The organism is Streptomyces sp. NPDC050564 (genome assembly GCF_044457265.1).
In the GTDB taxonomy this organism is placed as follows: Bacteria; Actinomycetota; Actinomycetes; order Streptomycetales; family Streptomycetaceae; genus Streptomyces.
The window spans coordinates 1-56,524 of sequence record NZ_JBITGS010000002.1 but is presented as its reverse complement, the minus strand read 5'-3'; the positions used below and the strand labels follow the sequence as shown (position 1 = coordinate 56,524).

Sequence of the window (56,524 nt, the reverse complement as noted above, 5' to 3'; positions counted from 1 at the left end):
CAACATCCAGGCGCTCACCGAGCTGCTGCCGGGAACGCTGGTCGCGGACATGGTGGCGATCCTGGGGTCACTGTTCTTCGTGGTCGGGGACATCGACAAGTAGTCCCCCAAGGGGAGCGTTCGGGATTCCGACCGGCTGGAGCAGCCAGCCGAAGTCGCCGAGGCCGCCGGGCGCGGTGAGTTCCGCCGCCGCGCCCGCGCTCGCGAGGGCACGTACGTAGGCGCTGGGGTCCGTGGAGGCGAGCGCGAGCGGAGGGCGTGCGCCGCTCACTCCCAGCGCGCGCAGTGCGGTGCGCTGGGTCATCACGCGTCCTTCGGGCAGCGCGCACGCGTCGAGCGCCACGTGCGCGGTGATGTCGCACGACCCGTCCGGCACCGGCACCGTCTCCCGGCCCTCCCGGAAGCCCGTGAGCGTCCCGAAGGGCGGCCGGGCGGCGGCGCAGTGCGCGTAGTCGGCGGCGACGGCGAGTCCCCGGTCGAGCGTGGACACGGCGGAAGCCCAAGCGGTGTCCCTGGGGAGCCCGATTTCGGCGCGGGTCCCTTCGGACGGCACAGCCACGGATGCCGACGCCTCGGACGGCAGTGGCCACCATCTCCGCAGCCACTCAGCGTCCGCCCCCTCCACGGGCTCCCCGAGGCGTTCGGTTCCGTCACCTCGTACGAGAACCAGGCGTCGTTCGCCGTCGGGGTCCGTCTCGGCGACATCCACCGGCACGTTGTCCAGCCACTCGTTGGCGAACAGCAGACCGGTGATCCCCTTCGGGGGCTCGGCGAGCCACTCGATCCGGTGATCAAGGCCGGCGGGGCGGGCGGCGCGCTCGACCGCGTACCCGCGCGCGCGGGAGGCCACATCCGCGGGGAGCGCGGCGAGGACGCCGGTCACCAGCTCGCCGCGGCCCGCCGCCATGTCGACGAAGGCGAGCGAGTCGGGACGGTCGAGCGCCTCGTCGAGGCGGCACAGCAGCCGGGCCACGGCCTGCGCGAAGAGGGGCGACGCGTGCACCGAGGTGCGGAAGTGACCCGCGGGCCCCTCGGGCCTGCGGTAGAAGCCGGAGGGCCCGTAGAGCGCCTCCTCCGTCGCCTCACGCCAACCCCGCCACTCGCCCGTCGCCTCACGTCTCACCGGGCCAGGCTAAGCGTCACGGAGTGCAGAGCCTCCACCTTGGGGAGTACGAGTGCCGATTACGGATCGACCCTCCGGTTGACCCCTGCACACGGCGTGCTTCCCTACTCTGGGTTACGTGCAGCGCCTCTATGACTTTCTCCGCAGACACCCGACGTGGGTCGACACCGCCTGGGCCGTCGTCCTGCTCGGGCTCGCCGGCGTGAGTGCCTCGAGTGTCAACGGGGCCCCGGACCACCACGGATCGTTCGCCGAGGCGTTCGCGATCTCCGCCGTCCTGTCCGTCGTCGTCGCGCTGCGCCGCCGCATGCCGGAGAGGATGCTCCTGCTGACCTGCGCGGTCGGGGCGGTCCAGCTGGCCCTGGACGTCGAGACGATGGTCGCCGACTTCGCCATGCTGGTGATCGTCTACACGGTCGCCGCGACCGGCGCGCGCTGGGCCTCCAGGCTCGCGCTGGCCGTCGGCCTGTGCGCGGCGACCCTCGCCGAGGTGCGCTGGCCGCAGGTGGGCACGAGCGCCCTGGGCCATGTCGCGATAGCGGTCTTCCAGACGGTGCCGTTCGCTCTCGCCTGGGTGCTCGGCGACTCCCTGCGCACCCGTCGCGCCTACTTCGCCCAGCTGGAGGAGCGCGCCGCTCGCCTGGAGAAGGAGCGCGAGGCGCAGGCCAAGGTCGCGGTCGCCGCCGAGCGCGCCCGGATCGCGCGCGAGCTGCACGACGTCGTCGCGCACAACGTCTCGGTGATGGTGGTCCAGGCGGATGGCGCCGCATACGTCATGGACACCGCGCCGGACCAGGCCAAGAAGGCCCTGGAGACGATCTCCGGAACCGGCCGCCAGGCCCTCGCCGAGATGCGCCGCCTGCTCGGCGTACTGCGCACCGGCGAGCACCAGGAGAGCGGCGAGTATGTGCCGCAGCCCGATGTCGAGCAGCTCGACGACCTCATCGAGCAGTGCCGCACCTCGGGCCTTCCCGTCGACTTCAAGGTGGAGGGCACCCCGCGCCCCCTCCCCAGCGGCGTAGAACTCACGGCGTACCGCATCGTGCAGGAGGCGCTCACCAACACGCGCAAGCACGGGGGGCCGAACACGGGCGCGAGCGTGCGACTGGTCTACTTCGACGACGGCCTCGGGCTCCTCGTCGAGGACGACGGCAAGGGCGCACCCCACGAGCTGTACGAGGAGGGGGGCGCCGACGGCCAGGGTCACGGCCTGATCGGCATGCGCGAGCGCGTCGGAATGGTCGGCGGCACCCTGGACGCGGGGCCCCGGCCCGGTGGAGGCTTCCGCATCAGTGCCCTGCTCCCGCTCAAGCCCGCCCACTGACACCTGTAACGACACCCTTTGGCCGCTTTTACAAGTTTTTGACTTCTGGCAGAGCTTTTCACGGAGCTTGTGACAGAGAGGGAAGAGGACCCCGATGGCGATCCGAGTCATGCTCGTCGACGACCAGGTGCTGCTGCGCACCGGTTTCCGGATGGTGCTCGCCGCCCAGCCGGACATGGAGGTCGTGGCCGAGGCGGGCGACGGCGTCGAGGCCCTCCAGGTGCTGCGCGCCACCGCGGTCGACGTGGTGCTGATGGACGTCCGCATGCCGAAGCTGGACGGCGTCGAGACCACCCGGCGCATCTGCTCCGAGCCCAACCCGCCCAAGGTGCTGATACTCACCACCTTCGATCTCGACGAGTACGCCTTCTCGGGGCTGAAGGCGGGCGCCTCCGGCTTCATGCTCAAGGACGTGCCGCCCGGCGAGCTGCTCACCGCCATCCGCTCCGTGCACAGCGGTGACGCCGTGGTCGCGCCCTCCACCACCCGGCGTCTGCTGGACCGTTTCGCGCCGATGCTTCCCAGCGCCGGCAAGGATCCCGAGCACAAGGAGCTGGAGCGGCTCACCGACCGTGAGCGCGAGGTCATGGTGCTGGTCGCGCAGGGCCTGTCGAACGGGGAGATCGCCGCGCGCCTCGTCCTGTCCGAGGCGACCGTGAAGACGCATGTCGGGCGCATCCTGACCAAGCTGGGGCTGCGGGACCGGGTGCAGGTGGTCGTGCTCGCGTACGAGACGGGGCTGGTGCGGGCGGGCGGCCACGGCTGACTCCGTGGCCCGGCACGGCCGCGGGCGTCCAGCCGTCGGGGGCGTGACCGCGGCGTAACCGGCGCCCACTAGGGTCTGCCCATGCTCCTGTGGATCAACGGCCCCTTCGGGGGCGGCAAGACACAGACCGCACACGAGATCCAGCGGCGGCTGCCCGACAGCGTCGTCTGCGACCCGGAACACGCCGGTTTCGGCCTGCGCCGCATGCTGCCGTCCGAACTGCGCGGAGATTTCCAGGACTTGGAGTCCTGGCGGCGGGGCGTCGTCGAGGTGCTCGACCTCGCCCTCGGCAAGCACGACGGCGTCGTCATCGCGCCCATGACGGTCACGAATCCCCGCTACTTCGAGGAGACCGTCGGGCGGCTGCGCGAACTGGGCCACGACGTACGGCACTTCACGCTCCTCGCCGAGCGCGCGACCGTGCTGAAGCGACTGCGCGAGCGTGGCTTCGGGCACCTCCTGCAGTACGTCGCCGGCAAGGACGCCCCGCTACGGCGCGAGAGCTGGGCCGTGCAGCAGCTCGACCACTGCCTGGAGCGGCTGCGCGAGCCGGAGTTCGCCGAGCATTTGTGGACGGACCACACGACGGTCGCCAAGACGGCCGACCGCATTGCCGTGTTGGCGGGCCTGACGCTCACGCCGAACAAGGACGGCGTGCTGCGGGGGCGCCTGCGGCGGGCGTGGACGGGGGCGAAGCACATTCGCTTCGACTGAGCCGCGGGCCGCGGTTGTCGGCGCGAGCGTCCACGGTCCGCGAGGTGCCGGCTGTCGACGCTGCGGCCGGACTGCCGACCGCACGTGACGCCGCCAGGCCTCAGCGCAGGATGCCTTCCAAGAAGTCACTCCCCAGTCGAGCCACCACGGCGACGTCCAGTTGGTGCAGCACATACCGGCCCCGGCGTCTCGTGGTGATCAGCCCCGCCTTCTTCAGCACACTCAGATGCCGGGATATCTCGGGAGCCGTCATCCCGTGCACCTGGGCCAGCTCGCCCGTGGTGTAGGCGCTGCGCGCCAGATGGCGGCAGATCCGCATCCGGACCGGGTGCGACAGCGCCGTCATCCGCAGGGTCAGCTGCTCGACCGAGGGCGGCGCGGCGAGCTCGGGGGAGCCGATGGGGTAGTGCAGCACCGGCTGCCACCCGTACCGGTGCAGCACCATCAGGTGAGGCCGGCCGAGGCTGGTGGGTACGAGGAGGATGCCGCCGTCCGTCGTGACCGTGTGGCCCTCGGTCAGCTTGTCGACGGTGAGCCGCCCGGCCCTCTCGTCCAGCGAGATCGCCGACGACACCGAGGTCAGCGCCTCGGTCAGGCTCTTGTGCCGGAGCAGGGCCGTCTTGTGGCGGGCGTCCGCGGCGAGCTGGTGGCGCAGCCGGGACCAGGAATCGGCGAAGAAGGCCTCGTCGCAGTCCTCCAAAAACTGCCTCAGCCAGGCCCGCACGCGCGGCGGATCCTCCAGCAGCCGCTCGGTGAACCGCGTCTGCTGCGGCCCGCGCGAGGCGGCCAGATCCACGGCACGCCGGCGCACCTGCGGGTCGGAGAGCGCGTGGGGCCCGTACGAGCTGTACGCCAGTGCGCACGTGAACTCCAGGGCCGCGTCCACGAACTGCTCGTCCGTGAGCTTGTCGAGCAGGTCCAGGTCCTCGGCGAGTGTCGCGCCCGGCAGCGTGGCCCCGCCCGGGATGCCCGCGCAGGGCAGGAACAGATCCGAGAACGTCGTACGCCACAGGAAGTCCGCCTCGCACATCCGGTCCGCGAGGTGCGGGTCGAGCCGCGCGGCCACGCCGGTCGCCCAGCCCTGCAGCCCGGGGTGGTGCGCGGGCTCGGCCAGGGCATGCAACGCCATCCCGAGCTCGGCAAGCGGCGACGGCACGACGGCGATCCGCTCCCGTCGCAGCCCGGTGATGTCGATGTGCACGCTCATGTCCCCCATGGTGCACTCCGCCACTGACAACGCCGCCCCGATTGACGTCGGCCGTCAATCGGGGCGACAGACGCCGTGAGCAGGCGCAACCTGGGATGACCGGTCCGCGGCGGAGCAGTCGACGGATGGGCCGCGGGCCTACCGGATCCCAATCCCTCGTCCCGAGAGGCGAACCGCCATGAGCATCACCCAGCAGTACTTCCTCGACGCCTACCGGGCCGCGCAGCACGGCGAGCCCGCCCCGCCCGCGCCCGGAAGCCACGACTGGCAGGTCGCCCGCGAACTGCGTGGCTACCGGCAGTTCCGGGCGGTCGTGGCGGGGCACCCGGCCCACGGCCGGATACGGGAGGCCCTGGGCCGTTGGCTGCACGGGCGCCGTGTCAGCTGCTGACGTCGGGCAGCCGCTCCACGAAGTCCCGCACCGCCGCCTTGACGTCGTCGGCCGTCCACTCCAGGCCGGGCGCCGCCACCGTGACCTCGGTGAACGCCAACCCCGGGCCGCCACGGACCCAGCTCTGCGCAAAGAGGCCGGTCTTCGTCTCCTCCACCTGCCGCAGGCCCGCGTTCGAGAGGGCGTCGGGGTCGTAAGGCAGCCAGACCTGGAACTGATGGGTGTGCGGCTCCTCGGGGTGGACGCGCGCCCACGGGACTCCGGCCTCCGCGAGCCCCTCACGCAGCGCGGCGGCGACCACGCGCGCGTGGGTCACGTATTCCGGCAGCCGCGGCAGCTCCCGCTCCAGGCCGATGAGCGCGGCCAGGGCCGTCGGGAACTGCTGGAGGATCATGCCGCCGTACCGGTGCCGCCAGGCCTTCGCCTCGTCGATGAGGGTCTTCGGGCCCGCGATCGCCGCCCCGCCGAAGCCGCCGAGCGACTTGTAGAACGACACGTAGACGCTGTCGGCGAGATCCGCGATCTCGTCCAGGGAGCGGCCGAAGTGCGTGGCGCAGTCCCAGAGCCGGGCCCCGTCGAAGTGGACCACCGCGTCGCGTTCCCGGGCGGCCTGGGTGACCTCGGAGAGCTCCTCCCAGGAAGGCAGGACGAAACCGGCGTCCCTGAGCGGCAATTCCAGCATCAGTGCCCCGAAGGGCTCGTCGAAGTCCCGTATCTCCTCGGCGGTCGGGAGCCGGGGCAGGTCGGTCACACGGACCGGACGCAAGCCGCTGACCTGGCTGAACGCATGACGCTCATGGACCTCGGGATGGCCGAGCGCATGCACCGCGACGGTCGCGTTCCCGGTGCGTCCCGCCCAGCAGCGCAGGGCGACCTGCTGGGCCATGGTGCCGGTGGGGAAGAAGGCGGCGGCCTCCTTGCCGAGCAGACCCGCGACCCGCTCCTCCAGCGTCTCGACGATCCCGTCGCCGTACATGTCCGCCCGCCGGTCGAGGTCGTACACGCCCTCGGCGCTCTCGTTCAGCCAGGCCAGGCGCTCGCGGATCGTCTGCTGGTAGCCGGGCCTCCACAGCACCCGCTCCGCTGCCCTCCAGACGACAGCACGCCGTTCGAATCGCTGTTCCGGGGACAGCTCTGCCGTCTCCTGCGTGACCTGCTCGGCCGTCCCGCCCACGGGCTGGTCCGCGGGCTCTTTCTCGGTCTCTGCCGCCGTATCGCTCATCCCTGGATGATGTCGCGAGCCCACCCGACCGGTCACCCCGATTTCCGCTCTCCCACGACCTGCGGAAACCCACAGCCTGTGGACAGCCAAACGGCCGTCGAACCAATCGCGTTAACATGACGAGAAATCGTCCGGTACCCCGAGCGGACTGGAACGGAAGGCCGCCGTCGAGTGAGTACATCCCCACAGCCAGACCCCAAGGACCGTCCCGCGCGGCTCACCGTCGGCGTTGTCGGCGCCGGCCGTGTCGGTCCCGCGCTCGCCGCGGCCCTCCAGTTGGCCGGGCACCGCCCCGTGGCCGTCTCGGGGGTCTCCGACGCCTCCAAGCGGCGGGCCGCGCAACTGCTGCCCGACGTGCCGCTGATGTCCCCGGCGCAGGTCATGGAGCGCGCGGATCTGGTGCTGCTGACCGTCCCGGACGACGCCCTGCCCGGGCTCGTCGAGGGACTCGCCGAGACGGGAGCCGTACGGCCCGGCCAGTTGCTCGTGCACACCTCCGGGCGCTACGGCGCGCGCGTGCTCGACCCGGCGCTCAGGGCGGGCGCGCTGCCCCTCGCGCTGCACCCCGCGATGACCTTCACCGGCACCCCTGTGGACGTACAGCGGCTTGCCGGATGCTCCTTCGGGGTCACCGCGCCCGAGGAGCTGCGGCTGGCCGCCGAGGCCCTGGTGATCGAGATGGGCGGCGAGCCCGAGTGGATCGCCGAGGAGAGCCGGCCGCTCTACCACGCGGCCCTCGCGCTCGGCGCCAACCACCTGGTGACCCTGGTCGCCGAATCCATGGAGCTGCTGCGCGCCGCAGGCGTGGAGGCCCCCGACCGGATGCTGGGCCCGCTGCTCGGCGCCGCCTTGGACAATGCCCTCAGGTCGGGCGACGCGGCCCTCACCGGGCCCGTCGCGCGCGGGGACGCGGGCACGGTCGCCGCGCACGTCGCCGAGTTGCGCAGGCACGCCCCGCAGACCGTCGCCGGTTATCTCGCGATGGCCCGGGCGACCGCCGATCGCGCGCTCGCCCACGGACTGCTCAAGCCGGAACTCGCCGAGGACCTGCTCGGGGTACTCGCCAACGGCACCGAGGGAGATGCCGGATGACCACCGTCCTGCTGCGCACCGCCGACGATCTGCACGCCCGCACGCGTGCGGGCCGCCGAGCCGTCGTGATGACCATGGGCGCCCTCCACGAGGGTCACGCCGCACTGATCCGCACCGCCCGCGAGATCGCCGGGGACCAGGGCGAAGTGGTCGTCACCGTCTTTGTGAACCCGCTCCAGTTCGGAAAGGGCGAGGACCTCGACCGCTATCCGCGCACCCTCGACGCCGATCTCAAGATCGCCGAACAGGCGGGCGCGGACGTCGTGTTCGCCCCTTCCGTCGACGAGGTCTACCCGGGCGGCGAGCCCCAGGTCCGGATCAGCGCGGGCCCCATGGGCGAACGCCTGGAGGGGGCCGTGCGCCCCGGCCACTTCGACGGCATGCTCACCGTCGTCGCCAAGCTGCTGCACCTCACCCGGCCGGACGTGGCGCTGTACGGGCAGAAGGACGCCCAGCAGCTCGCCCTGATCCGGCGCATGGTGCGCGACCTGAACTTCGGCGTGGAGATCGTCGGCGTGCCCACCGTGCGCGAAGAGGACGGGCTCGCCCTCTCCAGCCGCAATCGCTACCTCTCGACCGAGGACCGGCGCACCGCCCTGGCCCTCTCGCAGGCCCTGTTCGCCGGCCGCGACCGGCACGCCGCGCAGGAGGCGCTGCGCGCGCGTGCCCGCGAAGTGCCCGCCACGCGCGCGCGTGCCGAGGCCCTCAGTGCCATAGGCGAGTCCCGCGCGGCGGCCGACGCGCACGCCGTCGCCAAGGCCGCCCCCGGCGGCCCCATGGGCGTACGCGCGGCCGCCCGGCTGATCCTCGACGAGGCGGCCCGTATGCAGCCGCCGCTGGTCCTGGACTATCTGACTCTGGTCGACCCGTCCGACTTCACGGAGGTCGAGGACGACTTCACCGGCGAGGCGGTTCTCGCCGTCGCCGCCCGGGTCGGGACGACCCGGCTGATCGACAACATCCCCCTCACCTTCGGAGCCGCCTCGTGACCGGCAATGGCACAGGTACAGGTACTGGCATACGACTGCACGCTCCCGCCCCCGGCTGGGCCCTCACCGCGGACGTCGTGGTCGTCGGCTCCGGGGTCGCGGGACTCACCGCGGCCCTGCGCTGCGAGGCCGCGGGCCTGAAGACCGTCGTGGTCACCAAGGCGCGCCTCGACGACGGCTCCACGCGTTGGGCGCAGGGCGGCATCGCCGCGGCCCTCGGCGACGGCGACACCCCCGAGCAGCACCTCGACGACACCCTGGTGGCGGGCGCGGGCCTGTGCGACGAGGAGGCCGTACGCATCCTCGTCACCGAGGGCCCCGACGCCGTACGCCGCCTGATCGCCACCGGCGCCCACTTCGACGAGTCCACCGAAGGCGAGCTGGCACTCACCCGCGAGGGCGGCCACCACCGCCGCCGCATCGCGCACGCGGGCGGCGACGCGACAGGCGCCGAGATCTCCCGCGCCCTGGTCGAGGCGGTACGCGCGCGCGGTCTGCGCACGGTGGAGAACGCGCTCGTCCTGGACCTCCTCACGGACGCCGACGGCCGCACCGCGGGCGTGACCCTGCACGTCATGGGAGAGGGCCAGCACGACGGCGTGGGAGCCGTACACGCCCCCGCCGTGGTCCTCGCGACCGGCGGCATGGGCCAGGTCTTCTCGGCGACCACCAACCCGTCGGTCTCCACGGGCGACGGCGTGGCGCTCGCCCTGCGCGCGGGCGCCGAGGTCTCCGACCTCGAATTCGTGCAGTTCCACCCGACGGTGCTGTTCCTGGGCCCGGACGCGGAGGGCCAGCAGCCGCTGGTCTCCGAGGCGGTACGCGGCGAGGGCGCCCACCTGGTCGACGCGGACGGCGTGCGCTTCATGGTCGGGCAGCACGAGCTGGCCGAACTGGCACCCCGGGACATCGTCGCCAAGGGCATCATGCGCCGTATGCAGGAGCAGGACGCCGAGCACATGTTCCTCGACGCCCGGCACTTCGGCGCCGACATGTGGGAGCACCGCTTCCCGACGATCCTGGCCGCCTGCCGCGCCCATGGCATCGACCCGGTCACCGAGCCCGTCCCGGTCGCCCCGGCCGCCCACTACGCCTCAGGAGGCGTTCGCACGGACGCGCGGGGCCGCACCACGGTGCCGGGCCTGTACGCGTGTGGCGAGGTCGCCTGCACCGGCGTCCACGGCGCCAACCGGCTCGCTTCGAACTCCCTCCTGGAAGGCCTCGTCTACGCCGAGCGCATCGCCGTCGACATCGCGGAGAGCCAGGCGGAGAACGGCCTCCACGCGCGCGTGCCCGTACCGGTCCCGCACCCCGAGACGCCCGCGCACCCGTTGCTCGCCCCCGAGTCCCGGTTCACGATCCAGCGGATCATGACGGACGGCGCGGGCGTGCTGCGGTCGGCCGAGTCCCTCGCTCAGGCGGCCGACCGGCTCCAGCAACTGCACACCGAGGCGCGCGACGCCCTCGACGAGAACGGCAAGACCTCCGAGCCCGGCGTCGACACCTGGGAGGCCACCAACCTCCTGTGCGTGGGCCGGGTCCTGGTCGCCGCGGCCCGCACGCGCGAGGAGACCCGCGGCTGCCACTGGCGCGAGGACCACGCCGACCGGGACGACACCGTCTGGCGCCGCCACATCGTCGTACGGCTGAATCCCGATCGGACGCTCGCCGTGCACACCACCGACACAGCAGACTTCCCCCCGACCGTCCCCCAAGCCCTCGGCTTCGCTCGAGCAGGGGGGACCCCCATGCCCCAGCCGGCGCTCGAGCCCCGTCCCCAGGAGCAGTGACAGCAGTGAGCACCCCCGACCTTCCCCTCGCCCAGAGCGGCGGCTGCGGCGACGGCTGCGGCTGCGGCGCCGACACGGACGAGTACATGGAGTGCGGCCTCGACCCCGCGCTCGCCCAGCTCCTCGCCGACGCCGGTCTCGACCCCCTCGAGGTCGAGGACATCGCGAACGTGGCCATCCAGGAGGACCTCGACCACGGGGTGGACGTGACGACCGTCGCGACCATTCCCGAGGACGCCGTCTCCACCGCCGACTTCACCGCCCGGGACGCGGGCGTCGTGGCCGGGCTGCGGGTGGCCGAGGCGGTCATCTCCGTGGTCTGCACCGACGAGTTCGCGGTCGAGCGGCACGTCGACGACGGCGACCGCGTCGAGGCGGGCCAGAAGCTCCTCAGCGTCACCACCCGCACCCGCGACCTGCTGACGGCCGAGCGCAGCGCGCTGAACCTGCTCTGCCGCCTGTCCGGCATCGCGACCGCCACGCGTGCGTGGGCGGACGCTCTGGAGGGCACCAAGGCCCGCGTGCGCGACACCCGCAAGACGACGCCGGGCCTGCGCTCCCTGGAGAAGTTCGCGGTGCGCTGCGGCGGCGGCGTCAACCACCGCATGTCCCTCTCGGACGCCGCACTGGTGAAGGACAACCACGTGGTCGCCGCGGGCGGCGTGGCGCAGGCCTTCAAGGCCGTACGGGAGTCCTTCCCGGAGGTTCCGATCGAGGTCGAGGTCGACACCCTGCACCAGCTGCGCGAGGTCGTGGACGCGGGCGCCGACCTGATCCTTCTGGACAACTTCACGCCCGTCGAGTGCGAGGAGGCCGTCGCCCTCGTCGACGGCCGCGCCCTCCTGGAGGCCTCGGGCCGGCTCACCCTGGACAACGCCGGGGCCTACGCGGAGACGGGCGTCGACTACCTGGCCGTGGGCGCCCTCACGCACTCCTCGCCGATCCTGGACATCGGCCTCGACCTGCGCGAGGCCACGCCGGACGAGGTCTCGGCACACGACGCATCGGCGGACGTGGCCTCGACGGACGAGGCGGAGTAGGGCAGATGCTCCTCACGATCGACGTCGGCAACACCCACACCGTCCTCGGCCTCTTCGACGGGGAGGAGATCGTCGAGCACTGGCGGATCTCCACGGACGCCCGCCGCACGGCCGACGAGCTCGCCGTGCTCCTCCAGGGCCTCATGGGCATGCACCCGCTGCTCGGCGAAGAGCTCGGAGACGGCATCGACGGCATCGCCATCTGCTCGACGGTCCCGTCCGTCCTGCACGAGCTGCGCGAGGTCACGCGTCGCTACTACGGCGACGTCCCTGCCGTACTGGTCGAACCCGGCATCAAGACCGGCGTACCGATCCTGATGGACAACCCCAAGGAGGTCGGCGCCGACCGCATCATCAACGCGGTGGCCGCCGTCGAGCTCTACGGGGGCCCCGCCATCGTCGTCGACTTCGGCACGGCGACGACGTTCGACGCGGTGTCCGCGCGCGGGGAGTACGCGGGTGGTGTCATTGCGCCCGGTATCGAGATCTCCGTGGAGGCGCTCGGTGTGCGGGGTGCTCAGCTTCGCAAGATCGAGCTGGCTCGGCCGCGGGCGGTGATCGGGAAGAACACCGTCGAGGCGATGCAGGCCGGCATCGTGTACGGGTTCGCCGGGCAGGTCGACGGGGTCGTCAACCGGATGGCCCGCGAGCTCGCCGACGATCCCGACGACGTCACCGTCATCGCCACGGGCGGCTTGGCCCCGATGGTCCTCGGCGAGGCCTCGGTCATCGACGAACACGAGCCGTGGCTGACACTGATCGGACTGCGGCTGGTGTACGAGCGGAACGTGTCGCGCACGTAGGTTTTTCGCCCGCTCCTCAAACGCCGGAGGGGCTGAACTTTCGCCGGCCGGGGCTGGAGATTTTCAGCCCGTCCGGCTTTTGAGAACGAGCGCGTCAGCGCGATACGGGGGTCTGGGGGCGGAGCCCCCAGGTACGGGACGGGTAGGGGCGGAGGGGGCGAAAACCCCTCCCGCCGCACCCAGAGGGAGACGCGCCGCGTACGCCCGCTATGCGGATTTTGTCTGATTAGCGCGTATCGTCGGCGCATGCCCACGCCATACGGATCCCGCGGCGGAATGGCGTTCGGTGCGGAGGAGCTGCGTGTGCTCCGTCGCGCTCTCGCCCTCGCCCTGCACCCCAGCCCCGCCTCGGCCGACGACGTCCAGGAATGCCTCCGTCTCGCCGAGTCCGTCGACGAGGCGGCCCGCGAGGGAGCCAGGCTCCGGGCCTTCCTGCTGGCCGACCTCGCCCGCTACCGCGCCGCCCTGCCGGGCGCCACCGGCGGTTACCTCGCCCTCCTGGAGGAGGCGCTCGGCGCCGGTTACCGGCCGCACCCCGACGACCTCGCCGCGCTTCGTGCCCTGAGCGGCAACCCCGCGGCGGCCGACCTCCTGGACCGCTGCAGGGCCCTTGCCGAACGGGACGTGCGCGCCCGCCTGGCGGGCCGCACGACCCAGATGGTGCCCCCGTCCCGCACCCGACTGCTGGCTCTCCCCGGAGGCCTGGCATCGGAGGAGCCCGCCAAGAAGCCGGCGGAGAAGCCCGCCGCCGAGCCCCAGCCGCACCGTCCGGTCAAATCCCCGCGTCCGGACCGGCCCATCCCCACACCGGGCGAGGTGTTCCCGCCGAAGCGCAAGACCGCGCCGCCACCGGCGAACCCGCCTCAGCAGCTCGCGGCGGGCTAGCTACTCTGGAGGGCATGGACTATGTCTCCGCGCTCGTGCCCCCCGTAGTGATGGCCGTGTTCTTCATCGGGCTGATCGTGACGATCGTGAAGACCCAGGGCGGGGCCAACAAGGCCAAGGAGGACGCGGTCGTCGACGCCGCCCTGGCGCGCGCGGAGAGCGCCCGCCAGGCCTCCCGCGACACCGAGGTCTGAGCCCGGCCGACGACGGACCCGCAGGCCGGCAGACCCGCCGGGCCGACGGACCCGTAGGCCGCAGAGCGGCATGCCGTAGACCCGCAGGCCGCAGAGCCGCATGCCGCAAACCCGCAGGCCGACGGGCAGGCGGGCTGCGGGCGGGCAGGTCGACCAGGACCCCGGGGGCGGCCGCACCGACCGCTGCCGCACCCTCTTCCACGTAAGACGGCGTACGACTCATACGTTTTTCGAGTCGTACGCCCTTTTTGTTGGTGATCTCCCACTATTGTTCTGAGCTGTGCCTCGCCCATTGGGAGAACTCGAAGACGCGGTCATGACGCGGGTGTGGAAGTGGAACCGCCCGGTGACCGTTCGAGAAGTCCTGGAAGACCTTCAGCAGGAACGGTCCATCGCGTACACCACGGTGATGACCGTTTTGGACAATCTCCATCAGAAGGGCTGGGTGCGCCGTGAGGCGGAAGGCCGGGCCTATCGATATGAGGCGGTCTCCACACGTGCCGCCTACGCGGCCGCACTGATGAACGATGCCTGGTCGCAGAGCGACAACCCCGCCGCCGCTCTCGTCGCCTTCTTCGGCATGATGTCCCCGGAACAGCGCGAAGCCCTCAGCGATGCCGTGCGTATGGTCCAGGGACCGGAAACCCGCGCCGAAACGCCCGCGCCGGAGAACCCGGTGGGCGAGAACCCCGCCGCCACCGAGGGTGACGCCGGACGATAGCGTCCGCTCATGCCAGCAGAGCATCCCGCAGAGGTTCCCGCAGAGCATCCCGAAGCCGCAGCAAAAGCCATCACCGTCCGCCGGGCCAGGACCAGCGATGTCCCGGCCGTACGCCGCCTCCTTGATGCGAACGTCCGGCGCCGCATCCTGCTCGACAAAGCGACGGTGACGCTTTACGAGGACATCCAGGAGTTCTGGGTCGCGGAACGCGACGACAACGCCGAGGTGGTCGGCTGCGGTGCGCTGCACGTGATGTGGGAAGACCTCGCGGAAGTCCGCACTCTCGCGGTGAACCCCGCGGTCAAGGGCCTCGGTGTCGGTCATCAGTTGCTGGAGAAGTTGCTGCAGACCGCCCGTTGGCTCGGTGTTCGACGAGTTTTCTGTCTGACCTTCGAAGTCGAGTTCTTCGCGAAGCACGGCTTCGTGGAGATCGGCGAGACACCCGTCGACACCGATGTCTACGCCGAGCTCCTGCGTTCCTATGACGAGGGCGTGGCGGAGTTCCTCGGTCTCGAACGAGTGAAACCGAACACCTTGGGCAACAGCCGGATGCTTCTGCATCTGTGATCGCCGACGGCTATTCCGGCGGACAGGCTTGCCCAGGTTCCCTATGTCCGAAACGCGCACGTTTCCGGTCTGCCAGTGCCCTGTGAGTCTCACCCAGGGGTTTGTGTTTTTCAGTCAAAAGCGGTTTGCTTTCCGACGTACTGCAGTACTGCATATAACAGGGGACGGTGAAACGGCGGACGCCGCAGACCCCCGGCCCTGAAGTTATCGATGAAAGGAAATCCGGTGGCACAGAAGGTTCAGGTCCTTCTTGTCGACGACCTCGACGGTGGCGAGGCGGACGAGACCGTGACGTTCGCGCTGGACGGCAAGACGTACGAAATCGATCTCACGACCGCCAATGCGGACAAGCTCCGTGGCCTCATCGAGCCCTACGTGAAGGGTGGTCGTCGTACCGGAGGCCGCGCTTCGGGTGGACGCGGAAAGGCGCGCGTCGCTTCCGGTGGCAGCCAGGACACCGCGCAGATCCGCGCGTGGGCGAAGGAGAACGGCTACGAGGTCAACGACCGTGGTCGAGTTCCCGCGTCCATTCGTGAGGCCTACGAGAAGGCCAACGGCTGAGCGCTCGCTTGCCGCAGCCTTACCCGATGGCACTGCGTTGCCATCGTGTCCACGAGTCGTACGAGATCGGGGGCGCCCCCACCGCCCCCCACGGCCGACAGTGTCGGCAGCGAGGGTTCGACCTCGCACCCGAATTCGGGGGGCCGCAGCCACACGGCGGCCCCCTGTGAGTTTTCCGGGACAGTGGACAGTGCGGGCATGCCCAAAGGGCGGGGAGCCCCGGCCGTTCCCGGTGGCAGTGGAGCCTCGACGCTCCCGCCCGCGCCGATCGCCGTGAGATCCAGCGCGACGGCGCCCCACTCCAGCCACTCGAGCAGCCCCGGCAGTTCGTCCGCGCTGCCCGCGGCCACCAGGAGTCGCATCCGGTTCCCCTGCAAGGCCACCGGAGACGCCGGGCCCAGATGCCGCAGCGCCGCACGTCCCGCCTCCGCCGGCACCTCCAGCACGTCGAAGCGCAGGCCCGTGACGAGCCGCGTCGGCGGCCCGGGCACTGCCGCCCAGCCCAGTTCGTTCTCGTACCACCGCTGTACTGGATCACTCGAGTCGAGCGGTCGACGAGGGAGAGGGACCATGGGAACCGTGGGAACCATGCCAGGAGCAACAGCCGGAAGAGCTCCAGAGTTACGCTGAGTATTCCGGCGAGTACACAGAGTGCCGGAACAGGGGGCGTGCGGAGGTGTTCGGCGGCGCAAGGATGTTCGCCCATAGCGGAGGGAACCGGTGTGCGCCGCATGGAGTGTCAGTGCGTACGGGTAAGACATCCCTAGTGGGAGGGGCGACACGCATGGATCGGGCATCTCGCGTTCGCCATCGGCGTACAGATGGTGAGGGTATCTGCCTGGCCTGCGGGAACATCGTCTCGCACCATCAGGTTGGAGCATATGTCGGCGTTCGGGGTCAGGAGGCCAAGGACGGTGTCGGCAGTTGGAATGAGCGGTCCCCGCTTGCGGGACTAAGCTGCGGAAGGACAGCGAGGGGAGCGTCCCCTCACTGCCTGACCGCTCTGAGGAGCGATTAACGATGTTCGAGAGGTTCACCGACCGCGCGCGGCGGGTTGTCGTCCTGGCTCAGGAAGAAGCCCGGATGCTCAACCACAACTACATCGGCACCGAGCACATCCTCCTGGGCCTGATCCACGAGGGTGAGGGTGTCGCCGCTAAGGCCCTGGAGAGCCTCGGGATTTCGCTCGAGGCGGTCCGCCAGCAGGTGGAGGAGATCATCGGCCAGGGCCAGCAGGCGCCCTCGGGCCACATTCCCTTCACCCCCCGTGCCAAGAAGGTCCTGGAGCTGTCGCTCCGCGAGGCCCTTCAGCTGGGCCACAACTACATCGGCACGGAGCACATCCTGCTCGGCCTGATCCGTGAGGGCGAGGGCGTCGCCGCCCAGGTCCTGGTCAAGCTGGGCGCAGACCTCAACCGGGTGCGGCAGCAGGTGATCCAGCTGCTCTCCGGCTACCAGGGCAAGGAGACGGCCGCCGCCGGCGGTCCTGCGGAGGGCACCCCCTCCACGTCCCTGGTTCTCGACCAGTTCGGCCGGAACCTCACCCAGGCCGCTCGTGAGTCCAAGCTCGACCCGGTCATCGGGCGCGAGAAGGAGATCGAGCGGGTCATGCAGGTGCTGTCCCGCCGTACCAAGAACAACCCGGTCCTGATCGGTGAGCCCGGCGTCGGCAAGACCGCCGTCGTCGAGGGCCTCGCTCAGGCCATCGTCAAGGGCGAGGTGCCCGAGACCCTCAAGGACAAGCACCTCTACACCCTGGACCTCGGCGCCCTGGTCGCCGGCTCCCGCTACCGCGGTGACTTCGAGGAGCGCCTGAAGAAGGTGCTCAAGGAGATCCGCACCCGCGGCGACATCATCCTGTTCATCGACGAGCTCCACACGCTGGTCGGTGCGGGTGCCGCCGAGGGCGCCATCGACGCGGCTTCGATCCTGAAGCCGATGCTGGCCCGTGGCGAGCTGCAGACCATCGGTGCGACGACGCTCGACGAGTACCGCAAGCACCTCGAGAAGGACGCGGCCCTCGAGCGCCGCTTCCAGCCGATCCAGGTGGCGGAGCCTTCCCTCCCCCACACGATCGAGATCCTCAAGGGCCTGCGCGACCGCTACGAGGCTCACCACCGCGTCTCCATCACGGACGAGGCTCTGGTCCAGGCCGCGACGCTCGCGGACCGCTACATCTCGGACCGGTTCCTGCCCGACAAGGCGATCGATCTGATCGACGAGGCGGGCTCCCGGATGCGCATCCGCCGGATGACCGCTCCGCCGGACCTCCGCGAGTTCGACGAGAAGATCGCGGGCGTGCGCCGCGACAAGGAGTCCGCGATCGACTCGCAGGACTTCGAGAAGGCCGCCTCCCTCCGCGACAAGGAGAAGCAGCTCCTGGCCGCGAAGGCCAAGCGGGAGAAGGAGTGGAAGGCCGGCGACATGGACGTCGTCGCCGAGGTCGACGGCGAGCTGATCGCCGAGGTCCTCGCGACCGCCACCGGCATCCCGGTCTTCAAGCTGACCGAGGAGGAGTCCTCGCGTCTGCTGCGCATGGAGGACGAGCTCCACAAGCGGGTCATCGGCCAGAAGGACGCCATCAAGGCGCTCTCGCAGGCGATCCGTCGTACGCGAGCGGGTCTGAAGGACCCGAAGCGCCCCGGTGGGTCGTTCATCTTCGCCGGCCCCTCGGGTGTCGGTAAGACGGAGCTGTCGAAGACCCTCGCCGAGTTCCTCTTCGGTGACGAGGACGCGCTCATCGCCCTCGACATGTCGGAGTTCAGCGAGAAGCACACGGTCTCGCGTCTCTTCGGTTCGCCCCCCGGATACGTGGGCTACGAAGAGGGCGGCCAGCTGACGGAGAAGGTGCGGCGCAAGCCGTTCTCGGTGGTCCTCTTCGACGAGGTCGAGAAGGCCCACCCGGACATCTTCAACTCGCTGCTGCAGATCCTGGAGGACGGTCGTCTGACCGACTCCCAGGGCCGGGTCGTGGACTTCAAGAACACGGTCATCATCATGACGACCAACCTCGGCACCCGGGACATCTCCAAGGGCTTCAACCTCGGCTTCGCCGCCGCGGGTGACACGAAGTCCAGCTACGAGCGGATGAAGAACAAGGTCAACGACGAGCTGAAGCAGCACTTCCGCCCGGAGTTCCTGAACCGTGTCGACGACACGGTGGTCTTCCACCAGCTCACCGAGGAAGACATCATCCAGATCGTCGACCTCATGATCGCCAAGGTGGACGAGCGCCTGAAGGACCGCGACATGGGTCTGGAGCTCAGCCCGAGCGCCAAGTCGCTGCTCGCGAAGAAGGGTTACGACCCCGTTCTGGGCGCCCGGCCGCTGCGCCGGACCATCCAGCGCGAGATCGAGGACGCGCTCTCGGAGAAGATCCTCTTCAGCGAGCTGCGTCCGGGCCACATCGTGGTCGTCGACACGGAGGGCGAGGGCGAGGCCAAGACCTTCACCTTCCGAGGTGAGGAGAAGTCGGCACTCCCCGACGTCCCGCCGATCGAGCAGGCCGCGGGTGGGGCCGGTCCCAACCTGAGCAAGGAGGCGTAGGCGCCACGGCGCTCGCCTGAACAAAAGGGGCTGCCCCAGGACTTCGGTCCTGGGGCAGCCCCTTTTGGGTTTGGAGGGGTCCCGGTTTCACGTAGCCCGCGTCACATTCCCGGGCACCGGGATCTATGCCGTCGGTGACATGGCGCACAGGCGTTTTGTCCGGTACTAGGTGGAATAGTGGACTGACAAGAACGGGCAAAAGGGACCTTTGGCCCGGAGTCCTCGGGGTGGCTTCTGCTGTGCGGGGACGGGGAGGTCGAGGGGGCGTTTCCCCAGGGGGGCAATGCCCCGAAGTGGGGTTAAACCCTTGTTTCCGCAATAAATCCGGAAGATCCCTTATAGGGATGCCGATGCTGTCAAGGTTCCTCAAGTTTTGGGGTGAAGTACGACTCGAAGTCGTAGATAGCCGTTTTGGGGCTTTGTGGGGTTAGGGGTTACCAAGGGATGGCCCACTCGGTGGCCGGCTGTGCGCCGGGTGGTGTTCGACCCCCGTCCCCGTCCTCGTGAGGTCCCCATGTCGAAGCGCGTCACGTTCCGTCTCTCCCGTACGTCCATCCGCTCACGGGCGGCCGTCCTGGCCGTCGGTCTCGGCGCCTCGGTCGTGCTGGGCGCCGGAGTCGCGACCGCCGACACCCTCGCCACCGGCGGAACCGTCACCGCGGCGCACACCGTGCAGACGCAGGCCGCCGCTCAGGCCAAGACCGCCGCCGCCAAGAAGGCCGCCTCCTGGGTCGACCCGGTGAAGAAGTACGCGCTGTCCGCCACCTTCAACCAGGCCGGCGGCATGTGGGCCCACAAGCACTCCGGCCAGGACTTCGCCGTGCCGCAGGGCACCGAGGTCGTCGCCGCGCACGGCGGCACCGTGGTGAAGGCCGGCGGCAATGGGGCCGGTGACGGTCCCGCCTACGGCAACGCCATCGTCATCAAGCACGGCAACGGGACCTACTCGCAGTACGCCCACCTGTCGCGCATAGACGCCAGGGTCGGCCAGGTCGTCGCCACCGGCCAGCACATCGCGCTGTCCGGCAACACCGGCAACTCCAGCGGGCCGCACCTGCACTTCGAGATCCGTACGACCCCCAACTACGGGTCCGCCATCGACCCCGTCGCCTTCCTGCGCGCCAAGGGTGTGACCGTCTAAGACGGCGCCGCGCCTCCGTGCGCCTGCGTCACCAGATCGATCGCGACCTCCAGGACCGCCTTGCGCTTGTCCTCGGGGTCGCCTTCGACGTCTTTGAGGACGAACATCCCGGCATGCATCGTGAAGAGCGCGCTGATGCAGCGGACCTGGTCCGTCAGCGGCGCCTCCGGCTCCTTGATGATGTCGAGCATGCTGAGCATGCGGTCCTTGAAGGTCTCGCCGATGCTGAGCTCTCGTACCGTCGCCTGGTTCTCCTGCATGAAGCGGAAGAGCGGGGCCGCGCCGGTGAGGGCTTCGCTGTAGCGGCGCAGCACCTCCTGTTTGGTCTCCAGGGTGTGCGGCTGCTGCCCGCCCCACTCGATCAGGTCGTCGAGCGGCCTCGTCAGATCCTCGAAGAGGCTGATGAGGATCTCTTCCTTGGTCTTGAAGTGGTAGTAGAGCGCCGCCTTGGTGACGTCGAGGTGCTCGGCGATCTCGCGCAGCGAGGTCTTCTCGTAGCCCTGCTCGGAGAAGAGTTCGAGGGCCACGTCCTGGATGCGCTGGCGGGTGTCCCCGCGGCGCTGTCGCTTGGTGCCGTCCATGGTGCCGCCCATCCTCGTACTCCTTGCGCTCCCTGAAAACTTACCTGTCGCCCGGCTAGTAAAACTACTTAAACTTACTTGACGCCCGGCTAGTTACGGGTCTAATTTCCCTGAGTGTAGTCAACTTGCCGGTCGGCAAGTAAGTAGTCGGCCCGCCGGCAGCGGTACCTAGGGGAGTGGAAACGATGGCGGACAACACCGAAACGGTCGCGCAGGCCGAGAAACAGCCGGCGGAGCAGGCCGACAAACAGCCACGCAGCGTACGGGTCGTGCTGCTCGCGCTCATGATCGCGATGCTGCTGGCGATGCTCGACAACATGATCGTGGGCACGGCGATGCCGACGATCGTCGGCGAACTGGGCGGCTTGGAGCACCTGTCCTGGGTGGTCACCGCGTACACGCTCGCCACCGCCGCCTCCACCCCGATCTGGGGCAAGCTCGGCGACATGTACGGGCGCAAGGGCGCCTTCATGACCTCGATCGTGCTCTTCCTGATCGGCTCCGCGCTGAGTGGCATGGCCCAGGACATGGGCCAGCTCATCGGGTTCCGCGCCATTCAGGGCCTGGGCGCCGGTGGTCTGATGGTCGGCGTCATGGCGATCATCGGCGACCTGATTCCGCCGCGGGAGCGCGGCAAGTACCAGGGCATGATGGCCGGCGTGATGGCGTTCGCCATGATCCTCGGCCCGCTGGTCGGCGGCACCATCACCGACCACTGGGGCTGGCGCTGGTCCTTCTACATCAACCTGCCCCTCGGCGTCGTCGCGCTCCTCGCGGTCAGCGCCGTACTGCACCTGCCGAAGAAGCGGGTCGAGGCGAAGATCGACTACCTCGGTGCGGGACTGCTGGCTCTCGGTATCTCGGCCATCGTGCTGGTGACCACCTGGGGCGGCTCCGAGTACGCCTGGGGCTCCGCCCGCATCATGGAGCTGATCGGGATCGGCGTCGCCGCGCTCGTGGGCTTCGTCTTCTGGCAGACCAAGGCCGCGGCGCCGGTCGTGCCGCTGCACATCTTCAAGAGCCGCAACTTCACCCTGATGTCGGTCATCGGCTTCATCACCGGCTTCGTGATGTTCGGCGCGGTGCTCTTCCTGCCGCTGTACCAGCAGTCCGTGCAGGGCGCGTCCGCCACCAACTCCGGGCTGCTGCTCCTGCCGATGCTCGGCGCGATGCTCGCCGTCTCGATGGTCGCGGGGCGGGTCACCACCAACAGCGGCCGCTACAAGGTCTTCCCGCTCGTCGGCAGTGTGCTGATGATCGTGGGGCTGTTCCTGCTCGCGCAGATGGACACCGAGACGACCCGGCTGACGTCCGGGCTGTACATGGCGGTGCTCGGCGCGGGCATGGGCTGCCTGATGCAGATCACCATGCTGGTCGCGCAGAACAGCGTCGAGATGAAGGACATGGGCGTCGCGTCCTCGTCGACCACCCTGTTCCGGACGCTGGGGTCGTCCTTCGGTGTCGCCATCATGGGCGCGCTGTTCAACCACCGGGTGCAGGACGTGATGGCGGAGCGGGCCGGGGCGCTCGGGTCCAAGATGACCGAGAAGTCCGCACAGCTCGACGCGGCCAGCCTGGCGAAGCTGCCGACGCAGGCCCGGGAGGCCTACCAGCACGCGGTGTCCTCGGGTACGCACTCCGCGTTCCTGCTCGGGTCCGTGGTGGCCGTGGTGGCGCTGGTCGCGGCGGTGTTCGTGAAGGAGGTTCCGCTGAAGGGGGCGGGGCCGGCCGCGCCGAAGCCTGCGGATGACGTGGAGTCCAAGGAAGCCGTGGCTGAGACGGTCTGACCTCTCTGGTCCGAAGGCCCCCGGCGTTGTCCGCCCCGGGGGCCTTCTTCATGAGCCGGCTCTTCATGGGTGCGGGCGTACGGGGCGGGGGCCAGACGGTTTCGCCCGCTCCGCCCCTGCCCGTCCCGTACCTCGGAGCTCCGCCCCCAGCCCCCGTTTCGCCTTGACCGTCTTGCCCTCGCGCCGGACGGGCCAAAAGCGACTGTCAGTCCCCCCTGTCACCATCTGAACCGTGGACAGAATGCGGCAGCTGCGGCTTGCCAAGGACGCGATGGATCGGGACTGGGCCGAGCCCGGGCTCGATCTCGACGCGGTGGCCGCACATGCCGGCTACTCGCGCTATCACTTCATACGGGCCTTCAAGGCGGCGTACGGCGAGACGCCGGGCCAGTATCTGACCCACCGTCGTATCGACCGGGCCGAGGACCTGCTGCGCACCGCGAACCTGTCGGTGACCGAGATCTGCAACCTGGTCGGCTTCAGCAGCCTCGGTACGTTCTCGGCGCGCTTCAAGGCATGGACCGGGCTGACTCCGAGCGAGTACCGGGCGAAGCATGTGGGACGGGGGACCGCCCTCATACCGGGGTGTTACGCGATGCTCTGGGCCGGCGGCTTCCGGCCGGGGCCCGGTGCGCGAGAGCACAATTCCGAAGAAGCACCGTGAGCCCGTCGCTGCCTACCGTGGCAGGGCAAGGACGACCACCCGCACCGCTGGGAGCACACCATGATCAAGGGACTCGCCATTTCGACCGTCTGGGTCCTCGACCAGGACCGGGCCAAGGAGTTCTATACCGAGAAGCTCGGGCTCGAAGTCCGTACGGACATGACGTTGGGCGACGGCGGCATGCGCTGGCTCACCGTCGGTGCCGAGAACCAGCCCGACCTCGAGCTGACACTCATGGTGCCCGGACCGCCCGCGATGGACCCCGACTCCGCCGAGATGATGAAGAAGCTCGTGGCCAAGGGCGTGCTCGGCGCGGGCGCGCTGACCACCGACGACATCCAGGGCGACTACAAGAAGCTCAAGGACCGCGGTGTGGAGTTCCTGCAGGAGCCGCAGGAGCGCCCGTACGGGACGGAAGCGGTGTTCCGCGACGACTCCGGGAACTGGTTCTCGTTCAACCAGCCGCGAGAGGGCGGGCTCGACCTGGAGAAGGGCTGGGGCTGCTGACCCCCCTCCGATCTGCTGTCCCCCCTTCTGATCCGAGAGGTGAGCGGTAACACGCATGTCGAACGGGCGTCAACCTCTGTAGTCCAGGATGGTCCACCCCCTGTGGCCGCCCAGAGTTCAGGCATCGACCACAAGAAGGTGCCTCAGGGCTTCCAGGGGGAACAGCACATGCGCGTGAACAAGAAGGTCGCGGCCACGGTCTCGGCGTTGATGATGACCACCGGCCTGCTGGCCATGGCCGGCTCCACCACCGCCAGTGCCGCGGACGGCTGCAACAACAACGGCAGGACCGTCCAGGAAGCGATCGGGGCCCGCGGCCAGGGCATCGAGCTGCGGGTGAACGGGTCCGGGGACGGCCCCTGCGCCTGGGGCCGGATCGTGGTCGGCGCCGTCGGGATGCACGTCTGGGTGGACCGCAGCAGCGACGGCGGGCGCACCTGGGAGCCGCAGCTGGGCCGGCGGGAGATCGAGAGCGGCGGCAGCGTCTGGACCGAGGTCTGGCGCTCCCGCAACGGCCAGCTGATGCGGGCCTGCGGCGACTCGGGCTACAACACGACGATCCACTGCACCAAGTGGTACTAGGACCAAGTGGTACTAGGACCAAGCGCCGCGTCGGGCTCCTGAGTCCTCCTGATGAGGCCTCCTGACGAGCCCGTATGCGCAAGGGGCGTGGCGGGAGTTCCCCGGCCACGCCCCTTGCCTGTCGGCGCGCTACTTCCGCGACCCCGGCAGCATCGGATAGCTCCCCGTGTTCGTCGGCGCGTGCTCCGGCAGCCACAGCACCGCGACCGCGCCCTCGGCGGGTACGTCGTCCGGTGCCCCCGCCGGGCGTACGTTGCGGAAGGTCAGCCGGGCGCCCAGCACCCGGGCCTGGCCCGCGGCGATGGTCAGGCCCAGGCCGTGACCATGGCCCGCACGGTCGGTGCTGCCGGTGCGGAAGCGGCTCGGGCCCTCGGCGAGAAGTGCCTCGGGGAAGCCGGGGCCGTGGTCGCGGACGCGGATGACGCGGCCCTCCACGGTGACCTCGATGGGAGGCTTGCCGTGCCGGGAGGCATTCGCGAGGAGGTTGAACAGAACGCGCTCCAGACGCCGCGGGTCCGTCGTGACCTCCGACTCGTGCACCACACGCACCTCGACGTCCGCGTCCTTGGCAGCCACGCGGCGCGACACGAACTCGCCGAGCATGATGTCCTGCAGCTCGGCCCGCTCGGACGCGCCGTCGAGCCGGGCGACCTCCAGGACGTCCTCGACAAGGGTGCGCATGGCCTGCGCCCGGTCCCGGACGAGCTCGGTGGGACGGCCGGGCGGCAGGAGCTCCGCGGCCGTCAGCAATCCGGTCACCGGCGTACGCAGCTCGTGCGCGATGTCCGCGGTCACCCGGCGCTCGGCCTCGATGCGCTGCTGGAGCGCGTCCGCCATGGCGTCCACGGCACGCGCGAGGTCGTCGGTCTCGTCGCGCACGACGCCGCCGATCGCGTCCCGTACCCGTACGTCGGTCTCGCCCTTGGCGACCTGGTTCGCGGCGGACGCGGCCTTGCGCAGCCGGCCCGACAGCTGGCCGCCGATGAGCACGCCGAGCGCGCTGCCGCCGAAGACGACCGCGATGGAGCCGATGATGAGCGCCTGGTCGAGGTCCTTCATCACGTCCGCGCTGCGGTCGGTGAACCGCTCGTGCCAGGACAGCACCCTGCCGTCCCTGAGCGGGACGGCGGCCCAGATGTCGGGCACCCCGTTCGGGCCGTCGGACACGTAGGTGGCCCGCCGTCCCTCCGAGACCTTCGCCAGCAGGTCCGCCGGGATGGCCGGATCGTCGAGCTTGACCCCGACGGGCAGCGGCCGGCCGGGCCCGTATACGCGCTGCGCGAAGTGGATACGCTCGTTCGCCAGGTCGCGCGAGTTGTCGAGCATCGAGACGCGCGCCGCGTTGTGCACGACCAGGCTCAGCGCGATCGCGACCAGGGCGCCGACGAGGGCGATGGCCGCGCTGAGCTTCCACCGGATGCCGGTGCGGATGGCCAGGCCATCACTTGTACCGTCGGCCACGCCCACACTCGTACCGCTGTCCGGGCGTCGAAATATCCCCCGCATACCCCTGCTCAGGCCTTCAACTTGTAGCCGAAGCCGCGAACCGTCTCGATCCGGTCCTGGCCGATCTTCGTGCGCAGCCGCTGCACATGGACGTCGACGACCCGGGTGTCTCCGCCCCAGCCGTAGTCCCACACACGTTCGAGCAGCTTGTCGCGACTGAGCACGGTACCCGGCGCGGACGAGAACTCGAGGAGCAGCCGCATCTCGGTGGGCGTGAGCGCCACCGGCGTACCGCTCTTGAGCACCTCCATGCCCTCGGTGTCGATCTCCAGGTCGCCGAAGGCGAGCACCCCGCCATCGACGGACGAGGCGACCTCGGCCGCCTGGGCGCCGCCGTTGGCGTGTCCGAAGCGGCGCAGCACGGCACGGATGCGGGCGACCAGGACCGCGCCGTCGAACGGCTTGGTCACGTAGTCGTCGGCGCCCGCCTCCAGGCCGAGCACGACATCGATCGAGTCGGCGCGCGCGGACAGCATGATCACGGGGACGGTCGACTCGTCACGGATCCGGCGGCACAGCGAGACCCCGTCGAGTCCGGGCACCATGACATCCAGCAGGGCGATGTCGGGGCGGTCGGCGCGGAACGCCTCCAGACCGGACAGTCCGTCGGGCATGGCGGTGACCGCGAAGCCGTCGCGCTCCAAGGCGAGCTGCGTGGCCTCGCGGATGACGTCGTCGTCCTCGACGAACAGGACGTGGGTCTGCTCTGCCATCCGGCTGCTCCGTGTGCTCTCAGTTCGAGGGGGCGGGCGAGTCGACGCCGCCCACCGCGTTGCTGTAGTCGTTGTGGATCCGGGACCGCTCGGTGAAGCGGGCCGCGGACCAGCCGTAGGTGATCACTTCTTCACTGGAGGGATACGACACCGGGTCGTCCGTCTTGTACAGCTGCTGGGTGACCACCAGATCGCCCCGGTCGATCTCGGCGTAGACGGGAGGCTGCTCGGCCTTGAAGACATTCTCGTACTTGCCGTTTTTCTCGCGGTACACGTACGAGCCCATGCCGACGGCATCGGCGCAGGTCATCACGTTGATCACGATGTCGTCCGAGGAACCCCCGGTCAGGTTCCCGTACGACACGTCGACCGGGTACTCGTCGGCGACGCACGGCTTCAGATCGCGCTTGACCGACGCGCTGACCTGTGGGTCGTCCTTGACGAGCTGGACCGCGTCCACCCGCTTGGCCGCTTTGCCGGGCGAGGCGGAGGCGGTGGGCGTGGTGGCGCCCTTGGCCACCGCCGCACCGCCCGCCGGACCCTCGTCGCGGGCGCCCGTACCGCCCGTGGCGCAGGCGGTCACGAAAAGGCTGAGGGCGGTGAGCACGGCGGCTGCCGTACTCCCCGCCTTCAGGACCTCCCTGGCCCGGGTTCCTAGGCCGCGCAACGCTCCCGCTCCTCACTCGGTTCGAGCGCGCGGGCGCCGCGCTCCTCGTAGTTCCGGCTCTCCAGCTCCTCGCGGAGCCGGGCCAGCGCCCGGTGCAGCGTGCTCTTGACCGTTCCGGCCGACATACCAAGCGCGGCGGCCGTCTCCTCCGTGGACATCTGCTCCCAGTGTCGCAGCACCACGACACTGCGCTGCTTGGGAGCGAGCACCTTCATGATGTCCATCAGGAGCGCGCGGTCCGCGTGCTGCTCGGTGGAGTCGTCGATGGACGCGTCCGGCAGCTGCTCCGTCGGGACCTCCTCCAGCTTCCGGGCCCGCCACCACTCGGTGCGCGTATTGATCATCACGCGGCGCAGGTACGCGTCGGCCAGCCGTTTGTCCGCGATGCCGTCCCAGCGGCCGTACGTCCGTACGAGCGCGGTCTGCAGCAGGTCCTGGGCGTCGACCGGGTCGGGGACCAGGCGGCGGGCACTGCGCAGCAGCGCGTCCTGCCGAGTGCGGACGTACTCTTCGAATTCGAGCACCTCGCCGTGCGCCATGATCAACCGCCTCCATCCCCGTTTCCGACCTGCCTGCTGCCGGTTGTCCGTTGCTGTGCCGCGTTGTGTGCGGTACGCAAATGAAGCTACGGAGGCGTTGTCACGGGGTTGTCCGAGCCAGCCTGCGGCAAGCAATCGGCTGTCCGTCGGTTGTGTAACGGATGTAGGTCCGGGGTAAAGCGAGGTGGCTGTACGTCCTGTTTGATCCGCCTTTGCTCCGCGGATCGCCTCAACTGCTAGGTCAACGGCAGCCGATACAGACCGCCCGCGAGCGGTTCCACGAGTCCGTCGGCGACGAGACCGTCGAGCGCGCGGGCCCGCTGTACCGGTTCGTGCCATACGCGGTCCAGGGCGGCCTGCGGCACGGCCCCGACTGCCTCTCTGAGCACGGCGAGGAGCTTCCCGCGGACCTGCCGGTCCGTACCCGCGTACGTCTGTCCGCGCCTCGGGGGCCCGTCGTGCTCCGGCTTGCCCGCCAGCCGCCACGCGCACTGCGCGGCGATCGGGCAGTGGTCGCAGGTCTCGTTCTTCGCCGTGCATACGAGCGCGCCGAGCTCCATGGACGCGGCGGCCCAGCGGGAGGCCGTGCGCTCGCTCTCGGGGAGCAGCGCCCGGGCGAGCTTGCGTTCGGCGGCGGTGGTCGCGTTCGGCGGGTACTGCACGCCGGTGACGGCACGTGCGAAGACCCTTCTGACATTCGTGTCGAGCACGGCGTGCCGCTGCCCGTACGCGAACGACGCCACCGCCGCGGCCGTGTACTCCCCGATGCCGGGCAGCGCGAGCAACTGGGCGTGCTCGGTGGGTACGTCGCCGCCGTGCCGCTCCGTTATGGCCACCGCCGCGCCGTGCAGGCGCAGTGCGCGCCGCGGGTAACCGAGCCGGCCCCAGGCGCGGACGGCCTCGCCCGGGGCTTCCTTCGCCAGGTCGGCAGGGCGGGGCCAGCGGGCCAGCCACTGCTCATACACGGGCAGGACGCGGTTCACCGGGGTCTGTTGCAGCATGAACTCGCTGACCATCACTCCCCAGGGGCCGGCGTCCGGGCGCCGCCAGGGGAGGTCGCGGGCGTGCTCCTCGAACCAGGCGATGACGGGGGTGTGCAGGGGCTCGCCAGGGGCGTTTTGGGTGGGCTTGGTGGGTGCAGTCATGGCGTAGTCGATCCTGCCATGCGGGGGTTGGGGGTGCGTGCTCGACGCCGGGTGCGGACGGGGTGGTTTTTCGCCCCCTTTCGCCGCACTCGTCCCGCTCCTGGGGCCCTGAGGTCCCAGGAGCGCCCTGTAAGGGCGCGGGGAACGGCGCGACAAGCCCCCACCCACCCGCACCCGGAGAGCAACCCGGGGGGTCTGGGGCAGAGCCCCCGGGGGCGAACAACCGCCTGGCGGCGAGATGATGATCCGGAAAAGTTGAAGTCGGGGCGGCGGGTGGGGCAAGCGCCGGGGCGGATCTCTCGTACAGTTTGCGCCGTGGGATCTCTGCGCAATCCGGTCGGGCCGCTTCCCTCCACCATCTACTGGCGTCGGAGGGCCGTTCTGCTGTCTGTGGTCGCCCTGTTGGCGCTGCTCATCGTGTGGGTGGTCGGCTCCGGCGGCGGAGGCGGCAAGAACAACGCCGACGGGTCCAACGGCAAGAATCCCGCGCCCTCGATCACTCCTGGCCCCTCCGGCTCCGGCCCCGCGATCAGCCAACACCCGGGCGGCCGCGACGAGTCGAGCGGCAGCGACAGCAGCGGCGGAAGCGGCGACGGACGCGGGACCGGCGACGGGACGGGGTCCGCTTCCGAGGGTTCCAGCGGCAGCGGCGGCGCGTCCAGCGGCGGGCCCGACGACGGATCCAACGGCGCCGGAGGGGCGGGGGAGCAGCTTCCCGCCGGGTCCAGCCTCCCCAACTGCACCGCCGACGCGGTCAAGTTGACCCTGCGCAGCGTGCACAACACCTACGCCCCCGGCGACAAGCCCACGTTCGAGCTCACCGCCAAGAACTCTTCCGGCAGCGCCTGCAAGGTCGATCTCGGCCCGAAGAACGCGGTGCTGACGATCACTCAGGCGGGCAGTGACACCGACATCTGGTCCTCGGACGACTGCCCGAAGAACGCCGGCAGCCTCCTCTTCCGCGTACCGGCCGACGGGCGGGTGACCTACACGGTGGAGTGGGACCGCAGGGGCAGCGCCCCCGAGTGCGCCACGCCTCCGGCCGGTTCGGCGTCCGCCGGTACGTACTTGGTGGAGGCGAAGGCGCCGGGACTGACGAAGGCCCAGACATCGTTCGTCCTGTCGAAGGACTAGGGCCCAGCGGACTCCGCGGTCCTGGCGGCCATGCCGGTGAGTCGCGAGCCGAGAACCCGTGCGGGACGAAGGCCCAGACGTCGCTCGTGCTGTCGAAGGACTGGGCCCCAGCGGACTCCGCGGTCCTGGCGGCCATGCCGGTGAGTCGCGAGCCGAGAACCCGTGCGGGACGAATGCCCGGGCGTCGCTCGTCGTGTCGAAGGACTAGAGTCCGGCGGACTCCGCGGTCCTGGCGGCCGCGCCGGTGAGTCGCGAGCCGAGAGCCCGTGAGCGAGATTCCAGACGTTCCGCTCCCGCTCCCGCCCCGGCGCCGCAGCGCCGGGCGCCGGGGCGGGACGGCCCCAGGTCGGCCGTGAAAACCGTAGAGGCTAGACGTACCGCTCCAGGATCGACGACTCCGCCAGTCGCGACAGCCCCTCGCGGACGCTGCGCGCCCGCGCCTCGCCCACCCCGTCGACCGTCTGCAGGTCGTCCACACTCGCGGCGAGCAGCTTCTGCAGCCCGCCGAAGTGCTCCACGAGCCGGTCGATGATCGCGCCGGGCAGACGGGGAACCTTGGCGAGGAGGCGGAAGCCGCGCGGGGAGACGGCCGAGTCGAGGGCCTCGGGGGACCCCGTGTAGCCCAACGCCCGTGCCACGGTGGGGAGTTCGAGGAGCTCCGCGTGGGTGAGCGCGTCCAGCTCCGAGAGTGCCTCGTCGACCGTGCGGGAGCGCTTGGCGGTCGGCTCGGGCACGTAGTCCCGGACCACGAGTTCCCGCTCGGGCTCGACGCCCGCGATCAACTCGTCCAGCTGGAGTGCGAGAAGACGCCCGTCGGTGCCCAGTTCCACCACGTACTCGGCGATCTCGGTGGCGATGCGCCGCACCATCTCCAGGCGCTGGGCGACCGCGGAGACGTCCCGGACGGTGACCAGATCCTCGATCTCCAGCGCCGACAGCGTGCCCGCGACCTCGTCGAGGCGGAGCTTGTAGCGCTCCAGGGTCGCGAGGGCCTGGTTGGCGCGGGAGAGGATCGCGGCGGAGTCCTCCAGGACGCGGCGCTGACCGTCCACGTACAGGGCGATCAGGCGCATCGACTGGGACACGGACACCACCGGGAAGCCGACCTGCTTGCTCACCCGGTCCGCGGTGCGGTGCCGCGTGCCCGTCTCCTCCGTCGGGATCGTCGGGTCGGGCACCAGCTGCACGCCCGCCCGCAGGATCTTGGTGATGTCCTTGTCGAGCACGATGCCGCCGTCGAGCTTGCACAGTTCGCGCAGACGGGTCGCGGTGAACTCGACATCCAGGACGAATCCGCCCGTACACATCGCTTCGACGGTCTTGTCGGAGCCGAGCACGATGAGTCCGCCCGTGTTGCCGCGGAGAATCCGCTCAAGCCCGTCGCGCAGCGCCGTGCCGGGTGCCACGGCGCTCAATGAGGCGCGCATCAGGCCATCGGCACCGGAGCTCCCACCGGACTTTCCGGGAGCTGCTGCCCGGTCGTTGGCTGCCACTGCACTCCTCCGGTCGCAGGTTTCCGGTCGCCCTCGGTTCGTACGGACGGGCGAGACCAGGGCAAAGTCTACCGGCGGTCCTCGTCCTCCCGTGGGGCCTCTCTGCGACGGGAGCGCGGAAGGACTCGCAGCGCGTCGCCCATGTCGGCGACTTCCAGGACCTTCATACCGGGAGGGATCTTGCCCGGGTCGGTCGGTACGAGGGCGTGCGTGAAGCCCAGGCGGTGCGCTTCGGCGAGCCGGCGCTGGACGCCCGTGACCCGTCTGACCTCGCCCGCGAGCCCCACTTCGCCGATCGCCACGAGGTTCTTGGGGAGCGGGGTGTCACTCGCCGCGGACGCGAGGGCGAGCGCGATCGCGAGGTCCGCCGCGGGCTCGGAGAGCTTCACGCCGCCGACCGTCGCGGAGTAGATGTCCCGCTTTCCCAGGGCGCTGATCCGGCCCCGCTGCTCCAGGACGGCCAGCATCATCGAGACGCGGGAGGTCTCCAGGCCGGAGGTGGTGCGGCGGGGGGAGGGGATCTGCGAGTCGACGGTCAGGGCCTGGACTTCGGCGACCAGCGGGCGGCGGCCCTCCAGCGTGACGGTCAGGCAGGTGCCGGGGACCGGCTCGGCACGGCGGGTCAGGAACAGGCCGCTCGGGTCGGCCAGGCCCGTGATGCCCTCGTCGTGCAGCTCGAAGCAGCCGACCTCGTCCGTCGTCCCGTAACGGTTCTTGACCCCTCGTACGAGTCTGAGGCGTGCGTGCCGGTCGCCCTCGAAGTGCAGGACGACGTCCACGAGGTGTTCGAGGAGCCGCGGGCCCGCGATCGCGCCGTCCTTTGTGACATGGCCCACGAGGAGGGTGGACATACCGCGCTCCTTGGAGGCGCGGATCAGGGCGCCCGCCACTTCGCGGACCTGAGCCATGCCGCCCGGTGCGCCGTCGATCTCCGGAGAGGCCACCGTCTGGACCGAGTCCAGGATCAGCAGGGACGGCTTCACCGCGTCCAAGTGTCCGAGGACGGCGGCAAGATCGGTCTCCGCGGCGAGATAGAGGTGGTCGTCGATCGCCTTGATGCGGTCGGCTCGGAGCCGGACCTGGCTGGCCGACTCCTCACCCGTCACGTACAACGTGCGGTGCTCGTCGCTCGCGGACTTCGCCGCCACGTCGAGCAGGAGCGTGGACTTGCCGACGCCCGGCTCGCCCGCGACCAGGACGACCGCGCCGGGGACCAGCCCGCCGCCCAGGACGCGGTCCAGCTCGGGCACGCCGGTCGTGCGCGCCGTGGCCTGGCGGCCGTCGACCTGGCCGATGGGCACCGCGGACGTGGTGACGCGGCCGGGCGACGTCGTCCGCACCGCGGGCGCGCCGTACTCCTCGACCGTGCCCCATGCCTGGCACTCGGGGCAGCGGCCGAGCCACTTGGCCGTCTGCCAGCCGCACTCTGTGCAGCGGTAGGACGGTCGGTCCTTCGCGGTTTTCGTACGGGCAGCCATGCACGGAACCGTAGCCGAGGGCACTGACAGCGCGGAGCCGCGCTGGGAGGCCGCCCTGCGGGGGCCGATGCGCGAGGCGACTCGGGGGGCTGTCGCAGCTGTGGGCATGCGTGCCGCCAGGAGCGGCAGGCATGCCCACGGCGGCACCCCGTCGACGTCAGGTTGCGCGATCCACGCCGAGCTCACCCCCGGTGTCGGGATCAGTCCGGTCGGTCCGGTTCGGGATCAGTCCGGTAGTCGGTCCGGTTCGGGATCAGTCCGGTAGTCGGTCCGGTTCGGGATCAGGCCGGTCGGTCCGGTGCCGGATCAGCTCGTCACGGCCACCGCGACTCCCTCGTCCGCATCCGTCTTCGGCTCCTCCGCCGTACCTCCGCGCAGCGCGAGCAGCACCAGCAGTGCCGCGAACAGGGCCGCCGAGCCGCACACCACGAAGCCGATCGAGTAGCCGTGGCCGAGCGCGTCCAGGGCGTACGAGCGGGCCGCGCCCGGCGGGGAGCTCGCGGGGACGGAGTTGAGGGCGAGCGGGCCCCCCTCCTTGAGGACCTCGTGGGCCGCCGCCTGTGACGCGGGGGCCAGCTGGGATCCGGCGAGCGACTTCGTGACCTGGGAGGCCGCCTGGCTGAGGGCGACCGCGCCGATGACGGCGGGGCCGAGGGTGAAGCCGAAGTCGCGCAGCAGGTTCGTGGAGGCGCTGGCCATGCCCGCGAGATGCACCGGCACGGTGTTGACGGCCGTCGCCGTGATCGAGGAGACGGTGAACGCGAAGCCGATGCCGACCAGGCCGAGCGGCAGGATCAGCGAGGTCAGCGCCCGGTCGTCCACGTCGAGCGTGGCCGCGAGGTAGTCACCCGCCGCGATCAGCAGCAGGCCCGCCGTGAGCAGCCGGCGTGCGGAGACGCGGGCGAGGAGCCGTGAGGTGAGCGGGGTCAGGAACGGGGTGATGCCGTTGAGGAGCAGGAACGCGAAGGCCGTACGCATCGGCGTCTGGTGCTGGATCGGACCGAGCCGGATGCTCGCCCCGTACGCCGTGCCGAGGAAGCTGAACATGCCGACGACGGCCACGACGGACGCCACCGCGAAGGAGCGGTTGCGGAACAGGTCGAGGCGCAGGAGCGGGGAGGCGGCGCGGCGCTCCGCGACGACGAAAAGGGCGAGGAAGGCCGCAGCGACGATGAAGGCGACGACCACCGGGGTCGCCCCCCAGCCGTCGGTCGGGCCCTGGATGACGGCGTAGAGGAGGGCGAACAGGCCGACTCCGATGGTGATCTGGCCGCCGATGTCCAGCGAACGCCCTTCCGGGGAACGGGAGTCGGCGGCGAACAGGACGCTCACCAGTGCGCTGGCCGCGGCGACGATCGCCACCACGACGAACGACCAGCGCCATGATCCGTACGTTCCCGTGATCCCGCCGAGCAGTGGCGCGAGGAAGCCGCCCGCCGACAGGCTGGACGCCCAGACGGCGATCGCGCGGGCCCGCTGGGCGTGGGTGTGGGTGCCGGCGGCGATCATCGCGAGCGAGGTAGGGAAGAGCGCGGCCGCGCCGAGGCCGGCGAGCGCCTGGCCGACCCAGAGCTGGTGGACACCCGCGCTGGAGGCCGCGACGACCTCGCCGGCGCCGAGCAGGAGTGCACCGCCGACGAGCAGTCGCTTGCGGCCGAAGAGGTCGCCGAGGACTCCGAAGGACAGCTCCAGGACGGTGACCGGGAGGAGGAAGGCGTCCGATATCCAGGTCAACTGCGAGCCGACCGGGTGCAGATGCTCCTGGAAGAGTCCGTTCAGGGTGGCCGGGATGGCGATGCCGATCTGGGCCAGGCAGACGGCCAGACAGCCGGCGATCAGGGTGCCGAGGGGGAGTCGGGGCATGGGGTGTCCCTACGTTGCTGGTGCCAGGGGTGGGTGCGCGGGCCGCCGTCGTGGGTCGGGGCCGCGCCGGTACATCCGCCCGCATCCGAACGGATCGGCTGCGGGGTGGAAGGGTGCTGTCCTTTTGGATCCGTCCGGATGCGGGCATGCGATGCACCGGCACGGCGCCTTGTGCGGGTGGGCGGATGCGGGCTGTGTTTCAGCCCGTCCGGTGTTCGAGGACGAGGCCGTTCAGGCCGGTACGGGGTCTGGGGGCGGAGCCCCAGGGACGGGACGGGCAGGGCGGAGGGGGCGGGAAGGCGCCCGTATTCAGCGGCCCCCCGTCAGCTCTGCCGGGCGGTACGCGGTGTACGCCGCACCGTCCAGGCCCAGACCGAGGGCCGCCTTCTGGAGGGCGGCCGGTGCGGCGGCGTGGTCCCAGCGGCCGGTGGTCACGCGGTGTTCGACGGCGTGTAGGGCGGCGAGCGTCTCGGCCGTGGTGAAGGTGCAGTGGCCCTGGTGTTCGACGTAGGCCTGCCGCAGCAGTTCGGCGTCGCCGGAGGCGCGTACGCGGTCGGCGAACCGGTTCTCCTGCTCCACCGGTACGAGGTTGTCGGCCGTGGTGTGCACGTCGAGGAGGGGCACGCCGAGCCCTTGTCCGGCCGAGGACGTGCGCTGTGCGTTGCGCACCGCGGCAGGGTCGGCCGCGATGTCGGCATCGTGGGTGAGGGTCCGGAGGTCCGTGTAGAGGTCCAGGCCCGCCGTCCGGTACAGCGCGCGGACCTGCGGGGCGTGGACGGAGCGGGCGAGCAGACCCGCGTAGTCGATGCCCCGGTTCCAGGAGTTGTTGCCGCGCACGGACTGTTCCACGGCGTACCGGCCGCCCTCGACGAAGGACAGCAGACCCTGGGCGAGCCACGCGTACTGCTGCTCCTCCTGCCCCGCCCAGTCGTCGGCGGCGGGGCGGTCCTCGCCGGGTGCCCAGGCCGGGAGGTTGAGGAAGGCGGCGGCCAGGGCGACGCGGGCCCTTCCCCGGGGAGACGCCTGAGCGGCGGTGACGGCCGCGGTGAGGCGGTCGGCGGTGGCTGACGCCTCGGCGGCCGAGGTGAAGTTCACCAGCTTCAGGTCCTCGGCCGGCAGCAGCAGGCGGGCGATCGTGTACTCGGCGTCCAGCTGGTAGTTGTCCAGGTCGGTGCCTCCCGCGACCAGGCCGCACAGGCCGAGCGCGCCGTCGACACGGCCCGCGCCGTCCCGGGCGATCCGGGCATTGACCAGGCCACCCATGGACTGGCCGACGGAGAGCGTGAGTCGCGGCTTGCCGATCTCTGCCTTGACGGCGGCGAGGGTGGCGAACTGGTCGCGTTCGGCGCTCTCCAGCGCCCACATGGACCCCTTCGGGTCGTACGAGGAGCCGGCCAGCGCATAGCCCTCGGCGATCAGTCGGCTGCGGGCGGCGTCCGAGGGCGCATCCTTGGCGACAGTCGGGCCGAAGCCGTGGCTGAACAGCAGCAGCGTGCCGTTCCAGTCGGCCGGGACATCGGCGATCCACGTGGCGCCGTCGGCCAGGGTGCCGGTCAGCTGCCGGGTGACGGGTGCGTCCGCATGGGCGGCGGGGGCGGTGACGGAGAGGGCGGCTGCCGTCCCCAGAGCTGCGGTTGTACGGGCCAGGCGGTTGCGTGCGGGCATGTCCTGGGGCTCCGATCTGCGGGCTGACGGAGGAGGGCGGGAGGGGACGGGAGCGCTCGGTGCAGATGCTCAGTGCACTGAATGCTTGGGAATGTAGGGCGCTTATCCGACTGCCGTCAATGGAGTGCACAACATCAGTTGAGGAGAGGGCCAGGGAGGGAGGGGGCACCGCGGCGGGTGCGAACAAGGGATCGGGTGCGAAGAGGGATGACGTACGGCTGTGGACGCCGAGACGGCGCCTACGAGCAAACAGGGCGGCCAAGGGCCCGTCTTTCGGATCACGCCGACTTCGGATCACGCCGACTTCGGGTTACGGCGCCTTACAACTGCCGGCAAGCCCCGCGGCCCGGGCGTGATCAGAAGAGCGGGCCAGATGCCGTACGCGAAGGCGGGCCGGCCTACGCCTCCGTCGGTACCGTCTCCAGGACTCGTCGCGCCGCCTCCCGCGCGGGCGCGTCCAGGCGTGCATGCACCGCCCGGAACGTCTCCTCGGCCGGAGCCGCCGGCCAGTCGGCGGGCAGGTGCTGCACGGGCAGGCGCGGGTCGCTGCGGATGACCTGGAGCCACTCGGTGGACAGGCGCAGGCGCAGCGCGAGGGCGTCCTCCGGGGGCTTGCCGCTCGTGCCGGGGCGCTCCCGGAGCGGGCGCCAGGCGTCGTCGAACGCGCGGTAATCGTCGGCGAGTTCGGCGAGGTCCCACGTGTCGTTGATCATCTCGGCGATGTCCATGCCGATGTCGGCCCGCGCGCGGAACACCTTGACGTGCGCCGCGAGGCCGAGTTCCGCGACGATCCCGGAGACGTCGACCTCGCCTGGCGCGATCCACAGGCCGCTGAACAGCGGGCCGAAACCGGCCCAGGTGAGCTGCGAGCGCAGATCGTGCCGCTGGCGCTGCCACGACTCGGGCAGCGAGAAACCGAGCAGCGACCAGGTGCCGTCCCAGTCGCGGTTGACCGCGCCGCCCTTCCAGATCCGCTGTTCGCCGTCGCGCAGGATCGCCTCGGAGCGCTCGGTGAGGCCGAAGTAGGTGCGGCGGCCCTCGCGGCGGCGGAGCAGCAGCCCGCGGCCCACCATCCGGGTCAGCGTCGAGCGCGTCGCGTGCTCGCCGACCCCGGCCCGCGCGAACACCTCGATGACGCTCCCGGAGTACACGCACACGCCCCGGCCCAGCACCTGGTCGCCGAGGAAGGTCAGCATCAGGGACTGCGGGCGCGGGGCGTTGTCCATGGGCACGGGGGTACGGTACGACGCCGGCGCCCGCAGGGGGACTGCCGGGGATACGAGACGGGTGACCCGGCGGGGCTACTTCACGACCCGGAACCGCAGATGCGTGACCTCCGGTGACTCGATGACCTGGAAGCGCTCCAACTCCACGCGCAGGTCCGCGAGGTGGTCGAAGAGGCGGGTGCCGGCCCCGAGGAGCACCGGCACGACATGGACGGTGATCTCGTCCACGAGCCCGGCCCGCAGCGCCTGCTGGACCGGTGTCGCGCCGTGCAGCGCGACCACGTTGTGGTCGCCCGCCGCCTTCGACGCCTGGGCCACGGCCGACTCGATCCCGTCGGTGACGAAGCGGAAGACGTCGGGCGCGGCCACCGTCTCGGAAGGCGGCGGATTGTGGGTGAGGACGAACACGGGGACCTTGCCGAGGGGGCCGGTGTCGCTGCCCTCGAACGTGTCGTAGCTGCGCCGCCCCATGATCAGCGCGCCGCACCGGGCGATCGCGGACTCCAGGAAGACGCTGTCGGACTCGGCCATCGGCGGCATGAGCCACCGGAACAGGCGTTCGCCGTCGACGCCCAGTGGGTGTGCGCGGTCATTGCCCGCAGCGGTGACGAAGCCGTCGAGGGACATGGAGATGGCGGATGCGATGTAGGTCATGCCATGGAGACTCCGGCGCGGGGCGGAACTCATCGCGGCGGCCGGGCCTTCGAAAGGTCCCGGTGATGGTGTCCGGCAAGGCATCTGCCATGGCCTGCCATCGCCGCCCGTGAAGGCCTGGGCCATGGAAACGGAGGTTCCTGTCCCCTTATGAGGGATCGTTTCACCCGTACGGATTAAATGTGCTCAAGGGGGAAGAAGGGCCCACCCCTGGGCGCCTACGGTCGCACAGGTGATGAGCAGCAGTCCGGAGACCTCCACGCAGACCACCGGCGCACACCGGGCGCACGGAGACGCACGCAAGCGGGTGAGCGCGACCCGTGGCGCGCACACCCGCACCCCGGCTCAGCGCCCTCCCGCGCGCTACGAGCCCTATCTGGACGGCCTGTTCACCTACTGCCTGTCCGTGCTGTGCGACCACGAAGCGGCCACCGCCGCCCTCGGGGAGGCTCTCGCGCTGGCCGAGCGACGGAGCCCGCGCCGTCCCGAGTCCGCGGACGACCGCAGGGCCTGGCTGTACGCGCTCGCCCGCTGGTCCTGTCTGCGCAAACTCACCGAGGCCCGGCGCAGACGCCAGGCGACGCACGCCTCCGGCCGGCGCGCGACCCGCAAGAGCGAGGCCAAGGGCGCCTCAAAAGGCGCTCACAGCGGCGCCGCCGACCGGCGCGCGGCCGAGGCGCTGAGCGCCCCCGTCTCCGAGGAAACCCAGACGCAGCGCAGGCGCGAACTCGCCCTGCTGGCCTGGCCGGAGGCCGCCGGCACCACCCCCGAGCAGCGCGAGGCGCTCGAACTCGCCGTGCGTCACCAGCTCGCCGCCCACGAGGTCGCCGCCGTCCTCGGCATGGACCTCGCCCTCGCGCGCGAGCTGCTCGCCTCCGCCGCCTGCGAGGTCGAACGCACCCGCGCCGCGCTCGCCGTCGTCGAGACCGGCAGCTGCGCGAGCGTCGCCCGCCTCACCGGCGACAACCAGCTTGTCCTGAGCACCGCCCTGCGCCGCGAGCTGGTCCGGCACGTCGACGACTGCCCGCGCTGCCGCTGCATCGCCGAGCGCGCGGTCCCCGGCGCCTGGCCCGGCACCAGCGTCACGCCCGCCGCGCTCCCCGTCCTGGAAGCCCCGCGCGCCGCCCTGTATCTCGCGATGGCGCACGCCCCGCGGGCGCGGGGCAGTGCTCCGCGCTTCGACCGGCGCGGTTTCCCGATGGACCCCAAGGACCACGCCGCACGAAGGGACCGGCTCCGCGCGCGGGCCATCACGACAACCGTCGTCGCCACCGTCGTCGCCGCACCCGTCCTCGCCCTCTGGGCGGCCTACCGCGGCGCGCCCCTCACCGGCGAGGGCACCGACGGCCGCCCGGTCACCGCGAGCGAGGCGCACAGCCCCGACGGCATCAACGGCGAGGAGGCGGGCGGCTACGAGAACGCCGGCAACGCCAGCACGAAACCCGATGCCCACTTCACGAAGGGGAGCCGCTCGCCGGACGTCTCCGTGGAGGTCGTCAGCGCCCCCGGAAGCACCTCGGAACCGGGCGTCGGACACCTTTCCGTGGCGGCGGGCAGCAGCGGCGACACGACCCTCGTCACGCTGACCGCGTCCGGCAGTTCACCGGTGCACTGGGCCGCGTACAGCGGAGCCTCATGGCTCTACCTGAGCCAGTCCTCGGGAACCCTCGAACCCGGCGAATCGTTGACGATCAAGGTGTACGTAGATCATCTTCGTGAGCCGGTGGGCTCCTGGAGCGCGCGGGTGGCGATCGCACCGGCGGGCGCCGTCGTCACGATCGACGGGTACGGGAACGCCGGCCCGTCCGACCCGGGCAGCCACGACCCCGGCGGCCACGACCCCGGCCCGACCCCCAGCGATCCGACCCCCTCCGACCCCGGCCCGACCCCGAGCGACCCGACACCGACGCCCAGCGATCCGACCCCGTCCGACCCCCAGCCCACCCCCACGGGCTCGGCCCCCTCCGACCCGGGCGGTTCGACGCCACCGCCCAGCGACAGCGACAACCCGAGCCCGTCCTCGTAGCGCCGGCCGAGCGCCGAAAAATGCCGGACCGGGTAGCGCCGGCACATGGCGGACCGGGTGGCGCCGGTAAATGTGGGACCAGCAGAGGTCAGGCCACCGGATCCGCCGGATGCGGTGCCAGCAGGGGCAGCTGTGAGGCCAGCCGCTCCTCGCAGAGCTCGACCAGGCGGTCGTACCCCTCCTTGCCCATCAGCTCGATCAGCTCCGGGCGGTACGAGACGTACACCGGATCGCCCGCGCCGTGCGCGGAGGTCGCCGACGTGCACCACCAGTGCAGGTCGTGGCCCCCGGGACCCCAGCCGCGGCGGTCGTACTCGCCGATCGAGACCTGGAGCACCCGGGTGTCGTCGGGCCGGTCGATCCACTCGTACGTCCGGCGCACGGGTAGCTGCCAGCAGACGTCCGGCTTGGTCTCCAGCGGCTCGCGGCCCTCCTTCAGGGCGAGGATGTGCAGCGAGCAGCCCGCGCCGCCGGCGAAGCCTGGACGGTTCTGGAAGATGCACGAGCCCTGGTACGGGCGAGTCTGGCGGTCGCCGTCCTCGTCCTCGGAGACCCAGCCGGTCGCCACGCCCACGTCATGGTGCTGCCAGATCTCCGGCGTGAGCCTCGCCACGTGCTCGGCCACGCGCTTCTCGTCGTCCTCGTCCGAGAAGTGGGCGCCCAGCGTGCAGCAGCCGTCGTCGGCGCGGCCCGCCTGGATGCCCTGGCAGCCGCTTCCGAAGATGCAGTTCCAGCGAGAGGTCAGCCATGTCAGATCGCACCGGAAGACCTGCTCGTCATCGGCCGGATCCGGAAATTCCACCCATGCGCGAGCGAAGTCGAGTCCCTTCTCGTCGGACACGGAGGTCTTCTTCGGGGACTTCTTGGACTTGGGGGCCGTCGCCTGCGAAGAACCCTTGGCCGATTTGTCGGTCTTCGCCTTTTTCGTCTTTGGCACCCGTCCAGGGTAAGTCGCTTCAGCCCACTCCGGGGACGGTCGATCGCCGTAAGCGCAGTAGCGTTCCGTACATGAGACTCGGTGTCCTCGACGTGGGTTCGAACACGGTGCATCTGCTGGTGGTGGACGCACACCCCGGCGCACGCCCGCTGCCCGCGCATTCGCACAAGGCCGAATTGCGGCTTGCCCAACTGCTCGACGGGAGCGGGGCGATCGGCCCCGAGGGCGTCGACAAACTGATCGAGACGGTCCAAGACGGGCTGCAGGCCGCCGAGGACAAGGGCGTCGAGGCCCTGCTGCCGTTCGCGACCTCCGCCGTGCGCGAGGCCAGCAACGCCGATGACGTACTGGCCCGGGTGCAGGCCGAGACCGGCGTCGAGCTCCAGGTACTGACCGGCGCGGAGGAGGCCCGGCTCACCTTCCTGGCCGCCCGCCGCTGGTTCGGCTGGTCCGCGGGCAAGCTCCTCGTCCTCGACATCGGCGGCGGCTCCCTGGAGATCGCGTACGGCATAGACGAGGAGCCGGACGCGGCCGTGTCGCTGCCGCTCGGCGCCGGACGGCTCAGCGCGGGCTGGCTCCCCACCGATCCGGCCGACCCTGCCGATGTCAAGGCGCTGCGCCGCCATGTACGGGCGCAGATCGCCAGGACGGTCGGCGAGTTCAGCCGCTTCGGCGCCCCCGACCACGTGGTCGCCACCTCCAAGACCTTCAAGGCGCTCGCCCGCATCGCAGGTGCCGCGCGCTCCACGGACGGCCTGTACGTCCAGCGCGAGCTCAAGCGCCGCTCCCTGGAGGACTGGGTCCCCCGCCTCACCTCGATGACCGCCGAGGAGCGCGCCGAACTCCCCGGCGTCTCCCCGGGCCGCTCGGGCCAACTGCTCGCCGGCGCCCTCGTGGCCGAGGGTGCGATGGATCTCTTCGGCGTGGAGAGCGTGGAGATCTGCCCGTGGGCGCTGCGGGAGGGTGTCATCCTGCGCCGCCTGGACCACATGGCATCGGAATAGGACGGGTCGCACCCGCGCCCGCCAGGGGCGCGGGTCCCCGACATCATGCGGCTCCGCCGCGTGGGCGCGACCAGCCCCTCCAGCCCGCACTCGCCTGTGGCGAACGCCACGACGGCGAAAAGGCGCGTTGGCCGGGGGGCACCGACAACCCCCGGCCAACGCCCACCACCCCCGGCAAACCGCCGAAGGCAACCCGTACTCTGTCCCTCGTGGCAGAACCAGTGGTGCGCATCCCGGATGCGAAGGTCGCGCTGTCCACGGCGTCCGTGTACCCGGAGTCGACGGCGACGGCCTTCGAGATCGCCGCGCGCCTCGGCTACGACGGTGTCGAGGTCATGGTGTGGACCGACCCGGTCAGCCAGGACATCGAGGCACTGCGCAGACTCAGCGACTACCACCAGATCCCGATCCTCGCCGTCCACGCCCCGTGCCTGCTGATCACCCAGCGCGTCTGGTCCACCGACCCGTGGGTCAAGCTCCAGCGCGCCCGGGCGGCGGCGGAGAAGCTCGGCGCGTCCACCGTGGTCGTCCACCCCCCGTTCCGCTGGCAGCGCCAGTACGCCCGCGACTTCGTCAGCGGGATCTGGCGGATGGCGAACGAGACGGACGTACGGTTCGCCGTCGAGAACATGTATCCCTGGCGCTACCGCGACCGCGAGATGCTCGCGTACGCCCCCGACTGGGACGTGACGAAGGAGGACTACCGTCACTTCACCGTCGACCTCAGCCACACCTCGACCGCCCGCACGGACGCCCTGCACATGATCGACCGCATGGGCGACCGCCTCGGCCACGTCCACCTCGCCGACGGCAACGGCTCCAACAAGGACGAGCACCTGGTCCCGGGCCGCGGCACCCAGCCCTGCGCCGAGCTCCTGGAGCGCCTCGCGCTCTCCGGCTTCGACGGCCACGTCGTCATCGAGGTCAACACCCGCCGCGCGATGTCGAGCGCCGAACGTGAGGCCGACCTGGCGGAGGCCCTGGCGTTCACCCGGCTCCACCTCGCCTCCGCGGTGAAGGTGCCCCGCCGGTGACGGACACCGCCCCCCGCCGAGGCCGGGGACGCCCTTCCCGTACGCAGACGGAGGCGGCCCCCGCCACCCGCGACCGCATCCTGGAGGCGGCCCGTGAGGAGTTCTCCGAGCGCGGCTACGAGAAGACGTCGGTCCGTGGCATCGCCAAGGCCGCCGGCGTGGACTCCGCGCTCGTGCACCACTACTTCGGCACCAAGGAGCAGGTCTTCGAGGCGGCCATCGAGGTGGCCTTCGCCCCTGCCCTGGACGCCCCGGCCGCGGTCGAGGAGGGTCCCCTCGAAGGTGTCGGCGAGCGTCTGACCCGCTTCATCTTCGGCGTCTGGGAGAACCCGGCCACCCGTACGCCGCTGCTCGCGATCGTCCGCTCCGCCGTGAACAACGAGACCGCCGCCGCCGTCTTCCGCCGCCTGATCGCCGCCCAGCTGCTGCGCCGCATCGCCGGGCAGCTCGACCTCCCGGACGCGGAGCTTCGCGCCGAGCTGGCCGCCGCCCAGCTCGTCGGTGTCGCGATGCTGCGGTATGTGATCAAGGTGGAGCCGCTGGCCTCGGCGGACCCGGAGCGGATCATCGGGCGGGTCGCCCCGGTCGTACAGGGGCACCTGACGAACCCGTGAGCGATCGGGAGCAGCATCGGCGGACAGTTGCTTCGCCGGAGGGCCGCCGACGAGGGCGTATGCCGGGGGACGGTGGCCGCTGGTCGAGACATGCATCCCGCATTCCGGACGGCCTGTCCGGATCCTGGAGCACCGGCGTACGCTCGACACCAGCCATAACTCTCCTCATGCCTCCCCGAAGGAGCGAGCGAAGATGCCCGAGCTGAGGTCCCGCACAGTCACCCACGGCCGCAACATGGCGGGCGCACGCGCCCTTATGCGCGCCTCCGGTGTACCGGGCGCGGACATCGGACGGAAGCCGATCATCGCGGTCGCCAACTCCTTCACGGAGTTCGTGCCGGGCCACACCCACCTTCAGCCGGTCGGCCGCATCGTCAGCGAGGCGATCACGGCGGCCGGGGGCATCGCGCGTGAGTTCAACACGATCGCGGTCGACGACGGCATCGCGATGGGTCACGGCGGCATGCTGTACTCCCTCCCCTCTCGCGACCTGATCGCGGACTCGGTCGAGTACATGGTCGAGGCCCACTGTGCCGACGCCCTGATCTGCATCTCGAACTGCGACAAGATCACCCCCGGCATGCTGATGGCGGCTCTGCGCCTGAACATCCCGACGGTCTTCGTCTCCGGCGGTCCCATGGAGTCCGGCCGAGCCACCCTGGTCGACGGCACGGTCCGCACCCTCGACCTGGTCGACGCGATCTCCGACGCCGTGAACGACAAGATCTCGGACGAGGACATCCTCCGTATCGAGGAGAACGCCTGTCCGACCTGCGGCTCCTGCTCCGGCATGTTCACCGCCAACTCGATGAACTGCCTGACCGAGGCGATCGGCCTGTCCCTCCCCGGCAACGGCTCGGTGCTCGCCACGCACACGGCCCGCAAGGGTCTGTACGAGGACGCGGCCCGCACGGTCGTCGACATCACCCGCCGCTACTACGACCAGGACGACGAGTCGGTCCTGCCCCGCAACATCGCCACGCACGCGGCGTTCGAGAACGCCATGGCCCTCGACATCGCCATGGGCGGCTCCACCAACACGATCCTGCACCTGCTGGCCGCCGCCCAGGAGGCGGGCGTCCCCTTCGGTCTGGACGAGATCAACGAGGTCTCGCGCCGGGTGCCGTGCCTCGCCAAGGTCGCCCCGAACGTCGCGAAGAACCGCACGTACTACATGGAGGACGTGCACCGCGCGGGCGGCATCCCGGCCCTGCTGGGCGAGCTGCACCGGGCCGGCCTGCTCAACGAGGACGTCCACTCGGTCCACAGCCCGTCCCTCTCGGACTGGCTGAAGACGTGGGACGTGCGCGCGGGCTCCCCGTCCCCCGAGGCGATCGAGCTGTGGCACGCCGCCCCCGGCTGCGTCCGCTCCGCCGAGGCCTTCTCCCAGTCCGAGCGCTGGGAGGCCCTCGACGAGGACGCCGAGAACGGCTGCATCCGCTCCGCCGAGTACGCGTACTCCAAGGACGGGGGCCTGGCGGTTCTCAAGGGCAACCTGGCGGTCGACGGCTGCGTCGTGAAGACGGCCGGCGTCGACGAGTCGATCTGGACCTTCGAGGGACCGGCGGTCGTCTGCGAGTCGCAGGAAGAAGCCGTCGAGAAGATCCTCAACAAGCAGGTCACGGACGGCGACGTCGTGGTCATCCGCTACGAGGGTCCAAAGGGCGGCCCGGGTATGCAGGAGATGCTCTACCCGACGTCCTTCCTCAAGGGCCGCGGTCTCGGCAAGACCTGCGCGCTGATCACCGACGGCCGATTCTCCGGCGGCACGTCCGGCCTGTCCATCGGCCACGCCTCCCCCGAGGCGGCCTCCGGTGGCACCATCGCCCTGGTCCAGGACGGCGACCGCATCCGCATCGACATCCCCAACCGGTCGATCGAGCTGCTCGTGTCGGACGCGGACCTGGCCGCCCGCCGGGACGCCCTCAACGGCGTCTACGCCCCGGCCAACCGCGAGCGCAAGGTCTCGGCCGCGCTGCGCGCGTACGCCGCGATGGCCACGAGCGCGGACAAGGGCGCGGTGCGGGACGTCTCGAAGCTGGGCTGACGCCTTTGGATCGGGGGCCGCTCTTTCGGGAGCGGCCCCTTTCCGTTGTTCCGCTTCACCAGGCCGAGGGGTCGCGGGCGTCCACTGCGAAGAGAGAGCCGTCGGGGGCGGTTGAGTAGATCTTGTTGTTGGCGGTGACAGGGGCGGGGAGGTTGTTGACCAGCGAGCCCCGTTGGTCACCCAGGCGGGCCTTCGTCTGGCCGAGCAGGGTGCCATGGGTGGTGTCGATGGCGAGGAGCCGTCCGTCCACGGCGGTCAGGTAGAGGCGGTGTCCGGCCACGACGGGGGCCGAGGCCCAGCTGACGGATGTCTCCACCCGCCAGAGCTGGGCCGACGTCTTGGTGTTCACGGCCACCAGCGCACCGCCATCGGCCAGCAGATACGCCGTGTCCCCCTGTACGACGGCTTGCGCCCCGGGCAACGGATAGCGCAGCGCGACGCGGCTGACCTTGCGGTCGGCGACGTCGTATCGCACGACAGCGTTCGTGTAGGTGTCGGTTGCCGTCGAGGTGAACCAGACCACTCCGTCATGAGCGCCGACGGGGCTCAGCGTCCCCTCCAGGGTCCGCTGCCAGCGCATGGCACCGGTCTCCGGGTCCACGGCGGCCACCCGGGTCTCGTTCCCGGCCAATGTCACCGCGTAGGCGACTGCGTCCTCGTAGGAGGAGAAGCTCGGCAACGACTGCCCCGGGATGGTGTGTTGCCACTTCTTTTTGCCGGTTGTCGCGTCCAGTGCGGTGACCTTGGAATCGGGGCCGGTGAGCAGGATGACACCGCCGGCGTAGGCGATGCGGCCGTCGTAGCGAGCGACGTTGTGGCTCCAACGGGTCGCTCCCGTGGCGGGATCCAGCGCCGTCAGCCGCTCTCCGCCCCGGCTGATGACGTGCAGGAGCCCGCCGGAGAGCACCGGCGGCTGTGTGACGTCGGTGGGCTGCCACCCCGGGTCGCCCTGTGACCACAGCACCTTGCCGCCGCTCGGATCGACCGCTGCGGCCAGCACGCCGGGCCGGATGCAGTACAACTCGTGGGGCGTGTAGGTGCACTGCGGCTGGCCACCGGCCTTGACTCCGCGAGCAGTCAGCTCGACATTCCAGGGCTGGAAGCTGCTCTGTGTCCGCGATCCGGCGTGTTTCTCCGGAGCCGGAGCGTCCGACACGCTGAGGGAGGCGAAGGAGCCGGCGGCGGCGGCGAGCAAGGCCGTGACGATGGCAGCGGGAAGCCGCCACCGCCGACCGGATGCCCTCTTCGCAGCGGAATGCGTGCGGTCTTCCTTCTGATCCGTGTTCTCGCGCCTCGGCTCAGGAGCAATCCCCTTCCCAGGCCGTGCCGACTCCCCGTTCCAGGTGCGCTGTTCGGGTATGAATGCCTGGGTGTCGTACGAGGCGGAAACCGACCGCAGAGCCGTCATCAGCTCGTCCGGCGTGGGCCGGTCCTCGGGCTCCTTGGCGAGACAGCGGGAGACGAGGTCGACCAAATCCTCCGGTACGCCTGTCAAGTCCGGCTCGTCGTGAACGACTTGATACGCGACGAGATACGGACTGTCGGAGTCGAAGGGCCCGCTCCCGGTGGCCGCGTGCACGATCACCGAGCCCAGAGCGAAGACGTCGGCGGCCGGACCGACCTGTCGTGGCCTGCGGAATTGTTCGGGAGCCATGAACGGCGGAGTCCCGATCAACTTGCCTGTCTCCGTGCGCAATTCACTGTCGGAGGGCCGCGAGATACCGAAGTCGATGACTTTCGGCCCGTCATCGGCCAGCAGGACGTTGCTGGGTTTGAGATCTCGATGTACGACCCCGGCCCGGTGAATGTCCCGCAGGGCCTCGGCGAGGCCCGCCATGAGATGGCGCAGCCGTGCGGGCGGCAGCGCGCCATTCCGCTTGACATGCTCGGCAAGGGTCGGCCCGGGGATGAACAGGGTTGCCATCCACGGATGGTCGGCCTCGGGATCGGCGTCCACGACGGGCGCGGTGAAGGCGCCGCTCACCCGCCGCGCGGCTGCGACTTCCTGTCTGAACCGCCCCCGGAACTCGGGGTCTTGGGCAAAATCGGCGTGCACGACTTTGACGGCGAGCCGCAACCCGGAGGCGGACCGCGCCAGATGCACGATGCCCATGCCACCGGAGCCGAGTTCCGCCTCCAGCAGGTACTGCCCGGCGTAGCGCGGATGTTCCGCTTCCGGGTCCGTACCGGTGCTGCGCTGTGGCGGCATCACTCACCCCCGTGTGGTCCGTCCGCATGCGCGACGCGCAGAGCCTAGTCGATGCTTCGTGCGAAACCTCGGCGGCTTGCTAGCCTCAGCGCTCAGCACGATTTTGGCGTGAATCATTCAACGGGGGAGGCCAGGATGGCCACGGAAGACATAGAGATCACAGGCGCGGGGGAGACAGCCGCAGCGGAGTCGCTGAGCGCGGAGACGACGCTCACGTACCCGATCGCACCGGGCTACAGCGTCAACGTCCGCAGCGGCCCGGGCACGCACTACCGGGTCGTCCGTACTCTGCCGGCAGGCTCGAGCATCCCGATCCGCTGCCAGTGCCCGGGAGAGTCCGTCAGCGGTCCGTACGGTACGTCGAACATCTGGGACAACATCGCCAACGCGCAGTTCGTGGCGGACGCGTACGTGAAGACGGGCAGCGACGGCTACGTAGCCCCGCACTGTTCCTGATTCACGGTGGTCAGGGACCCCGCAGCGCGCACCGGAGCAATAATCGTCGAGTGAGCGACGAGACCGAGACCGGAACCGGTACCCCCGCGGGGCCCCAGCCCGAACCCCTGCGTTTCTTCGGGACGACCTGGGCGGAGCACGACGGCGGCTACAGGGGCCGCCGCATCGGCGTCGCCGTGGGCTCCCTGGCGGCCGCGGTGGCTGCCTGCTTCGTCCTCCGCTTCGCCTACCAGGGCCTGGCGATCGCGGATGTGGGCAAGCCCGTGACCGTCCTCGTCGTGGTCATGTTCGCGGTCTGCAGCGCCCTCGCGTTCCGGCACACCTGGGACGCGTTCGGCAAGCGCCCCGACCCCGACCGCCAGGCCTCCCTGCGCGGCCTCCTGGCCATCGGCTTCATCGGCTCCCTCCTCGCCTACTTCTTCCGCTCCCTCACCGAGGCCCCGGGCGAGAAACTCCACCGCGAGGAGTACGAGACGGCACGGGAGCAGTACGAGCGCCGCACCAAGCGCCGCACCGGCAACCCGTCGCGCAAGCGAGGCGGCCGCTCCTAGTGCCGCGGGGGGGGGGGGCGGGGGGGGGGGCGCGCCCCCCCGCCCCCCGGCCCGGCGCGCCCCCCCGCCCCCAGCCCCGCGCCCGCGGCACCCCCCCCCGCCACGGGCGGGGCCCCCGCCTCGGGCGGCGACACCCCGGGTGCCCCCGGGGGGGCCACCGTGGGCGCCCGCGGCACTCGCCGGCAATAACCGGCTCGGCGCTCGAGGACGAGCGCATCCGTGCGGACAGCGGGGGTCCGGGGTCGCAACCCCTGGCTACGGGAAGGGCAGGGGCGGAGGGGGCGAAAACCTGCTATCCGCGCCCCCAACCCACCGGCCACCATGACGGTATGACGACGCCGCCTCTCCAGCCCCCCACCGCCACCCGAGCCCACTCCTTCAACGCCGCCGCAGCCCAATACGCCGCAAACCGCCCCTCCTACCCGCCCGCACTCTTCGACGCGATCGAAACCCTCGCGGCCCGCCCCCTCGCCGGCGCGCGGGTCATCGACGTAGGCGCGGGCACCGGCATCGCGACCGCCCTCCTGCACGCAAGGGGCGCGGACGTCCTCGCCGTCGAACCCGGCGACGGCATGACCGCCGAATTCCACCGCACCCTCCCCCACATCCCGATCGTCCGAGGCAATGGCAACGCCCTCCCCCTCGCCAGCGCCTCCGCCGACTTCCTCACCTACGCCCAGTCCTGGCACTGGACCGACACGGCCCACTCCGTGCCGGAGGCCCTGCGGGTCCTGCGCCCGGGCGGCGCCCTCGCACTCTGGTGGAACACCGAAGCCCTGGACGTCCCGTGGATCGCCGAGGCCGCCGAGCGCGCCGAGCGCTATCTCGGCATCGACCAGGTGAGGGAAAAGAGCGGCAGCGGCGCAAGGGCCGCGTCCACCCTCGTCGCCGACCCGAGCGGCCGATTCGCCTTCGACCGCCGCCAGGTGCGCTGGAGCCGCCGCGTCCCCCTGGACACGCACCTCGCCAACATCGGCAGCCACTCGGCGTTCCTGGTCCTCGGCGAGGAACGCACCGCGGAGTTCTTCGCCGAGGAGAGGGGGCACCTCCTCCAGACCTTCCCGGACGGAATCGTGGAGGAGACCTACTTCGTGGACCTGCTGGTGGCGACCTGTTCGTGATCCCGCCCGGCGGCCCATCCCTCCAGGGCCGCCGCACAGGCCTGGTCCACATGGCGCAACCCGCCCAACTCCAACAGTACGTCCCGGTCGTGGGGCAACGCCTCCAAGGCGTCCAGCAGCTTGGGCAACCGCAGGAAGGTCGCATTGCCCACCACCCGTACGACCATTCCCGAGGCCCCCTGGTCCTCGGTCTCGATGTGCACATGGCTGATGTCCCACGCCGTCTTGGCCACGGCGAGCGCGAGCCCGACCAGCACGCCCTCGAACAGGTTCCCGGCCACGATCGCCACCGCCGTCACGGTGAGCACCACGAGTTCCCCCCGATGCGCCCGCCACAACGGTCCCAACTCCCGCACCGGCACCAGCTTGCAGCCCGCGTGCACGAGCAGCCCCGCCAGCGCCGCCACCGGAATCCATCCGAGGACGCCGGGCACCACGGCCGTGAAGACCAGCAGCCACACCCCGTGCAGCACACGCGACACCTTCGTCCGCGCCCCGGCCTGCACATTCGCCGCGCTCCGCACGATCACTGCGGTCATCGGCAGCGCCCCGAGCACCCCGCACACGGCGTTCCCCGCGCCCTGAGCGATCAACTCCCGGTCGTAGTCGGTCCGCGGCCCCCGGTGCAGCCGGTCCACGGCCGTCGCGCTGAACAACGACTCGGCCGACGCGATCAGCGCGAACGCCAGCACCGTCCCGATCACGCCCACTTCCGTGAGCCGCCCCAGATCCCCGGGTGACGGCAGCCGTACGGCATCGAGCAGTCCGCGCACCTCGACCCGCCGCACGGACAGGTCGCACACCCCGGTCACGGCCGACGCGAGCACCACCGCCAGCAGTGGCGCGGGCACCACACGCGCCCCCCGCCGCCAACGCGGCCACAGCAGGAGTACGACGACGGTGGCGCCGCCGATCGCCAGCGCCATCGGGTCGGCGGCGCCGGGCAACGACACCAGCCCGGCGATCTTCCCGAGACCGCTCGTGGGCGCGGCCGCGTCGCCCATCGCGTATACCTGACCGGCGATCAGTACGAGCCCGATCCCGGCGAGCATCCCTTGCACCACGGCCACGGACACGGCCCGGAACCACCGCCCGAGCCGCAGCGCCCCGAGCCCGAGCTGCACCAGCCCGGCCGCAAGCACCAGCACCCCCAGCGCCCGCACGCCGTACGACTGCACCGCCTCGTACACGAGCACGGTCAGCCCGGCCGCGGGCCCGCTGACCTGCAGGCTGCTGCCGGGCAGTATTCCGGCGACCAGCCCGCCGACGATCCCGGTCACCAGCCCCAACTCGGCGGGCACACCGGAGGCAAGGGCGACCCCCACGCACAGGGGCAGCGCGACGAGAAACACGACGAGGGACGCGAACAGATCCGCTTTACGCATGACAACGGCACCTCCGATGGGGAGCGGGAGATGCGTGGGTGCCGAACCGGGGGAGGGCACGGCGGACGTACGACGCGACGCACAGACCCGACACGGGCGTTTGTCCGCGCACTGAAATCCATTGTCGGTAACGGAAGTTGATCGCGCAGCCCTTCCGTGTAACCGCCGCGTGAAGACGGGAGTGCGCCATCCCGCTACGCGCCGGAGCGCCCCCTTCCGATCACGCCGACGCGCGCCTGCGCTGCCCGATGCGACGGGGCTTGACCAGCCCGCCCCTCAGGAGGAATATTCATCACGTGATGATTATAAACGAGCGCCCACCCGACTCCGCAGGTTCACCCGACCCCGCGCAGTCGCCCGCCGTCCGCGCCGAAGGCCTCACCGTCGTACGCGGCACCCGCACCGTCCTGCGCGGCCTCGAATTCGCCGTACCGCGCGGCCAGATCACCGGCCTCCTCGGCCCCTCCGGCTGCGGCAAATCGACCCTGATGCGCTCGACGGTCGGCACCCAGGCCAAAGTCGCCGGCACCCTCGAGGTCCTCGGTCACCCCGCCGGTCACCCGACCCTCCGCTCCCGCATCGGCTACGTCACCCAAGCCCCCTCCGTCTACGACGACCTGACCGTCCGCCAGAACCTCGACTACTTCGCCGCGATCCTCGAGCCGGGCCGCGCCGCCGCCGAACGCCGCCACGTCGACGTCACCCAGGCCATCGCCGACGTCGACCTCACCTCCCACGCCGACTCCCTGGCCGGCAACCTCTCCGGCGGCCAGCGCAGCCGCGTCTCCCTCGCGGTAGCCCTGCTCGGCACTCCGGAACTCCTGGTCCTCGACGAACCCACCGTCGGCCTCGACCCGGTCCTGCGCCGCGACCTGTGGAACCTCTTCCACGCCATCGCCACGGAGCGGCAGGCGACTCTCCTGATCTCCTCCCACGTCATGGACGAGGCCGAGCGCTGCCACCGCCTCCTCCTGATGCGCGAGGGCGAGATCCTCGCCGACGGCACCCCCGACGCCCTGCGCGACCGCACCGGCTCCGACACCGTCGAAGCCGCCTTCCTCCACCTGGTCGACGAGGCGATCGCGGCGGGCAACCAGCCCGCGACGGGCAACGCGGCCGACACCGGTTCAACGTCCGGTGAGCACCCCCGCAAGGAGACCGTCCGATGATCACCACCGCACTCACGAGCGTCAGCACAGGCAGGCCGGCGACCCCGACGCCACGCCCGAGCGCCCTCAACCTCTCCCGCACCACCGCCACGGCGACGCGCGTGCTGCGCCAACTCCGCCACGACCCGCGCACCATCGCGCTGATGATCCTCATCCCGTGCGTGATGCTCGTCCTGCTCCGCTATGTGTTCGACGGCAGCCCGCGCACCTTCGACTCCATCGGCGCCTCCCTCCTCGGGATCTTCCCGCTGATCACGATGTTCCTGGTGACCTCGATCGCCACCCTCCGCGAGCGCACCTCGGGCACCCTCGAGCGCCTCCTCGCCATGCCCCTCGGCAAGGGCGACCTGATCGCCGGCTACGCCTTGGCCTTCGGCGCCCTGGCCATCGTTCAGTCGGCCCTGGCCACCGGCCTGGCGGTCTGGTTCCTGGGCCTGGACGTGGTCGGCTCCCCCTGGCTGCTCCTGCTCGTCGCCCTGCTCGACGCGCTCCTCGGCACCGCCCTCGGCCTCTTCGTCTCGGCCTTTGCCGCTTCCGAATTCCAGGCGGTCCAGTTCATGCCGGCCGTGATCTTCCCCCAACTCCTCCTCTGCGGCCTCTTCACCCCCCGCTCCAACATGCACCCCGCCCTCGAAGCCATCTCCGACGTTCTCCCCATGTCCTACGCGGTCGACGGAATGAACGAAGTCCTCAAACACACCGACATGACAGCCAACTTCGTCCGCGACGCAGTGATCGTGGCGGGCTGCGCCCTACTCGTACTGACCTTGGGCGCAGCAACACTGAGGCGCCGAACGGCATGACGCAGCCGACGCCCGCAGCCATGGCTGCGGGCCGTCGTGCCGCACGGGCGGCACCCGTCCCACAGAAAGCAGCACCCCCTCGGCACCGGTCAGCGCACCCACCCCGAGCCCAGCCCCGGCCTCGGGCAATCGGACAACCGGTGTCCCGCCCAACGGACAGCCCCACCCGACCGGCACTCCCGGTGCGAGGATGGACACCGGACGACGCACCCCTCGGAGGGCACCCGCACCATGACCCAGAAAGTCGCAGTCCTAGGCACCGGCAAGATCGGCGAAGCGCTGCTCAGCGGAATGATCCGAGCAGGCTGGGCCCCCACCGACCTCCTGGTCACCGCCCGCCGCCCCGAGCGAGCCAAGGAACTCCAGGAGCGCTACGGAGTCACCCCGGTCACCAACCCGGAGGCAGCGAAAACCGCCGACACCCTGATCCTCACGGTCAAGCCGCAGGACATGGGCACCCTCCTCGACGAACTCGTCCCGCACATCCCTGCCGACCGCCTGGTCATCAGCGGCGCGGCAGGCATCCCCACCTCCTTCTTCGAGGAGCGCCTGGCCACAGGCACCCCAGTCGTCCGTGTCATGACGAACACGCCCGCTCTTGTCGACGAGGCCATGTCGGTCATCTCCCCCGGCAGCCACGCCACCGCCGAGCACCTCGCGTACGCCGAGGAGATCTTCGGCGCCGTCGGCAAAACGCTCCGAGTCCCCGAGTCCCAGCAGGATGCGTGCACCGCCCTGTCCGGCTCGGGACCGGCGTACTTCTTCTACTTGGTCGAGGCCATGACGGACGCGGGCATCCTGCTCGGCCTGCCCCGCGACAAGGCGCACGACCTCATCGTCCAGTCCGCGATCGGCGCCGCCGTGATGCTCCGCGACAGCGGGGAGCACCCCGTGAAGCTCCGCGAGAACGTCACGTCCCCCGCGGGCACCACGATCAACGCGATCCGCGAACTGGAGAACCACGGCGTGCGTGCCGCGCTCATCGCCGCGCTGGAGGCGGCCCGTGACCGCAGCCGCCAGCTCGCCTCCGGCAACAACAGCTGACCCGTACCGACGCTGGGGGTGCGCTGCCCCCGGCGCCGGGGCCGAACCTCGCTGCTACGGCCCCCGGCACGGCAGGCTGCGCCCACCCTCCCCCCAGCTCTCAACTTCGTTCGAGCAGGAGGGACCCCCACTGCCCTGCGAGGCGATGGCCCACAGCGGGAACAGCGCTACTCCGTCGCCGGCAACAAGCCGATTGCCCTGTACGCCGCGTCCACCCTTGGCCTGGCCATCTCTCTGGCCTTTTCCGCACCGTCTCGCAACACCCCCTCCACGTACGCAGGATCCGCGCACAACTGCTTGTGCCTTTCCTGTACGGGCCTGAGGAGCTCGACCACGGCCTCTGCGGTGTCCTTCTTCAAAGCGCCGTACGACTCATATACACCGCTCAAGGCTTCGGGGTTCCCACCCTCGCAGGCCGCGAGAATCTCCAGCAGATTCGAGACCCCGGGCCGCCCCTCCGGGTCGTACTCGACATCCCGCCCGCTGTCCGTCATGGCCCGCATGATCTTCTTCCGCACGACATCCGGCTCGTCGAGCAGATAGACGACCCCGGGTCCGACGTCGTCGCTCTTACCCATCTTCGACGTCGGCTCCTGCAGATTCATGACGCGCGCGGCCACCTCCGGACGCGTGGCCCGAGGCACTACGAACGTGTGCCCATAACGCTGGTTGAACCGCACCGCCAGATCCCGGGCCAGCTCGACATGCTGCGTCTGATCGTCACCGACCGGCACCTCATCGGTCCCGTACGCCAGGATGTCCGCCGCCATCAGCACCGGATAGGTCAGCAGCGACAGCCGCACGCTCCCGCCCCGACCCCGCTCGCGCGCGGCCTTCTCCTTGTACTGGATCATCCGACGCATCTCCCCGTCGGTCGCGACGCACTCCAGCAGATACGAAAGCCGCGCGTGCTCATCCACATGACTCTGTACGTACACGGTGCACAGCTGCGGATCGAGCCCCGACGCAAGCAGCAGCGTCGACGCCTGCCTACTGAGCCTGCGCACCCGCCCCGGATCGTGGTCCACGGTCAGCGCGTGCAGGTCGACGATGCAGAACAGGGCGTCGGCCCGGTGCTGGTCGACGTCGGCCCACCGGCGCACGGCCCCCAGGTAGTTCCCCAGCGTCAGATGCCCGGTCGGCTTGACCCCACTGAAGATCCGCGTCATCTCTCCACCTCCTGGTCGAGGCCGCCGCGCCCGCCGGCCGGCTCTCCAGGAGGGAGACACAAAAACGGCCGCCGGGGCGGCGGCCGTTGAGTACATACGTGAGTACGGCCGCCGTCAGGCGGCCCACCACTGCTGGGTGCACGTATGCGTAGTCATGGGCACGAGGCTACGCCTCCGGGACGGCTCCCGGAGTGAAGTTGACACACCCCTGCCCGCTACGTAATGTTCTCCGAGCTGTCCGACGTGAGCGTCGACTCCGGTCGGTCCCCGGACAGCCATTCCGCAACAAGCACTCAACGAACGACGATCCGTCGTCGGCTCGTTTTCATGCGTGTTTGCGAAATGAGGAATCCGCGTTCGAAAGAACGCCACCCCGATTAGCTCGGGAGGCAGGAATCCGCTAAAGTCTCACTCGTCGGAACGGCCCAACAGCCGCGAAGACAAGCCCGCTGACTGGGAGTCAGGCCCGAAAGGATCTGATAGAGTCGGAACCGCCGGAAAGGGAAACGCGAAAGCGGAAACCTGGAAAGCACCGAGGAAATCGGATCGGAAAAAGATCTGATAGAGTCGGAAACGCAAGACCGAAGGGAAGCGCCCGGAGGAAAGCCTGAGAGAGTCTCTCGGGTGAGTACAAAGGAAGCGTCCGTTCCTTGAGAACTCAACAGCGTGCCAAAA

The 56,524-nt window shown here is 70.5% G+C and carries 53 protein-coding genes (1 of these 53 cut by a window edge); 33 read left to right on the top strand and 20 right to left on the bottom strand.

All coding sequences use genetic code 11. The annotated features are described in order from the left end of the window. A protein-coding gene (locus tag ACIBK0_RS03785; protein WP_399075247.1) for an NADH-quinone oxidoreductase subunit D crosses the window boundary here: on the top strand, positions 1-103 show its 3' portion. The gene continues 1,049 nt to the left of window position 1, outside the view; the window shows 103 of its 1,152 coding nt (coding positions 1,050-1,152); its start codon lies beyond the left edge, outside the window; its stop codon occupies positions 101-103. Here the strand turns inward: ACIBK0_RS03785 and ACIBK0_RS03780 are convergent. Then, a complete protein-coding gene (locus ACIBK0_RS03780) occupies positions 68-1,123 on the bottom strand; it encodes an SAM-dependent methyltransferase (protein ID WP_399075245.1) in 1,056 nt (351 codons plus the stop codon). The two genes, ACIBK0_RS03785 and ACIBK0_RS03780, sit on opposite strands and share 36 nt — an antisense overlap. Positions 1,124-1,241: 118 nt before the next feature. On the opposite strand from ACIBK0_RS03780, the gene ACIBK0_RS03775 reads away from it, so the two are divergent. From ACIBK0_RS03775 to ACIBK0_RS03765, 3 genes are all read left to right on the top strand, one after another. Beyond that, entirely contained in the window at positions 1,242-2,447 is a 1,206-nt protein-coding gene (locus ACIBK0_RS03775; protein ID WP_399075243.1) for a sensor histidine kinase, read from the top strand. Positions 2,448-2,541: 94 nt separating this feature from the next. After that, a complete protein-coding gene (locus ACIBK0_RS03770) occupies positions 2,542-3,213 on the top strand; it encodes a response regulator (RefSeq protein WP_399075241.1) in 672 nt (223 codons plus the stop codon). A gap of 81 nt (positions 3,214-3,294) precedes the next feature. Further along, complete coding sequence (locus ACIBK0_RS03765; RefSeq protein ID WP_399075238.1) at positions 3,295-3,927, top strand: AAA family ATPase; 633 nt, start codon at positions 3,295-3,297, stop codon at positions 3,925-3,927. A 100-nt stretch (positions 3,928-4,027) separates the two neighbouring features. Here the strand turns inward: ACIBK0_RS03765 and ACIBK0_RS03760 are convergent, their stop codons facing one another. Then, positions 4,028-5,134: a DUF5937 family protein gene (locus tag ACIBK0_RS03760; protein WP_399075236.1), complete on the bottom strand. Its 1,107-nt coding sequence runs from the start codon at positions 5,132-5,134 to the stop codon at positions 4,028-4,030. Positions 5,135-5,312: 178 nt separating this feature from the next. Between ACIBK0_RS03760 and ACIBK0_RS03755 the strand changes: the two genes are divergently transcribed. After that, entirely contained in the window at positions 5,313-5,525 is a 213-nt protein-coding gene (locus tag ACIBK0_RS03755) for a hypothetical protein (protein ID WP_399075234.1), read from the top strand. On the opposite strand, the gene ACIBK0_RS03750 is transcribed toward ACIBK0_RS03755, so the two are convergent. Further along, entirely contained in the window at positions 5,515-6,747 is a 1,233-nt protein-coding gene (locus ACIBK0_RS03750; protein ID WP_399075232.1) for a threonine aldolase family protein, read from the bottom strand. The genes ACIBK0_RS03755 and ACIBK0_RS03750 overlap by 11 nt on opposite strands. Positions 6,748-6,918: 171 nt before the next feature. Here ACIBK0_RS03750 and ACIBK0_RS03745 point away from each other — a divergent pair, with 171 nt between their 5' ends. The 10 genes from ACIBK0_RS03745 (at position 6,919) to ACIBK0_RS03700 (ending at position 15,389) form a co-directional block, all read left to right on the top strand. After that, the gene (locus ACIBK0_RS03745; RefSeq protein WP_399075230.1) at positions 6,919-7,839 is read left to right on the top strand and encodes a Rossmann-like and DUF2520 domain-containing protein; all 921 of its coding nucleotides are present in this window, start codon (positions 6,919-6,921) and stop codon (positions 7,837-7,839) included. Then, positions 7,836-8,828: a pantoate--beta-alanine ligase gene (gene panC / locus ACIBK0_RS03740; protein WP_399075228.1), complete on the top strand. Its 993-nt coding sequence runs from the start codon at positions 7,836-7,838 to the stop codon at positions 8,826-8,828. Before ACIBK0_RS03745 ends, panC begins: the two co-directional genes overlap by 4 nt. Beyond that, the gene (locus ACIBK0_RS03735) at positions 8,825-10,618 is read left to right on the top strand and encodes an L-aspartate oxidase (protein WP_399075226.1); all 1,794 of its coding nucleotides are present in this window, start codon (positions 8,825-8,827) and stop codon (positions 10,616-10,618) included. The genes panC and ACIBK0_RS03735 overlap by 4 nt, the downstream gene beginning before the upstream one ends. 5 nt (positions 10,619-10,623) lie before the next feature. Continuing rightward, positions 10,624-11,658, top strand: coding sequence for a carboxylating nicotinate-nucleotide diphosphorylase (gene nadC, locus ACIBK0_RS03730; protein WP_399075224.1), 1,035 nt, complete (start codon positions 10,624-10,626; stop codon positions 11,656-11,658). Between the two features lie 5 nt (positions 11,659-11,663). After that, positions 11,664-12,461, top strand: a complete 798-nt coding sequence (locus ACIBK0_RS03725; protein ID WP_189188525.1) for a type III pantothenate kinase — start codon at positions 11,664-11,666, stop codon at positions 12,459-12,461. A gap of 276 nt (positions 12,462-12,737) precedes the next feature. Continuing rightward, complete coding sequence (locus ACIBK0_RS03720) at positions 12,738-13,346, top strand: hypothetical protein (RefSeq protein ID WP_399076029.1); 609 nt, start codon at positions 12,738-12,740, stop codon at positions 13,344-13,346. A 14-nt stretch (positions 13,347-13,360) separates the two neighbouring features. Beyond that, a complete protein-coding gene (locus ACIBK0_RS03715) occupies positions 13,361-13,540 on the top strand; it encodes a hypothetical protein (RefSeq protein WP_399075221.1) in 180 nt (59 codons plus the stop codon). 316 nt (positions 13,541-13,856) lie between these two features. Next, positions 13,857-14,261, top strand: a complete 405-nt coding sequence (locus ACIBK0_RS03710; protein WP_399076027.1) for a BlaI/MecI/CopY family transcriptional regulator — start codon at positions 13,857-13,859, stop codon at positions 14,259-14,261. A gap of 9 nt (positions 14,262-14,270) precedes the next feature. Continuing rightward, positions 14,271-14,828: an amino-acid N-acetyltransferase gene (locus ACIBK0_RS03705; protein WP_399075219.1), complete on the top strand. Its 558-nt coding sequence runs from the start codon at positions 14,271-14,273 to the stop codon at positions 14,826-14,828. A gap of 225 nt (positions 14,829-15,053) precedes the next feature. After that, on the top strand, positions 15,054-15,389 hold the full coding sequence (locus ACIBK0_RS03700; RefSeq protein ID WP_399075217.1) for an Lsr2 family protein: 336 nt from the start codon (positions 15,054-15,056) through the stop codon (positions 15,387-15,389). On the opposite strand, the gene ACIBK0_RS03695 is transcribed toward ACIBK0_RS03700, so the two are convergent. After that, positions 15,368-15,961: an SCO3374 family protein gene (locus tag ACIBK0_RS03695; RefSeq protein WP_399075215.1), complete on the bottom strand. Its 594-nt coding sequence runs from the start codon at positions 15,959-15,961 to the stop codon at positions 15,368-15,370. The two genes, ACIBK0_RS03700 and ACIBK0_RS03695, sit on opposite strands and share 22 nt — an antisense overlap. 448 nt (positions 15,962-16,409) lie before the next feature. Between ACIBK0_RS03695 and ACIBK0_RS03690 the strand changes: the two genes are divergently transcribed. Together ACIBK0_RS03690 and ACIBK0_RS03685 are read left to right on the top strand one after the other, a co-directional pair. Beyond that, positions 16,410-18,935 carry an ATP-dependent Clp protease ATP-binding subunit gene (locus tag ACIBK0_RS03690; protein WP_399075213.1) on the top strand — a complete coding sequence of 842 codons (2,526 nt, stop codon included), beginning with the start codon at positions 16,410-16,412 and terminating at the stop codon, positions 18,933-18,935. Between the two features lie 514 nt (positions 18,936-19,449). Next, a complete protein-coding gene (locus ACIBK0_RS03685) occupies positions 19,450-20,076 on the top strand; it encodes a M23 family metallopeptidase (RefSeq protein ID WP_399075211.1) in 627 nt (208 codons plus the stop codon). Here the strand turns inward: ACIBK0_RS03685 and ACIBK0_RS03680 are convergent. Next, positions 20,073-20,669, bottom strand: coding sequence for a TetR/AcrR family transcriptional regulator (locus ACIBK0_RS03680; protein WP_399075209.1), 597 nt, complete (start codon positions 20,667-20,669; stop codon positions 20,073-20,075). The two genes, ACIBK0_RS03685 and ACIBK0_RS03680, sit on opposite strands and share 4 nt — an antisense overlap. A gap of 173 nt (positions 20,670-20,842) precedes the next feature. Here ACIBK0_RS03680 and ACIBK0_RS03675 point away from each other — a divergent pair, with 173 nt between their 5' ends. The 4 genes from ACIBK0_RS03675 (at position 20,843) to ACIBK0_RS03660 (ending at position 24,197) form a co-directional block, all read left to right on the top strand. Continuing rightward, on the top strand, positions 20,843-22,444 hold the full coding sequence (locus ACIBK0_RS03675) for an MDR family MFS transporter (protein ID WP_399075207.1): 1,602 nt from the start codon (positions 20,843-20,845) through the stop codon (positions 22,442-22,444). A 241-nt stretch (positions 22,445-22,685) separates the two neighbouring features. Then, a complete protein-coding gene (locus tag ACIBK0_RS03670) occupies positions 22,686-23,108 on the top strand; it encodes a helix-turn-helix transcriptional regulator (protein ID WP_399076025.1) in 423 nt (140 codons plus the stop codon). Positions 23,109-23,168: 60 nt separating this feature from the next. Continuing rightward, positions 23,169-23,615 (top strand): VOC family protein, encoded by a 447-nt coding sequence (locus tag ACIBK0_RS03665; RefSeq protein ID WP_399075205.1) that lies wholly within the window; start codon positions 23,169-23,171, stop codon positions 23,613-23,615. A gap of 102 nt (positions 23,616-23,717) precedes the next feature. Continuing rightward, positions 23,718-24,197 (top strand): glycosyl hydrolase, encoded by a 480-nt coding sequence (locus ACIBK0_RS03660; protein WP_399075203.1) that lies wholly within the window; start codon positions 23,718-23,720, stop codon positions 24,195-24,197. A gap of 129 nt (positions 24,198-24,326) precedes the next feature. On the opposite strand, the gene cseC is transcribed toward ACIBK0_RS03660, so the two are convergent. From cseC to ACIBK0_RS03635, 5 genes are all read right to left on the bottom strand, one after another. Beyond that, positions 24,327-25,703, bottom strand: a complete 1,377-nt coding sequence (gene cseC, locus ACIBK0_RS03655) for a two-component system sensor histidine kinase CseC (protein WP_399075201.1) — start codon at positions 25,701-25,703, stop codon at positions 24,327-24,329. A gap of 8 nt (positions 25,704-25,711) precedes the next feature. Beyond that, positions 25,712-26,416, bottom strand: coding sequence for a two-component system response regulator CseB (cseB, locus tag ACIBK0_RS03650; RefSeq protein ID WP_399075199.1), 705 nt, complete (start codon positions 26,414-26,416; stop codon positions 25,712-25,714). Positions 26,417-26,435: 19 nt separating this feature from the next. Then, on the bottom strand, positions 26,436-27,083 hold the full coding sequence (locus ACIBK0_RS03645) for a hypothetical protein (protein ID WP_399075197.1): 648 nt from the start codon (positions 27,081-27,083) through the stop codon (positions 26,436-26,438). Next, complete coding sequence (locus ACIBK0_RS03640; RefSeq protein ID WP_399075195.1) at positions 27,071-27,622, bottom strand: SigE family RNA polymerase sigma factor; 552 nt, start codon at positions 27,620-27,622, stop codon at positions 27,071-27,073. The genes ACIBK0_RS03645 and ACIBK0_RS03640 overlap by 13 nt, the downstream gene beginning before the upstream one ends. Positions 27,623-27,858: 236 nt before the next feature. Next, positions 27,859-28,767 (bottom strand): A/G-specific adenine glycosylase, encoded by a 909-nt coding sequence (locus ACIBK0_RS03635; protein WP_399075193.1) that lies wholly within the window; start codon positions 28,765-28,767, stop codon positions 27,859-27,861. 315 nt (positions 28,768-29,082) lie between these two features. On the opposite strand from ACIBK0_RS03635, the gene ACIBK0_RS03630 reads away from it, so the two are divergent. Continuing rightward, positions 29,083-29,901: a hypothetical protein gene (locus tag ACIBK0_RS03630; RefSeq protein ID WP_399075191.1), complete on the top strand. Its 819-nt coding sequence runs from the start codon at positions 29,083-29,085 to the stop codon at positions 29,899-29,901. Between the two features lie 368 nt (positions 29,902-30,269). Here ACIBK0_RS03630 and disA read toward each other — a convergent pair whose 3' ends face one another. The 6 genes from disA to ACIBK0_RS03600 form a co-directional block, all read right to left on the bottom strand. Further along, on the bottom strand, positions 30,270-31,394 hold the full coding sequence (gene disA, locus ACIBK0_RS03625) for a DNA integrity scanning diadenylate cyclase DisA (RefSeq protein ID WP_399075189.1): 1,125 nt from the start codon (positions 31,392-31,394) through the stop codon (positions 30,270-30,272). A gap of 68 nt (positions 31,395-31,462) precedes the next feature. Further along, positions 31,463-32,872 carry a DNA repair protein RadA gene (radA, locus tag ACIBK0_RS03620; protein WP_399075187.1) on the bottom strand — a complete coding sequence of 470 codons (1,410 nt, stop codon included), beginning with the start codon at positions 32,870-32,872 and terminating at the stop codon, positions 31,463-31,465. A 306-nt stretch (positions 32,873-33,178) separates the two neighbouring features. Further along, on the bottom strand, positions 33,179-34,735 hold the full coding sequence (locus ACIBK0_RS03615) for an MFS transporter (RefSeq protein ID WP_399075185.1): 1,557 nt from the start codon (positions 34,733-34,735) through the stop codon (positions 33,179-33,181). Between the two features lie 309 nt (positions 34,736-35,044). Beyond that, positions 35,045-36,400, bottom strand: coding sequence for an alpha/beta hydrolase (locus ACIBK0_RS03610; RefSeq protein WP_399075183.1), 1,356 nt, complete (start codon positions 36,398-36,400; stop codon positions 35,045-35,047). 398 nt (positions 36,401-36,798) lie between these two features. Beyond that, the gene (locus tag ACIBK0_RS03605) at positions 36,799-37,626 is read right to left on the bottom strand and encodes a PaaX family transcriptional regulator C-terminal domain-containing protein (RefSeq protein WP_399076023.1); all 828 of its coding nucleotides are present in this window, start codon (positions 37,624-37,626) and stop codon (positions 36,799-36,801) included. A 75-nt stretch (positions 37,627-37,701) separates the two neighbouring features. Beyond that, a complete protein-coding gene (locus ACIBK0_RS03600) occupies positions 37,702-38,280 on the bottom strand; it encodes a dihydrofolate reductase family protein (RefSeq protein ID WP_399075181.1) in 579 nt (192 codons plus the stop codon). Between the two features lie 235 nt (positions 38,281-38,515). Between ACIBK0_RS03600 and ACIBK0_RS03595 the strand changes: the two genes are divergently transcribed. Beyond that, entirely contained in the window at positions 38,516-40,306 is a 1,791-nt protein-coding gene (locus tag ACIBK0_RS03595) for a hypothetical protein (protein ID WP_399075179.1), read from the top strand. Positions 40,307-40,394: 88 nt separating this feature from the next. Here ACIBK0_RS03595 and ACIBK0_RS03590 read toward each other — a convergent pair whose 3' ends face one another. Then, complete coding sequence (locus ACIBK0_RS03590) at positions 40,395-41,243, bottom strand: hypothetical protein (RefSeq protein WP_399075177.1); 849 nt, start codon at positions 41,241-41,243, stop codon at positions 40,395-40,397. Between the two features lie 71 nt (positions 41,244-41,314). On the opposite strand from ACIBK0_RS03590, the gene ACIBK0_RS03585 reads away from it, so the two are divergent. The 4 genes from ACIBK0_RS03585 to ilvD all read left to right on the top strand — a co-directional run bounded on the left by ACIBK0_RS03585 (position 41,315) and on the right by ilvD (position 45,942). Further along, the gene (locus ACIBK0_RS03585) at positions 41,315-42,247 is read left to right on the top strand and encodes a Ppx/GppA family phosphatase (protein ID WP_399075175.1); all 933 of its coding nucleotides are present in this window, start codon (positions 41,315-41,317) and stop codon (positions 42,245-42,247) included. Positions 42,248-42,456: 209 nt separating this feature from the next. Next, the gene (locus ACIBK0_RS03580; RefSeq protein ID WP_399075173.1) at positions 42,457-43,281 is read left to right on the top strand and encodes a sugar phosphate isomerase/epimerase family protein; all 825 of its coding nucleotides are present in this window, start codon (positions 42,457-42,459) and stop codon (positions 43,279-43,281) included. Then, positions 43,278-43,895 carry a TetR family transcriptional regulator gene (locus tag ACIBK0_RS03575; protein ID WP_399075171.1) on the top strand — a complete coding sequence of 206 codons (618 nt, stop codon included), beginning with the start codon at positions 43,278-43,280 and terminating at the stop codon, positions 43,893-43,895. The genes ACIBK0_RS03580 and ACIBK0_RS03575 overlap by 4 nt, the downstream gene beginning before the upstream one ends. A gap of 193 nt (positions 43,896-44,088) precedes the next feature. After that, a complete protein-coding gene (ilvD, locus tag ACIBK0_RS03570; protein ID WP_399075169.1) occupies positions 44,089-45,942 on the top strand; it encodes a dihydroxy-acid dehydratase in 1,854 nt (617 codons plus the stop codon). Positions 45,943-45,997: 55 nt separating this feature from the next. Here the strand turns inward: ilvD and ACIBK0_RS03565 are convergent, their stop codons facing one another. After that, on the bottom strand, positions 45,998-48,151 hold the full coding sequence (locus ACIBK0_RS03565) for a PQQ-binding-like beta-propeller repeat protein (protein ID WP_399075168.1): 2,154 nt from the start codon (positions 48,149-48,151) through the stop codon (positions 45,998-46,000). Positions 48,152-48,286: 135 nt separating this feature from the next. Here ACIBK0_RS03565 and ACIBK0_RS03560 point away from each other — a divergent pair, with 135 nt between their 5' ends. The 3 genes from ACIBK0_RS03560 (at position 48,287) to ACIBK0_RS03550 (ending at position 50,279) form a co-directional block, all read left to right on the top strand. Further along, positions 48,287-48,607: a peptidase gene (locus ACIBK0_RS03560; protein ID WP_399075166.1), complete on the top strand. Its 321-nt coding sequence runs from the start codon at positions 48,287-48,289 to the stop codon at positions 48,605-48,607. Between the two features lie 50 nt (positions 48,608-48,657). Further along, positions 48,658-49,158: an EamA/RhaT family transporter gene (locus ACIBK0_RS03555; RefSeq protein WP_399075164.1), complete on the top strand. Its 501-nt coding sequence runs from the start codon at positions 48,658-48,660 to the stop codon at positions 49,156-49,158. Between the two features lie 329 nt (positions 49,159-49,487). Then, positions 49,488-50,279, top strand: a complete 792-nt coding sequence (locus ACIBK0_RS03550; RefSeq protein ID WP_399075162.1) for a class I SAM-dependent methyltransferase — start codon at positions 49,488-49,490, stop codon at positions 50,277-50,279. Here ACIBK0_RS03550 and ACIBK0_RS03545 read toward each other — a convergent pair. Then, positions 50,243-51,664: a SulP family inorganic anion transporter gene (locus tag ACIBK0_RS03545; RefSeq protein ID WP_399075160.1), complete on the bottom strand. Its 1,422-nt coding sequence runs from the start codon at positions 51,662-51,664 to the stop codon at positions 50,243-50,245. The two genes, ACIBK0_RS03550 and ACIBK0_RS03545, sit on opposite strands and share 37 nt — an antisense overlap. A 299-nt stretch (positions 51,665-51,963) precedes the next feature. Here ACIBK0_RS03545 and ACIBK0_RS03540 point away from each other — a divergent pair, with 299 nt between their 5' ends. The 3 genes from ACIBK0_RS03540 (at position 51,964) to proC (ending at position 54,680) form a co-directional block, all read left to right on the top strand. Further along, positions 51,964-52,833, top strand: a complete 870-nt coding sequence (locus ACIBK0_RS03540; protein WP_399075158.1) for an ABC transporter ATP-binding protein — start codon at positions 51,964-51,966, stop codon at positions 52,831-52,833. Further along, positions 52,830-53,636, top strand: coding sequence for an ABC transporter permease (locus ACIBK0_RS03535; RefSeq protein WP_399075156.1), 807 nt, complete (start codon positions 52,830-52,832; stop codon positions 53,634-53,636). Before ACIBK0_RS03540 ends, ACIBK0_RS03535 begins: the two co-directional genes overlap by 4 nt. Before the next feature lie 231 nt (positions 53,637-53,867). Beyond that, complete coding sequence (gene proC / locus ACIBK0_RS03530; protein WP_399075154.1) at positions 53,868-54,680, top strand: pyrroline-5-carboxylate reductase; 813 nt, start codon at positions 53,868-53,870, stop codon at positions 54,678-54,680. A 167-nt stretch (positions 54,681-54,847) separates the two neighbouring features. Here the strand turns inward: proC and trpS are convergent, their stop codons facing one another. Continuing rightward, a complete protein-coding gene (gene trpS / locus ACIBK0_RS03525; RefSeq protein ID WP_399075152.1) occupies positions 54,848-55,849 on the bottom strand; it encodes a tryptophan--tRNA ligase in 1,002 nt (333 codons plus the stop codon). Between the last annotated feature and the right edge of the window lie 675 nt (positions 55,850-56,524).

Coding starts and splice junctions, on each gene's coding strand:
- ACIBK0_RS03770 (WP_399075241.1), top strand. CDS start 2,542: ATGGCGATCCGAGTCATGCTCGTCGACGACCAGGTGCTGCTGCGCACC.
- ACIBK0_RS03765 (WP_399075238.1), top strand. CDS start 3,295: ATGCTCCTGTGGATCAACGGCCCCTTCGGGGGCGGCAAGACACAGACC.
- ACIBK0_RS03760 (WP_399075236.1), bottom strand. CDS start 5,134: ATGAGCGTGCACATCGACATCACCGGGCTGCGACGGGAGCGGATCGCC.
- ACIBK0_RS03755 (WP_399075234.1), top strand. CDS start 5,313: ATGAGCATCACCCAGCAGTACTTCCTCGACGCCTACCGGGCCGCGCAG.
- ACIBK0_RS03750 (WP_399075232.1), bottom strand. CDS start 6,747: ATGAGCGATACGGCGGCAGAGACCGAGAAAGAGCCCGCGGACCAGCCC.
- panC (WP_399075228.1), top strand. CDS start 7,836: ATGACCACCGTCCTGCTGCGCACCGCCGACGATCTGCACGCCCGCACG.
- ACIBK0_RS03725 (WP_189188525.1), top strand. CDS start 11,664: ATGCTCCTCACGATCGACGTCGGCAACACCCACACCGTCCTCGGCCTC.
- ACIBK0_RS03720 (WP_399076029.1), top strand. CDS start 12,738: ATGGCGTTCGGTGCGGAGGAGCTGCGTGTGCTCCGTCGCGCTCTCGCC.
- ACIBK0_RS03715 (WP_399075221.1), top strand. CDS start 13,361: ATGGACTATGTCTCCGCGCTCGTGCCCCCCGTAGTGATGGCCGTGTTC.
- ACIBK0_RS03710 (WP_399076027.1), top strand. CDS start 13,857: ATGACGCGGGTGTGGAAGTGGAACCGCCCGGTGACCGTTCGAGAAGTC.
- ACIBK0_RS03705 (WP_399075219.1), top strand. CDS start 14,271: ATGCCAGCAGAGCATCCCGCAGAGGTTCCCGCAGAGCATCCCGAAGCC.
- ACIBK0_RS03695 (WP_399075215.1), bottom strand. CDS start 15,961: ATGGTCCCTCTCCCTCGTCGACCGCTCGACTCGAGTGATCCAGTACAG.
- ACIBK0_RS03690 (WP_399075213.1), top strand. CDS start 16,410: ATGTTCGAGAGGTTCACCGACCGCGCGCGGCGGGTTGTCGTCCTGGCT.
- ACIBK0_RS03685 (WP_399075211.1), top strand. CDS start 19,450: ATGTCGAAGCGCGTCACGTTCCGTCTCTCCCGTACGTCCATCCGCTCA.
- ACIBK0_RS03680 (WP_399075209.1), bottom strand. CDS start 20,669: ATGGGCGGCACCATGGACGGCACCAAGCGACAGCGCCGCGGGGACACC.
- ACIBK0_RS03675 (WP_399075207.1), top strand. CDS start 20,843: ATGGCGGACAACACCGAAACGGTCGCGCAGGCCGAGAAACAGCCGGCG.
- ACIBK0_RS03670 (WP_399076025.1), top strand. CDS start 22,686: ATGCGGCAGCTGCGGCTTGCCAAGGACGCGATGGATCGGGACTGGGCC.
- ACIBK0_RS03665 (WP_399075205.1), top strand. CDS start 23,169: ATGATCAAGGGACTCGCCATTTCGACCGTCTGGGTCCTCGACCAGGAC.
- cseC (WP_399075201.1), bottom strand. CDS start 25,703: ATGCGGGGGATATTTCGACGCCCGGACAGCGGTACGAGTGTGGGCGTG.
- cseB (WP_399075199.1), bottom strand. CDS start 26,416: ATGGCAGAGCAGACCCACGTCCTGTTCGTCGAGGACGACGACGTCATC.
- ACIBK0_RS03640 (WP_399075195.1), bottom strand. CDS start 27,622: ATGGCGCACGGCGAGGTGCTCGAATTCGAAGAGTACGTCCGCACTCGG.
- ACIBK0_RS03635 (WP_399075193.1), bottom strand. CDS start 28,767: ATGACTGCACCCACCAAGCCCACCCAAAACGCCCCTGGCGAGCCCCTG.
- radA (WP_399075187.1), bottom strand. CDS start 32,872: ATGGCTGCCCGTACGAAAACCGCGAAGGACCGACCGTCCTACCGCTGC.
- ACIBK0_RS03615 (WP_399075185.1), bottom strand. CDS start 34,735: ATGCCCCGACTCCCCCTCGGCACCCTGATCGCCGGCTGTCTGGCCGTC.
- ACIBK0_RS03610 (WP_399075183.1), bottom strand. CDS start 36,400: ATGCCCGCACGCAACCGCCTGGCCCGTACAACCGCAGCTCTGGGGACG.
- ACIBK0_RS03605 (WP_399076023.1), bottom strand. CDS start 37,626: ATGGACAACGCCCCGCGCCCGCAGTCCCTGATGCTGACCTTCCTCGGC.
- ACIBK0_RS03600 (WP_399075181.1), bottom strand. CDS start 38,280: ATGACCTACATCGCATCCGCCATCTCCATGTCCCTCGACGGCTTCGTC.
- ACIBK0_RS03595 (WP_399075179.1), top strand. CDS start 38,516: ATGAGCAGCAGTCCGGAGACCTCCACGCAGACCACCGGCGCACACCGG.
- ACIBK0_RS03585 (WP_399075175.1), top strand. CDS start 41,315: ATGAGACTCGGTGTCCTCGACGTGGGTTCGAACACGGTGCATCTGCTG.
- ilvD (WP_399075169.1), top strand. CDS start 44,089: ATGCCCGAGCTGAGGTCCCGCACAGTCACCCACGGCCGCAACATGGCG.
- ACIBK0_RS03565 (WP_399075168.1), bottom strand. CDS start 48,151: ATGCCGCCACAGCGCAGCACCGGTACGGACCCGGAAGCGGAACATCCG.
- ACIBK0_RS03560 (WP_399075166.1), top strand. CDS start 48,287: ATGGCCACGGAAGACATAGAGATCACAGGCGCGGGGGAGACAGCCGCA.
- ACIBK0_RS03550 (WP_399075162.1), top strand. CDS start 49,488: ATGACGACGCCGCCTCTCCAGCCCCCCACCGCCACCCGAGCCCACTCC.
- ACIBK0_RS03545 (WP_399075160.1), bottom strand. CDS start 51,664: ATGCGTAAAGCGGATCTGTTCGCGTCCCTCGTCGTGTTTCTCGTCGCG.
- ACIBK0_RS03540 (WP_399075158.1), top strand. CDS start 51,964: ATGATTATAAACGAGCGCCCACCCGACTCCGCAGGTTCACCCGACCCC.
- ACIBK0_RS03535 (WP_399075156.1), top strand. CDS start 52,830: ATGATCACCACCGCACTCACGAGCGTCAGCACAGGCAGGCCGGCGACC.
- proC (WP_399075154.1), top strand. CDS start 53,868: ATGACCCAGAAAGTCGCAGTCCTAGGCACCGGCAAGATCGGCGAAGCG.
- trpS (WP_399075152.1), bottom strand. CDS start 55,849: ATGACGCGGATCTTCAGTGGGGTCAAGCCGACCGGGCATCTGACGCTG.